Source organism: Streptomyces odontomachi, from assembly GCF_024435355.1.
GTDB lineage: Bacteria > Actinomycetota > Actinomycetes > Streptomycetales > Streptomycetaceae > Streptomyces > Streptomyces odontomachi.
The window spans coordinates 1-57,671 of record NZ_JAMJWG010000013.1; the positions used below are offsets into that span (position 1 = coordinate 1).

Sequence of the window (57,671 nt, forward strand, 5' to 3'; positions counted from 1 at the left end):
CGATAGCAAATATACAAATACGTACAGAAACCAAAACAACCTAATACACACGACCTATATCAACTTGACAACGTCAATAAACGCACATCCAGCAAACTTGTTTATTTTTTTTTTTTTTAAATGACCGGCCCCCCCCCGAGATCTACCCCAGGACGTCCCCTCTTCCCCTCCCCGCCGCTCTCCCGATCCCCCCGCAACCGCCTCCAGCACCGCCTCCGACCCGCACGCCGCGCTGCGTGACCGGCTCGCCGACGCCCGGCTCTACCTGTGCACGGACGCCCGCACCCGGCAGGGCGACCTGCCCGCGTTCCTGGACGCGGCCCTGGCCGGCGGGGTCGACATCGTCCAGCTCCGGGACAAGCGGGCCGGCGAGCCGATGGAGGCCGCCGAGGAGCTGGCGCACCTGGAGGTCTTCGCGGACGCGTGCCGCCGGCACGGCAAGCTGCTCGCGGTGAACGACCGCGCCGACATCGCGCACGCCATCGGCTCCGACGTGCTCCACCTGGGCCAGGGCGACCTGCCCGTCCCGGCGGCCCGCGGCATCCTCGGCGCCGGCGTCCTCATCGGCCGCTCCACGCACTCCGCGCCCGAGGCCACGGCCGCCGCCGTCCAGGAGGGCGTCGACTACTTCTGCACCGGTCCGTGCTGGCCCACCCCGACCAAGCCCGGCCGGCACGCCCCGGGCCTCGACCTGGTGCGGCACGCCGCCACCCTGGACACCCACCGCCCCTGGTTCGCGATCGGCGGCATCGACCTGGGCAACCTCGACCAGGTCCTGGACGCGGGCGCCCGACGCATCGTCGTCGTCCGCGCGATCACCGAAGCGGACGACCCGCAGTCGGCGGCGGCTCAGTTCACGAAGCGGCTGCGCGCGGCATGATCCGGCGGGGCGGGCCCGGCCCCGCCGCACGGCTGGAAGCACCACTCACCTGGCGCAACCTGAACCGCAGATGCACCCTGTCCGATCCGTGGACGGCAACCGGCCAAATAATCCGACATTTAATCCTGTAAATAATTCTATAAACGAGACAATCGTCCCGGCTCTGCTTTGTGACCCGCGGCAGCCTGGCTAACCTGCCCGTATGGCTTTCGGCATCGCATCGGTCAGGTCGGATCGCGCACCCACGGTGCGCGACATGCTCACGTCCGGCACCACCACGTACTCGTTCGAGTTCTGGGCGCCGAAGACCCCCAAGGGTGAGCGGAACCTGTGGAACGCCCTGCGCCGGGTCGAGGCGGTCGCGCCGAGCTTCGTCTCCGTCACGTACGGTGCCGGCGGTTCCACCCGGGCGGGCACGGTGAAGGCCACCCAGCAGATCGTCGCCGACACCACCCTCACCCCGGTCGCCCATCTGACCGCCGTCGACCACTCCATCGCCGAGCTGCGCAACATCATCGGCCAGTACGCGGACGCCGGGATCCGCAACATGCTCGCGGTGCGCGGCGACCCGCCCGGCGACCCCATGGGGGACTGGATCCCGCACCCGTCGGGGCTCACCTACGCCGCCGAGCTGGTCGAGCTCATCAAGGAGTCCGGCGACTTCTGCGTGGGTGTCGCCGCGTTCCCGGAGATGCACCCGCGCTCCGGCGACGTGGACTCCGACACCCGGCACTTCATAGCCAAGTGCCGGGCCGGCGCCGACTACGCCATCACGCAGATGTTCTTCCACCCGGAGTCCTACCTGAGGCTGCGGGACCGGGTCGCCGCGGCCGGCTGCGACACCCCGATCATCCCGGAGGTCCTGCCGGTCACCAGCGTGAAGATGCTCGAGCGGCTGCCGCAGCTCAGCAACGCGACCTTCCCCGCCGAACTCCGCGACCGGATCCTCGCGGTACAGGACGATCCCGCGGCGGTACGCTCCGTAGGTATCGAGTTCGCAACGGAGTTCTGCGCGAGCCTCCTGGCGGAGGGTGTTCCGGGGCTGCACTTCATCACGCTCAACAACTCCACGGCGACGTTGGAAATCCACGAAAACCTGGGCCTGCACCCGTCGGTGGCCTGATACCGGCCGTACTCTTGCCGCACAGGGCGCAGCGGTCGTACGAGACGAGAGCGCATGAGAGGGGCGGGCATGGGCTGGACGGTCCTCTACATCGCATTCGGCATCGTTGCGCTCTGGCTGCTCGGCGAGGTGCTGTTGCAGTACAAGGCCCGGCTGCGCTGGCGGCTGCTCGCCTTCGTCGGGTTCCTCGGCGTGGTCACCGGCGTGTTCCTGGGCTCGGTCGTGGTCATCGTGCTCGGCGCGGCCGCCTTCGCCACCGGGCAGACCTACGTCACGCTCTCCTTCCGGCGGGGTTTCTCCACGGGTTGGGCACTGGGCGGCAGGCCGGGAGCGAGCAAGCGCCGCAAGACCGATCCCGGACGCCCTGAGGCCTTCCAGGACCCCACCCTCCAGGTCTCCGACGTGGAGTACGAGCCGGCCCAGCCGCCGTTCCCGTCCGACCCGCCGCCGCACCAGCCGGACCCGGCCGCTTTCCCCGCGGACGCGCCGCCGTATCCGCCGGAGACGTCGGCGTATCCGGACTCCTCGGTGTACGAGGACCCGTCGGTGTTCGAGGCCGATCGAGCGTCACGCCGGCCCGAAGCGCCGGTCTACGCGCCGGAGCCGCTCCCGGAGGACACAGGCTCGTACGGCATCTACGGCCGTGACACCGCTGCCGCCGGCGCCGGCTACGACACCCCGCCCCCCGCGCCCGACACCACCGCCTACGGCTACCCGCACCCCGACCAGCCGGACTACGTGCCCGCAGGCGCCGACACCGCCTACGCCCCGCCGTCCGCCCCGGCCTGGGACGCCGCCGCGGCGGGCGCACCGTCGGCCGACTACGCCACGGGTTACGGCTACGACGCCTACGGGGGCCACGAGGACCGTCCGTACGGCGAGGACCACCAGTACGGTTACGACAACGGCCAGCAGTACGCCGCGTACGCCGCAGACCCGTATGCCGCGGCGCCGGCCGGCCCCGGCATGGCCGACGGGGGCATGGGCGGCGTCCCGGGGGACACGCAGGGCTACGGTGCCCAGCCGCCGTATGACCCGTACGCCGGCCAGCAGGGGTACGACTACCCGTCCCAAGACCCGTACGCCGCCCAGGCCTACGACATGCAGCCCCAGACCCCCACCCCGCCCGACGGCGTCTGGATGCCGCAGCAGCGTGCCACCGAGGACCCGTACGACGCCGGCCAGCAGCCCCCGCAGCCGTACCCCTACCAGGGCGAGCCCGACGGCTACGACCCCGCGGGAAACCAGGGGTACGGGTACGGCCCGAACGAGCAGCAATACCGGTACTGACCCGGGCACTTGAACCGGTACTGAACTGAGCCGGCACTCGAACCGGTACTGACCCGGTGCTGACCCGCCGGCCGTGCCGCGCGATCCGCTGCCCGGCGGGTCACTGCGATCCGCGGAACTCCGGCCCCTCCACGATCAGTCCGGCGACCAGGGCACCCGACATGCCCGCATGCGGCAGCCCGCCGCCGGGGTGCGACCAGCCGCCGACCGTGAACAGGCCCGGCAGCCGTGTGGTGTTCGACGGATGCAGCAGCCGGCCGGCCGCGGCGGCCAGCGCGGGCGGCGGCACCGCACCGCCCGCCGCGCCCGTCGCCTCCGCGACGTCCGCCGGGGTGCGCACCTCGTGCCAGAGCAGGCGGTCACGCAGCCCCTCGATCGCGCGCTCCACGCGCGCCAGCACCCGCTCCACGTCGGCATCGGTGATCTCGGCGCCCGCCGGCACCGTGGCCGTGACCGTGACGGCCTCGTGTCCGGTGTCGGGCACCAGGGACGGGTCGGCGGGACGCAGCACCGTGACCGTCGGCGACACGGGGGCGCCGGGGCGGTCTCCCGGTGCCGGGGCGGACGGGGAGGCGCCCGTACCGAACAGCGCGTCGAGTTCGGCGGTGCGGTCCGCCGTGTGCACCACCGTGCGGTGTGCGGTGCCTTCGGGGCGCGGACCGCGCAGGGCCAGCAGGAGCGTGAGCCGGCTGGGCAGCCCCGACCTTGCCGGCACATCACCGGCCGTACGTGCCAGGCGGCCGGGCAGCAGAGCGTCGAGCACCTCCGGGGCGACACCGGCGACCACCAGATCCGCTTCCTCGACCGTGCCGTCCGCCGTCTCGACACCGGCCGCCCGGCCGTCCTTCTCGACGATCCGGGTCACCGCCGCACCGAAACGGAACTCCACCTTCCGGGCCTGGCATCGCTCGTACACGGCCCGCGCCAGGGCCCGCACCCCGCCGCGGACCGCCCACGTTCCGAAGGTCTGCGCCACGTACGGCAGCACAGCGGCGGACGCGGGGGTGCTGCGCGGGTCGAGACCGGCGGCCAGCGCATGGTGCTCCAGCACGGCGCGCAGCCGGGGGTCGTCGCCCAACTCCCACTCGGCGATCTCGGCGACGGTGGTCGCCGCACGCCTGCGCAGCAGTCCGCGCCGCACCACCGGTGCCGGGTACGGGTCGCGGTCGGCGAGCACCTGCCAGTTCGGCCACAGGGGTTCCTCGAGCAGCGGGCGGCGGCTGCGGTCCCAGGCCTCCCGGGCGCGGTTCAGGAAGGCCGCCCACCGCTCGCCCGCGCCGGCGCCGAGCGCCTCGTCCAGCGCGTGCGCCACGGCGGCGCGCGAGGCGTTCGCCAACCGCACGTCGGTGCCGTCCGCAAAGACATGCCGCACCGCGGGCTCCACCTGCGTCAGTTCGACGCTCTCCTCCAGCGGTTCCTTGCCGGTCTTGACGAGCAGGTCCCGGTAGACCGCGGGCAGTCCGAGCAGGCCGGGGCCCGTGTCGAAGGTGAAGCCCGCACGCTGTACGGCGCCCAGCGCCCCACCGAACGTGTCTCCCCGCTCGTACACCACCACCCGGTGGCCCGCGACGGCCAGCCGAGCGGCGGCCGCCATCGCGCCCATCCCGGCGCCGATCACCGCAATCCGTGCCATGCCAGGGACCTTATCGGCCGCCGTCACCAGCCCGTTCCGTGACCGGTCTGATGTGGCCGGTGCTCAGGGCCCGGTGTGCCCGGCCCCCAGGAACTGAGTACGGGTACCCAGGTGCACAGATGAGTAGCCAAGCGGATGGGGCCGATCCGGCGAAGACGGAAGAGTGAGGGCACGGAAGGGCGCGCGGCGCCGGACCGCCGACACGGGGCGGCGGAACGGCGCAGCGCCCTTGGCCACCGCTCCCGGAGGTTCCGGCGGCGGCCCGGCCCGGTCGACCGATGCGGCCCACGGGGGAGTGCGGGCCGTCGGGGGGACGACGGGCCGGACGCCACGGGCCGCGGGTCACGGACCACGGGAGCCGGTGGAGGGATACGGGGGGCGCCGGTCCGGTGCGGTCTTGGCAACGAGACCGCGGCGGACCGGCGTTTCGTGTGTCGTGCGCCGTTTTCCTGAGCCCGCTGCCTTCGTTCTCCAGCTTCCACCCGACCTCCGGCTTCCACTTGCCTTCCGAACGTGCGATCGATACATAAATGCAGGTCAGAGCCGATTGTCAGTGGCATGGTCCACGATGAGCACTGATGGCCACCGGGCCGTCACGGAGACGACAGGAGGTTCGCCATGGCCAGTTCTTCCGCAGCAGCCGCAGCCCGGCGCCGCGCCGCCGGCCCTGCTCCCTCGCTGACCGGCCCTGCCACCGATGTGCACCCCGTACTCCGCCGCGCCACGGCCCCGCCCGCAGCGCTCGACCTGCTCGCCAAAGCCCGCACCGGGCTCGACGAGGCCACCCTGCTCGACCCGCCGAACGAGCGCTACGCCACCGCCCACCTGGCCGCGCTGCGCATCGCCGCCGCCGTGCTCGCCGCCCGCGGCCGGCCGGAGACCCACCCGCGCCGCCGGGCCCGCATCCGGAGCGCATGGGAAGTACTCCCCGAAATAGCTCCCGAACTGACCGAATGGAGCGCCCTGTTCGCCTCGGGCGCCCGCCGCCGGGCTCGCGCCGAGGCCGGCATACCGGGTGCGGCGAGCCGCCGGGACGCCGATGACCTGCTGCGTGACGTGGCGATGTTCCTCCGTCTGGTCGAGCGGATGCTGGTGCTCCAGCCGGTGCTCCCGCACCCTTCCGGTGATCACCCGACCCGGCAGCACCGTGAGCACCAGGGCGACCCGGCGACCGACGCGCGGTGGCCCTCCCGCACCGAAGGGGAGGAGGACGTGAAGCAGGCGGAGCCGATGCCGGACGCGGGCTGACCAGCACGGGCTGACGGGCTCCCGGTGCCGGGCTCCGGGTGGCCGGGCGTACGGCGGGCGCGGGGACGTACCGACGGCCGGCCCGGGGCCGTACCAGCACACGGCGCAGATCGGTGCCGGGTAGGCCATACCGAAGCGCAGCGCGGGCAGGCAATAGGGTGGAGGCGCCTGCACCGTCCCTGCCCTGGGGCGGCAAAGGCGCACTGTTCGCCCATCGCTCCGCCGACGTACAGGCGGTGCCGCGCCGAGGAGTCACCCCGTGCCGGACCCGATGCGTCCCCGCGCTTCTCTCCGTACTGCCGTGGTCTGGGATGTTCTCCAGAACACCTTGGACCACCGGGTCAAAACCACCGGGCAGGCGCAACTCGACGTCCTCGACACCGGGGGCGGCAGCGGTCACTTCGCCGTGCCGGTCGCCCGCCTCGGCCACCGCGTCACCGTCGTCGACCCCAGCCCCAACGCGCTGTTCGCGCTGGAGCGCAGGGCCGTGGAGGCCGACGTCGCCGACCGCATCCAGGGCGTGCAGGGCGATGCGCTCGGCCTCTTCGACGTGGTCGAGCCCGGTGGCTACGACGCGGTGCTCTGCCACGGCGTCCTCGAGTACGTGGACGACCCGGCGGAGGGCCTGCGCAACGTGATCGGCGCGCTGCGCCCGTCCGGGGTGCTCAGCCTGCTGGCCGCGGGGCTCGGTGGTGCCGTGCTCTCGCGCGCCCTGGCCGGTCACTTCGCGGAGGCCCGGCAGGCCCTCGCCGACCCCGAGGGCCGCTGGGGTGAAGGCGACCCCGTGCCGCGGCGCTTCACCGTCGAGCAGCTGACCGCCCTCGTCCAGCGCGCCGGCGTGCGCGTCAGCGCGGTGCACGGCGTCCGGATCTTCGCGGACCTGGTCCCCGGCGCGCTCGTCGACACCGAACCAGGCGCCGTGGCAGATCTGCTCAGGCTGGAGGCGGCGGCCGCCGAGGTTCCCGCGTTCCACTCCATCGCCACGCAGCTGCACGTGCTGGGCGAGAAGGAGGCCGAGGCGTAGGCCTGAGCCCTGCCGGACCGCGCAGGCGCGTGCCTGGACCCGGGCAGCGGGTCGCGCAGGCCCGGGCCCGGGCCTGGGCATGGGCAGCGGTCGCCGCCCAGGCGCCGCGCAGGCGCCGGTGCCTGGATCGGCCGCGGCCCGGGATCGGGCACCGCGCCGGGGACCCGGCCCGGTACCGGTGCCGGAGGCTGTGAAGCGGCCCACGGCAGTACCATCGGGCCCCACCCGTGACCACCGGTTTCGGGGTCCGTGGCCGCTACCGGCCAGCACACGGAGCCCGCGCCCGCGTTGCCGCCCGGTGCGCGCCCGGATCCTCGCCCGCAGCGATGTCCTGCCCGACATGGACCAATCCGCTGATCAGCGACGCAGCCGCAGATGGAGTACTTCACAGGACACCCGATCGGGCGGCCGGCGCCGTATGATCGAAGGAGGCCGTCCGGCATGACGGACCGAACGCTGGGTAATGCACGTGTCAGCGACTCGGATCGCATGGCCTTCCGGGTGGCGAACTGGCGTAGAAGGGCGGGTTTCACGGGGGCGATTCCCTGCCTATCCTGAAGGGAACCCCCGGTCGTCCCGGCGACCGCAGATGAGGAGGGACTCCGTGCCGCTCTCGGAGCACGAGCAGCGAATGCTCGAGCAGATGGAGCGAGCGCTGTACGCCGAAGATCCCAAGTTCGCGACAGCGCTTGAGAGAAGCGGGCTGCGCAGGTACACCCGGCGGCGGGCCTACCTGGCGGTCGTGGGCTTCCTTGTGGGTATCGCCCTTCTCATGGGCGGCATGGTCGCCCCGCTGATCTGGCTCAGCGTAGTGGGCTTCCTGGTCATGCTGGCCTGCGCGGTGCTCGCCGTGACCGGCTGGCGCAAGGCACCGAAGTCCGGCGAGCAGCCAGCCGCCGGCACACGCGAGGTGCCCCAGGCGCGACGGCAGGGACGGCAACGGCGCTCGATGATGGACCGCATCGAGGAACGGTGGCAGCGACGCCGTGACGAACAGGGCCAGTAGCGGGCCCACTTCTCCACCGGGCCGGCAGGCCCTCCAAGCTCCAAAGGGCGACTCCGCAAGGTGTCGCCCTTCGTCATGTCGAAAGCACCGCCCTTCGCCAGGCCGGTGCGCATACGGCCGCCGCCGCCAGGCCGGCGCGCAGGTGGCTGCCGCCGGCGCCCGGCGGGGTCCGGGTGGACGCCGCCCGGACCCCGACCGGAGCCCCGTAGGCGGCGCCCACCCGGCGCCGACACCTACCCCTGCTGCCCCGACGTACGGGTGACCGGGGTACGCAGGCGGCGGAACAGGCCCGCCCGCACCCGGGCCGCCAGAGCCCGCCTACGCGCCCGGGCAGCCCACACCACCCGCGCCGCAGACCGTGGGGCGAACCGCGCCCGGATCCGGGCCGCGCGCCCCGCCGAGACGCCGATCGCCGCCGACAGCCGCCGCACATCGTCGGCCAGCCCTGCCGCCGGACCCGGCCGTGGCGCGAAGAGCACCTGCTCCACCGCGCTCGCCACCCGGTGCACGCACTCCGCGGCACCGGTGTCGAGCCGGGCCGCCCGCACGATCCGGGCGGCAGCCCTGCGCGGCGTCTCGGACTCGTTGGGCGCGATGCCGTAGTCCCAGGCCGTGTCCAGCACCTCCGCCCAGGCCGCCAGCGTGCGCGCCGCCGCATCGGCCGGGGCACGCGCCGGGGTGCCCAGACGCCGTGCCCGCACCCGCATCCGCCAGAACATCGGCAGCAGCGGCAGCGCGAGCAGCACGAGCGCGGCGCCCACCGCACCGGCGACGATCCACCCGAGCGGCCGCCCGTCGCCGCCGGAACCCCCGGCGGCGTGCGGCGCGGTGCTCCCGCACACATCCACCCGCTTCTCCTGCGCACTACAGCTGTCCGAGGCCGACGGCTCGGCCGACGGGACGGACGGATCGGGCTTGGCGGGCAACCCCGGGTCGCTCGAACTGTCGCTCGGCTCGTCGGTACGGGTGTAGTCGGGCAGGCTTCCGCGGTTCGGCGTCGGCTCGAAACGGATCCAGCCGACGCCCTCGAAGTACAGCTCGGGCCAGGCGTGCGCGTCCTTCAGGCCGACCGACATGGTGTCGGCACTCGACGGGGTGCCGGGGGTGAAGCCGACCGCCACCCGCGCCGGTATCCCCAGGGTGCGGGCCATGGCCGCCATCGCGAACGAGAAGTGCACGCAGAAGCCCTCACGGTCGCGGAGGAACTTGGCGATCGCCTTGGCTCCGCTGCCGGTCTGCACCGTGGTGTCGTAGGTGAAGCCGCCGTCCTCCGTGAACCAGGTCTGTAGCTTCACCGCCCGCTCGTAGTCGTTCCGAGCGCCGCGGGTGACGTCGCGTGCCGTGCTGGCGACCACCCCGGGCAGCGACGCGGGCACCTTGGTGTACTCCCGCTGCACCTCGGGAGGCGCCGGCGGCGCGTCGGCCAGCTGCTCGACGGTCGGCTGCACCACCAGGCTGGTCACCTGGTACCGCTCGCCCCGGGTGGTCTGGCCGTGGTCGCCCACCAGGGTGCGCCCCACCGGCTCGTACCGCCACCGTCCGGAGATGCTCACCTGGCTCGCCGGATACGGCATGGGCAGCCAGTCCTGGGCGTACCAGCTGGCCGCCGTGATGGAGGTGTGGACCTCCGTCCTGCGGACATCCGGCCCGAGGCCCTGCGGATCCGGGAAGATGTCCGGTACATCCGTGATGCGCCGCACCGACGGCCGCCAGCTGGCGCCGTCGAAGTCGTCCAGGGCCACGATCCGCAGGTACTGCTCGGTGCCCGCACTGGAGTCCGTGCGGTACGACATGACCTGCCGGTCCTCCGGCTGGTTGAGGCTGTTCTGGAGCGAGACCAGCGGGTTCACCGCCGAGATGGTGCCCCCGCCGCCCCGGCCGACGCCGCGGCCCTGCCCGGTCGGGTCCAGCAGCCCGCCGTCCAGCGTGGGCAGCGCCACCGGGATGAGGAGCGCCACGCCCAGCGCGACGGCGCCGATCCGACGGCCGGCGCGTACCGGCGCGACCGCCGAGCCACCACCCCCGTCGGCATCCGGCACGGAACCGAAGACCCGGCCCCACCGGGAGAGCCGGTCCCGGCCCTCGGCCAGGAGCAGCAGCAGGTAGCCGGCGGCCGCCAGCAGGAACCACAGCCAGTCCGCCGCGTTGTCCGACAGGCCGGCGGCGACCGAGTACAGCGCCAGCAGCGGCAACCCGGCCGGTGCCGCGTTACGGAAGGTCACGGCGAGGGCGTCGACGGCGAGTCCGATCAGCAGCACCCCGCCGACGAGCATCAGCCGTATGCCGTCGGTGAGCGGCGCCGGCGTCGCGTACTGGGCGACGTCGGTACTGCCCGTCTGCATCAGCAGGCCGAACCGGTCGAAGACCTCAGGCGTCGGCACGATCCCGGCGACCGCCTGCATCCGGGCGAACGTCAGCGTCAGCAGCAGCAGCGTCACCACGGCCTGCGTGAGCACCGTCAGCGGCCTGGCCAGCGGCACCCGCCGGGCCACCGCGCCCACGCAGGTCTGGATCACCAGCAGGAAGGCCGCCTCCAGCAGCCAGGTCGACGGATCGACCAGCGGCAGCAGCGCACACGACGCCAGCAGGGTGGCCACGGTCGCGCACACCGCCAGCCGCGTCCGGCCGCTCATGACCGGCCCCCGCCCCTGATGCACCCGTTCACGACCAGCCCCCCGTCACCTTGCCGGCGGCGGCGCTCTCCGACGCCCGCAGCCGGTCCGCCTCTCGCCACATCCGGGCCACCCCTGCGCCGGGCGGCACCGCGATCGCCGTCCAGCCCGCCTCACGCAGCTGCCGCAACCGGTCCTCGCACCCGGGCGAGGGCACCGCACTGCCGCCCGACCACATGGCGGGGTCCAGCAGGAACGCCACCGCGGCGCCGGAGCGCCGGCGCATGGAGGCGACCACGGTGGCCTGTCCCTCGTCCATATCGCCCAGATAGGCCACGAGCAGGCCCTCGGCACCGGTGCGCAGCACGTCGTACGCGGCCGACAGGCCCGTACCGTCGGAGTGGTCGAGGACCGCGAGGGTGTCCATCAGCAGGCCCGCCGCGTCCGCCGACTCCTGGCTGGTGCCCGCGAAGCCGTCGGACCCCTCACCGGGCACGGAGGCGCCGGTGTCCGTCAGCAGCCGCACCGAGAAACCCCGCTCCAGCATGTGCACCAGAGCGGACGCCGTGCCGGAGACGGCCCACTCGAAGGCCGAGCCGGGGCCCGCACCCTCGAAGCCGATCGCACGGGTGTCCAGCAGGACCGTGCAGCGGGCCCGCTGCGGCTGCTCCTCGCGGCGCACCATCAGCTCGCCGTAGCGCGCGGTGGAGCGCCAGTGCACCCGGCGCAGGTCATCGCCGTGCCGGTAGCCGCGCGGGATGACGTCGTCCTCGCCGGCCAGCGCGAGGGAGCGCTGCCGTCCGTCGCCGTACCCCAGGGCCGCGCCGGTCAGCCGTACCGGCGGCAGCGGCTCGACCCGCGGCACGACCGTGAGCGTGTCGTAGGTGAGGAAGGATCGGGTCAGCTCGCACATGCCGAACGGGTCGGTGAGACGGAGCTGGAGCGGGCCGAGCGGATAGCGGCCGCGCAGGTCGGAACGGACCCGGTAGGACACCTCGCGCCGGCCGCCGGACTCCACCCGGTCCAGCACGAAGCGGGGCCGCGGCCCCAGCACGTACGGCACCCGGTCCTGGAGCATCAGCAGCCCGGTGGGCAGCCGCGAGACGTTGTCCACGCTCAGATGGACCCGCGACTCGGCGCCGGCGGGCACCCGCGCGGGGGACAGCCGGCGGCTGCTCGCCACCCGGTACCGGGTGCGGTACAGCACCAGCGCACAGATCAGCGGCAGCGCCGCGAGCAGCAGCCCGACCCGCAGCAGATCGCTCTGCCCCAGCAGGTAGGCACAGACCGCCGCTGCGATGCCGGCCGCCAGGAAGGACCGGCCGCGGGTGGTCAGCCCGGCCAGGGCGACGCGCAGCGCACCACCCGTGCCCCCCGACGCACCGGCCTCACCGGGCCCCGCAGGCCCTGGCGGGGTGTGCGGGCCCGACGCCGGGGGTGCGCCCCCACTGCCCTGAACGGGCGTGGGAGGCGCCCCCACCCACGGCGGCGCGGCGCTGGGGGAGGACGCCTCGGTCATCCCAGCCCCCGGCCGCCCGGCTGCCCGCCGGACACCGAGGCGCCGCCGCGGCCGGTGGCGAAGCCGCCGTTCGGATGCGGCGATGCGGGGATCCGGGTGTGCTGGAGGATCTCATGGACGACCTGCTCGGCCGTACGGCGATTCAGCTGGGCCTGGGCGGTGGGCAGCAGGCGGTGGGCCAGCACCGCCACCGCGAGTGCCTGCACATCGTCCGGCAGCGCGTACTCCCGGCCGGACAGCGCCGCAGCAGCCCTGGCGGCCCGCACCAGGTGCAGGGTCGCCCGCGGTGAGGCGCCGAGCCGCAGGTCCGGGTGGTTGCGGGTGGCCGCGACCAGGTCGACCGCGTAGCGCCGTACCGAGTCGGCCATGTGCACCCGCCGCACCGTGTCGATGAGCTTCACGACGTCCTGGGCGTGCGCCACCGGACGCAGGTCGTCCAGCGGGGAGACCCCGCCGTGCACGTCCAGCATCTGGAGCTCGGCCTCCGGGTGCGGGTAGCCGATCGACACCCGGGCCATGAAGCGGTCACGCTGCGCCTCGGGCAGCGGGTAGGTGCCCTCCATCTCGACCGGGTTCTGGGTGGCCACCACCATGAACGGGGCGGGCAGCTCGTAGGTCTGGCCGTCGATGGTGACCTGGCGCTCCTCCATGGACTCCAGGAGCGCCGACTGGGTCTTGGGCGAGGCCCTGTTGATCTCGTCGCCGATGACGATCTGGGCGAAGATCGCGCCCGGTTTGAACTCGAAGTCCCGGCGCTGCTGGTCCCAGATGGACACCCCGGTGATGTCCGAAGGGAGCAGGTCGGGGGTGAACTGGATACGCCGCACCGAGCAGTCGATGGATTTCGCGAGCGCCTTGGCGAGCATGGTCTTGCCGACGCCCGGCACGTCCTCGATCAGCAGGTGGCCCTGGGCGAAGAGGACCGTGAGGGCGAGCCGGACGACTTCCGGCTTGCCCTCGATCACCCCTTCGACCGAACGGCGGACCCGCTCCGCCGTACTGGTCAGATCGTCCCCCGCTCGCGCAGCAGGACCCCCCTGGCTCGCTCGCTCGTCATAGGTCGTCACCGGCCCTCCTCGGCCCATCCCCGCACCCGCCAGGGCGCGGGGGAAACCCACATCAGGGCCGACGTATCTGCGTCACCGGCCCCACCCCGATTCACGGACACCGAACGGCAACGATCGGTTCCGCTCGACTGAATATCAGCATTCTTCTCCCGTCACTGGTTCGTGTCATCAAGTCTCCTTCGAGGACGGCCCCGACTTCGGCCGAACGCTGCTTCCAGGGCGAAACCCCGCCCGCACGGTCGGGTACGCTGACCCTCGTGCGTTGCGAGAACCAAGCACGCACAACGCGCTGAGCGAGAGCCAAGCCAGCGCTTCCTCCTTGGGCCTGTTCCAAGACCCCGGGCTGGTTCCAACCCGGCTGGTGTTGAGGGTGCAAGACCTTGTCGGTTGCCGACCTGCGAGGCTTCCTGAGCCACGAATCCCCCTGCTTCGGCTGGGAGAGGGTTCAAATCAGCATTCTTGTTGCCGTCACTGGCTCGTGTCAGCTGGCTGTGGATGCTTCGTGCTCCCGGGGGTGGCCCCCGGGAGCACAGCCATGGGCCACCCGGATCGGGCACGCCAGGACCGTCGCCGGCGTCACGCCGGGTCGATCTCCCGCAACGCGCCCGAGTGCACGTCGAACACGAAGCCGCGGACGTCGTCCCGATGCGGCAGGAACGGCGAGGTGCGCACCCGTGCCATCGACTGCCGCACGTCCTGGTCGACGTCGCGGAACGCCTCCACGGCCCACGGCGGCCGCTGTCCCACCTCCATCTCCAGGTCGTGCCGGAAGTCCTCGGTGATGGTCTGCATGCCGCAGTTGGTGTGGTGGATGAGGATCACCCTGCGGGTACCCAGAGCGCGCTGGCTGATGGCGAGGGACCGGATGACGTCGTCGGTGACCACGCCGCCGGCGTTGCGGATCGTGTGGCAGTCGCCCAGGGCGAGACCGAGCGCCGCGTGCAGGTCGATCCGGGCGTCCATGCAGGCCACGACGGCCACGTGAAGGACGGGCCGGGCGTCCATGCCGGGGTCGGTGAACGCGGCCGCATAGCGTTCGTTCGCTTCGACGAGCCGGTCCGTGACGGTTCCGGTTATGCCGCCGGGCGGGTCTGCCACGGTCTGGTCCTGAGGAGAAGTGGAAGTCGACATACCCCTGAAGGTACTGGGCCTGGCATGCGGCGTCCCGTTGTACGACCCGACAAACCCGACAAAGAAGATCAAGAATCCGTGGTGTGATCCGGTCCACAGGAGGCGTGCGGATCCACCGGGTGGGTGAACCCGAGGGGAACGTGCGGGTGATTTCGGACCGGAAGGTCCCCGGGCGGCGCGGGCCGTGCGGGCCGCGCGAGCGGCCCCGGCCGGTTGGCCGGACGACGCGCAGGCCGGTTGATTGACCGGGCGACAGTGTGGACTAAAGTGACGCGAAGCGGGAGGCCGGACGCGCTTCCAGCTCGGCCGTCCGCTCGGTCCGCTCGGTTCGTTTCCGCTGAACCCGCTGTTTCTGCTTGAGTTCCGCAGGGGGTTTCCCTTCCGGGACACATCCCGCGTGCGTGGGCGCGCACGTACGGCTCGGCCTCCTCCCGCCTCCGGTCGGCTGACGGCATCTCCCCGGCGGGCCCTCCCCCTTGCGGGGGGCACCTCCCGGCACCGGCCGAGGGAGGGCGGGGACCCGGCGGTGCGTGCCGCCGCGCCGGACCTGAGAGGGCCAATGCAAGGGCGCGAGGAGCACCACCCCGCCGACCGGGACGACCATGGCCCCCACGAGGCCGGCGATCAGCCGGCGGGCCGGGAGGAAGCCGGCGATCAGCCGGCGGGCCGGGAGGAAGCCGGCGGTCAGCCGACGGGCCGGGAGCGGCACGTTCCCGTCATGCTGCAACGCTGCCTGGACCTGCTGGCCCCCGCGCTCACCCCGCCCGGCGCCGTCGTGGTGGACTGCACCCTCGGCCTCGGCGGCCACAGCGAGGCCCTGCTGGGCACCTTCCCGGCCGCCCGGCTCATCGCCCTCGACCGTGACAAGGAGGCCCTGCGCCTGGCGGGCGAGCGGTTGGCCCGTTACGGCGAGCGGGCCACGTTGGTCCATGCGGTCTACGACGAGTTGCCGGACGTCCTGGCGCGGCTCGGCGTGCCGCGGGTGCAGGGGGTGCTGTTCGACCTCGGGGTCTCCTCCCTCCAGCTCGACGAGGCCGAGCGCGGCTTCGCCTACGCCCAGGACGCGCCCCTGGACATGCGCATGGACCAGTCGCACGGGATCAGCGCGGCCGAGGTGCTGAACACCTACCCGGCCGGTGAGCTGGTGCGCATCCTGCGCACCTACGGCGAGGAGCGGCAGGCCAAGCGCATCGTGTCCGCCATCGTGCGCGAGCGCGCGAAGGAGCCCTTCACCACCAGCGCCCGGCTCGTCGCGGTGATCCGAGAGGCGCTGCCGCAGGCCGCCATGCGCACCGGCGGCAACCCTGCCAAGCGCACCTTCCAGGCGCTGCGCATCGAGGTCAACGGCGAACTCGCCGTTCTGGAGCGTGCGCTGCCGGCCGCCGTCCAGGCGCTGGCCGTCGGTGGCCGGATCGCCGTCCTGGCGTACCAGTCGCTGGAGGACCGGCTGGTCAAGCAGGTGCTGACGGCCGGGGCCAGCAGCACGGCCCCGCCCGGCCTGCCGCTCGTCCCCGAGCGCTACCAGCCCCGGCTGAAGCTGCTCACGCGCGGCGCCGAACTGCCGACCGAGGAGGAGGTCGCCGCCAACCGCAGGGCCGCCCCGGCCCGGTTGCGCGGCGCCGAGCGGGTACGCGAGGAGGTCGCGTGAGCGGCACGGTCGAACGGAGCCCGGACCCGGCAACGTTCACGGTGTTCTCGTGCCCGTCCCGCGGCGCCGGTATGGGAAGCGTGTTGTGTTTCGTCCGGGCAGCGGGAACCTGGAAGTGGGGGAGGCACCCATGAGACGGAAGACCGAACTGCGGGGCAGGGCCGCCCGACTGGCCCGGCTGCTGCCGGCCGGCACCGGCCGGGCGGCCCGTACGCCCTTCGTGGTGTTGATCGTGGTGCTGCTGAGCGGCGGCCTGCTCACCCTGCTGATGCTGAACTCCTCCCTCAACGAGGGCTCGTTCGAGCTGAGCAAGATCGAGAAGCAGACCACCGACCTCACCGACGAGGAGCAGGCCCTCCAGCGTGAGGTGAGCGGCTACGAGGACCCGGGCGCCCTGGAGCGCCGCGCCCACGGCCTCGGCATGGTGCCGGGCGGTGACCCGGCCTTCATCAGCCCGGACGGCACCGTGCGCGGCGTCCCCGGTGCCCCCGCGCCGGCTCCGGAGCCCTCGCCGACCCCCACCGCCACCGGCGGCACCACCGGCCCCGGCGGCACCGCAACGTCCGGCGCCGGCACCCCGAGCGCCTCGGGGACCGCGTCGCACGGGACCGCCGGCGCCGGCCCCGAACCCACCACTTCGACCTTGGCCAGGTGACGCCGTGACCGACAGGGAAGCCCCGCGCCGTCGCGTACCCCCGCCCGCCCGGGCGGCCGGTCAGGCGGGCCGGGACGGCCGCCGTGCAGGCGCCGGCCCGGGCGCCCGCCCCACGCGCCGGCCGCGACCCGCCGGCAGCGGAGCCCGCCCGGGTGGCCGCACCATCCGGCTGGGCAGCCCCCGGCCCCGGCTGCGCATGGTGAGCCTCGGCCTGACGCTGATCATGCTGGCGTTCGTCGGGCGGCTCTTCCAGGTGCAGGGCCTCGACGCCAGCGCCTACGCGGCCAAGGCCGCCGAGAACCGCTACACCAGCCAGCCGCTGACGGCGGAGCGCGGCGGCATCACGGACCGCAGCGGCGTCGACCTCGCCATCAGCGTGGACGCCTACGACATCACCGCCGACCCGTCGATGTTCACCGCCGAGGCCACCAAGGTCCCCGGTGCGCCCCAGCAGGCGGCGGCGCTGCTCGGCCCGATCCTCGGCGAGTCCACGGCCACCCTGACGAAGAAGCTCAGCCTGCCCAGGACCCGTTACGTGCTGCTGGCGCGCCGCCAGACCCCGCAGGTCTGGAACCAGATCAAGGACCTCAAGAACGCCCTCGCCGACAAGGCGGCCAGCGACCCGAAGGCCGGCAACGTACTCGCCGGCGTCTTCCAGCAGCCCAGCAGCAAACGCGTCTACCCCAACAACGACCTGGCCGCCGGGATACTGGGCTGGGTCAACGCCGCGGGCAAGGGCGCCGGCGGTCTCGAACTGCAACTCGACAAGCAGCTGGCCGGCCGGAACGGCAAGATCACCTACGCCCAGTCCGGCGGCCACCAGGTGCCCACCGCAGGCAGCAGCGTCACCCCCGCCGTGCCCGGTGCGCAGGTCGAGCTCACCATCGACCGCGACATCCAGTGGGCCGCCCAGCACGCCATCACCGAGCAGGTGAAGAAGTCGAAGGCCGACCGGGGCTACGTGATAGTGCAGGACACCCGCACCGGTGAGGTGCTGGCCATGGCCAACTCCCCGGGGTTCGATCCGAACGACCTGGACAGCGCCAAGGACGCCCCCCTCGGCAACGCCGCCCTCCAGGACGCCTACGAGCCCGGCTCCACCGCCAAGCTGATGTCCATGGCCGCCGTCCTGGAGGAGAACGCCGCCACCGCGCTCACCCATGTCACGGTGCCGAACCGGCTGCACCGCGGCGATCGGCTCTTCTCGGACGACATCGAGCACCCCACCTGGTACCTCACGCTCAACGGCGTGCTCGCCAAGTCCAGCAACATCGGCACCATCCTCGCCACCGGACAGCTGGGCAAGACCCAGGCCGAGGCGGACCGGGTGCTGTACTCGTACCTGCGCAAGTTCGGCATCGGACGGCCCACCGGACTCGGCTTCCCCGGCGAGACGCAGGGCATCCTCGCGCCCCCCGACAAGTGGTCGCTCTCCCAGCAGTTCACCATCCCCTTCGGGCAGGGCGTCTCCGTCAACGCGCTCCAGGCCGCCTCCGTCTACTCGACCATCGCCAACGGCGGGGTACGCGTGGAGCCGACCCTGGTGCGCGGCACCAAGACCGCCGACGGCACCTTCACCCCCGCCGCCGCGCCCGCGAAGACCCGCGTGGTGAGCGAGAAGACCGCCAAGACGCTCGCACGGATGCTGGAGTCCGTCGTCGGCGACGAGGAGGGCACCGGCACCCTCGCCCGCATCCCCGGCTACCGGGTCGCCGGCAAGACCGGTACCGCCGACCGCGTCGATCCGGAAACCGGCCGCTACCACGGCTACACCTCGTCGTTCGCCGGCTTCGCCCCCGCTGACAAGCCGCGCGTCACCGTCTACTGCGTACTCCAGAACGCCACCAAGGGCAGTTACTACGGTGGACAGACCTGTGGACCGATCTTCAAACAGGTCATGGAGTTCGCACTGAAGACCCTCCAGGTGCCGCCCACCGGTGCAAAGCCGGACCGGCTGCCCGTCTCCTTCGACCCCGCCAGGGACTGACGCGCTCCACCGGTCCCCGGCCGGACTGCACCAGATCCGGGACTGCACAGAACCAGGAACCGCCCGTGACAACGATCACTCCCAACCCAGGGAACGCCCCCGAACCACAACCCACGCCCGACCCCGCCGCCCCCGTGACAACGCCAGGTCCCACCGCTACGGACGCCCCGGGCACCGCCCCCGTGGGCCCCGCCGAACCGGACGCGCAGCGACCCGATCACGCTGCGCAACGGCCCGGCGCTTTTGACTCACGGACCGTGGTGACCGGTACGCTCACCGCCGTGCGAAAGGCTGATCACACCCTCTCTTCCCAGGCCGTGCCCGGGACGCCGCGACCCGAGCAGGTCGGGGCCACTCCCCTCACGTCGCTGGCCGACCAGGTCGGGGTGCGCAGCACCGCCGCCCCGGCCGCCGGCTACCACGGCATCATGGTGACCGGCATCACCCATGACTCGCGCGCCGTGCGCCCAGGCGACCTGTACGCCGCGCTACCCGGCGCCCGGCTGCACGGCGCCGACTTCGCAGCGCAGGCCGCCGACCTCGGCGCCGTCGCCGTCCTCACCGACCCGGCGGGCACCGAGCGCGCCATGGCCACCGGGCTGCCCGTGCTCACCGTCGGCGATCCGCGCGGCCGGATGGGCGAGCTGGCCGCGACGGTCTACGGGCATCCCGGCCGCGATCTGCTCCAGATCGGCATCACCGGCACCTCGGGCAAGACCACCACGGCCTACCTGGTGCAGGGCGGCCTGACCGCGACCGGCTCGCTCGCCGGTCTGATCGGCACCGTGGAGACCCGCATCGGGGAGCAGCGCATCAAGTCCGAGCGCACCACCCCGGAGGCCACCGACCTCCAGGCGCTCTTCGCCGTGATGCGCGAGCGCGGCGTCGGCTCCGTGGCCATGGAGGTCTCCAGCCATGCGCTGGTCCTCGGCCGGGTCGACGCCTGCGTCTTCGACGTCGCCGTCTTCACCAACCTCAGCCCGGAGCACATGGAGTTCCACTCCGGCATGGAGGACTACTTCCGGGCCAAGGCGCAGCTGTTCACCAAGCTGCGTTCCAGGGCCGGCGTGGTCAACCTGGACGACGAGTACGGCCGCCGGCTGGTCCACGAGTCCGAGGTGCCCGTCACGACCTACTCGGCCGAAGGCCACCCCGACGCCGACTGGCGGGCCGCCGACGTGCAGGTGGGGCCGCTGGAGTCGACCTTCACGGTGATCAGTCCGGACGGGCGGCGCATCGCCGCGCGATCACCGCTGGCGGGCACCTTCAACGTCGCCAACGCGCTGGCGGCCATCGTCGCCCTCTCGGTCGCCGGGATCGACCCGCAGACCGCCGCCGACGGGGTCGCCGGCGTCCCGGGGGTGCCCGGCCGCCTGGAGCGCGTCGACGCCGGTCAGGAGTACCTCGCCGTGGTCGACTACGCCCACAAGACCGACGCCGTCGAATCGGTGCTGCGTGCGCTGCGCAAGGTCACCGAGGGCAAGTTGCACATCGTGCTCGGCTGCGGCGGCGAGCGCGACCAGACCAAACGCGGCCCCATGGGAGCCACCGCGGCCCGGCTCGCCGACGAGGCCGTCCTCACCTCCGACAACCCGCGTGGGGAGGACCCGCTCGCGATCCTGGCCGCCATGCTCGCCGGCGCCGCGCAGGTCCCGGCCCACGAGCGCGGCGAGGTCGCGGTCTTCGAGGACCGGGCGGCCGCCATCGCCGCCGCCGTGGCCCACGCGGGCCCCGGCGACACCGTGCTGATCGCGGGCAAGGGGCACGAGCAGGGGCAGGACATCGCCGGGGTGATCCGGCCCTTCGACGACCGCCAAGTGCTCCGCGAAGCCATTCAGCAGACCCAGGGATGAATTTGTGATCGCCCTCTCCCTCGCCGAGATCGCCACCATCGTCGGCGGGCAGACCCATGACATACCGGACCCCAGTGCCCTCGTCACCGGATCCGTCGTCCATGACTCCCGCGCCGTGCAGCAGGGCAGCCTGTTCGTCGCCTTCGCCGGCGAGCGCGTCGACGGGCACGACTACGCCGCCGGGGCCGTCGCGGCGGGCGCCGTCGCCGTGCTCGCCGCCCGGCCCGTCGGCGTGCCCGCCATCGTCGTGGACGACGTCCAGACCGCGCTCGGGGCCCTCGCCCGCACCGTCGTCGAACGACTGGGCGCCACCGTGGTGGCGCTCACCGGGTCCGCCGGCAAGACCAGCACCAAGGACCTCATCGCCCAGGTGCTCTCCAGCAAGGCCCCCACCGTGTGGACGCCCGGCTCCCTCAACAACGAGATCGGGCTGCCCCTCACCGCGCTGACCGCCACCGGCGACACCCGGTTCCTCGTCCTGGAGATGGGCGCCCGCGGCATCGGCCACATCCGCTACCTCACCAGCCTCACCCCGCCCCGCATCGGCCTGGTCCTGAACGTCGGCAGCGCCCACATCGGCGAGTTCGGCGGCAAGGAGCAGATCGCCCAGGCCAAGGGGGAGATGGTCGAGGCGCTGCCCGCCGCCGACGCGGGTGGCATCGCCGTCCTCAATGCGGACGATCCCCTCGTACGCGCCATGTCCGCCCGCACCACCGCACGCGTCGTCTTCTTCGGAGAGTCGAACGAAGCCGGCGAAGCCGACGTACGTGCCGAGAACGTCCGTCTCACCGACACCGGACAGCCCGCCTTCCGCCTTCACACACCCTCCGGGTGCAGCGACGTGACCTTGCGCCTGTACGGTGAGCATCACGTGTCGAACGCGCTTGCCGCGGCCGCCGTCGCCCATGAGTTGGGCCTGTCCGCATCCGAGATCGCCCAGGCGCTCTCCGCGGCCGGCACCCTCTCCCGTTGGCGGATGGAGGTCACCGAGCGCCCGGACGGCGTGACGGTGGTCAACGACGCCTACAACGCGAACCCCGAGTCCATGCGGGCCGCCTTGCGCGCGCTCGCGGCGATGGGCGAGGCCCGGCGGGCGAAGGGGGGACGAACGTGGGCGGTGCTCGGTGCGATGGCCGAGCTCGGGGACGAAGCTCTCGCCGAGCACGACGCGGTCGGACGGCTCGCCGTCCGGCTCAACGTGAGCAGGCTCGTGGCGGTCGGGGAGCGGGAAGCGGCCTGGCTGCGGGCGGGCGCCTACAACGAGGGTTCGTGGGGTGAGGAGTCGGTGCACGTGTCCGACGCACGGGCGGCGGTCGACCTGTTGCGCAGTGAGTTGCGCCCGGGGGATGTCGTGCTTGTGAAGGCATCAAGGTCGGTGGGTCTCGAGCGGGTGGCCACCGCCCTGCTGGAGGCGGACGGCGGATCGGGCCGGGCGGGCCTGGGCGAGGGCGAGGTCGTCGCCGGATGATGAACCAGATCCTGTTCTCGGGAGTCATCGGCCTGTTCCTGACTCTCGTGGGCACGCCTCTGCTGATCAAGCTGCTGGCCAGCAAGGGCTACGGCCAGTACATCCGCGACGACGGGCCGCGCGAGCACCACGCCAAGCGCGGCACGCCGACCATGGGTGGCATCGCGTTCATCCTGGCGACGATCATCGCCTACTTCCTCAGCAAGGTGATCACCGGCAAGCCGGTCACCTTCTCCGGCCTGCTGGTGCTCGGCCTGATGGCCGGCATGGGCCTGGTCGGCTTCCTGGACGACTACATCAAGATCGTCAAGCGTCGTTCGCTCGGGCTGCGCGCCAAGGCGAAGATGGCCGGCCAGCTGATCGTCGGCATCGCCTACGCCGTGCTGGGGCTGATGTTCGCGGACGTCCGCGGCCAGACCCCCGCCTCCACCAAGATCTCCTTCACGGAGGACATCGGGTGGAGCATCGGCCCGGTGCTGTTCGTCGTCTGGGCGCTGTTCATGATCCTCGCCATGTCGAACGGCGTGAACCTGACCGACGGCCTCGACGGCCTGGCCACCGGCGCCTCGGTGATGGTCTTCGGCGCCTACACGTTCATCGGGGTCTGGCAGTTCCAGGAGTCCTGCGCCAACGCGCAGACCCTCACCAACCCGCACGCGTGTTTCGAGGTGCGCGATCCGCTGGACCTCGCGGTGGTCGCCTCCGCGCTGATGGGCGCCTGCTTCGGCTTCCTGTGGTGGAACACCTCGCCCGCCAAGATCTTCATGGGTGACACCGGCTCCCTCGCGCTCGGCGGCGCGCTCGCCGGCCTCGCCATCTGCTCCCGCACGGAACTGCTGCTCGCCCTGCTCGGCGGCCTCTTCGTCCTGATCACCATGTCCGTGGTCATCCAGGTCGGCTCGTTCCGGCTCACCGGGCGGCGGGTCTTCCGGATGGCGCCGCTCCAGCACCACTTCGAACTCAAAGGCTGGTCCGAGGTCCTGGTCGTGGTCCGTTTCTGGATCATCCAGGGCATGTGCGTGATCGTCGGGCTCGGCCTCTTCTACGCCGGATGGGCAGCCAAGAAATGACCGACTGGCAGGGTAGGCGCGTCACCGTCGCCGGACTCGGCGTCTCCGGTATCCCGGCGGCCAAGGTGCTCCACGCGCGCGGCGCGATCGTCACGGTCGTCAATGACGGCGACGACGCACGCGCGCGCGAGCAGGCCGCCGAACTGGAGGCGCTCGGCGTCACCGTCCGCCTCGGTGACGGCGCCACCCTGCCCGAGGGCACCGAACTCGTCGTCACGACGCCCGGCTGGAACCCCGGCAAGCCGCTGTTCACGGCGGCACGCAAGGCCGGTCTGGAGATCTGGGGCGACGTGGAGCTGGCCTGGCGGCTGCGGGGCCCCGACTCGGCACCCTGGCTCGCGATCACGGGCACCAACGGCAAGACCACGACCACCCGGATGCTCGCCGCCATCCTGACGGCGGCGGGCCTGCGCACGGCCGCCGTCGGCAACATCGGCATCTCGCTCCTCGACGCGGTGCTGGGCGAGGAGCAGTACGACGTCCTGGCCGTGGAGCTGTCCAGCTACCAGCTGCACTGGGCGCCCTCCCTGCGGGCGCACTCCGCCACGGTGCTGAACCTCGCCCCCGACCACCTGGACTGGCACGGCTCCATGGAGGCCTACGTGGCCGACAAGGGCCGCATCTACCAGGGCAACAAGGTCGCCTGCGTCTACAACGTCGCCGACAAGGCCACCGAGGACCTGGTGCGCGCCGCCGACGTCGAGGAGGGCTGCCGCGCCATCGGATTCACCCTGGGCGCCCCCGCACCCTCCCAACTCGGCGTGGTGGACGGCGTCCTCGTCGACCGCGCCTTCGTCCCCGACCGGCAGCACCGGGCCCAGGAGCTCGCCGAGGTCGCCGACGTCCGCCCGCCCGCCCCGCACAACATCGCCAACGCCCTGGCGGCAGCGGCCCTGGCACGCGCCTACGGCGTGCCGGCCAGCGCCGTTCGGGACGGCCTGCGGGCGTTCAACCCCGACGCACACCGCATGCAGCACATCGCCGACGTCGACCGCGTCGCCTACGTCGACGACTCCAAGGCCACCAACACCCACGCCACCGAGGCATCCTTGGCGACCTACGAATCGGTGGTCTGGATCGCCGGTGGACTCGCCAAGGGCGCCGCCTTCGACGAACTCGTCGCCGGGGCGGCCCGCAGGCTGCGGGGCGTGGTGCTGATGGGTGCCGATCGCGCCCTGATCCGCGAAGCGCTTGCGCGACACGCGCCCGAAGTCCCGGTCGTCGACCTCGACCGGACCGACACTGGGGCGATGGCGGTGGCGGTCCGGGAAGCGGCACGGCTCGCCGCGCCGGGAGACACCGTGCTCCTCGCGCCGGCCTGCGCCTCCATGGATATGTTCACCAACTACAACGTGCGCGGAGACATGTTCGCGGAGGCGGTCCGCACGCTCCCCGCACAGGGCGCCTGACGGCACCGGTCGGCCGGATCACGGCCCGCGCCGGAACGCCGTGGTCCGTGGGGCGCCGGATGCTCTTTGGGAGGGACGCCTTGGCTCGGTTGGGGCTCGCAGCTCGTCGGGGGCCGCTCGGCACCGCGTACCACCGGAGGGTCCGTGCCCGGTAGGGGTGAGCGGATGCCGGAGCGCCGCGTCGGACGACCACCCGCCCCCCGGCGCGCCCCTGCGCCGCGGCCGGTGCCCCGTTGGGTGCCGCTCGGGGGGCTCGTGGGGCGCGTGCGGCGGGCGTGGGACCGGCCGCTGACGGCTTATTATGTGATCCTCGGCAGCTCGTTGCTGATCACCGTGCTCGGTCTGGTGATGGTCTACTCGGCTTCCGTGATCCGGGCGTTGCAGCTGTCGCTGCCCGCCGCGTACTTCTTCCGCAAGCAGTTCGTCGCGGCCCTGATCGGCGGAGGTCTGATGTTCGCCGCCGCCCGGATGCCGGTACGGCTGCACCGCGCCCTGGCCTATCCGCTGCTGGTCGGATCCGTCTTCCTGATGGTGCTGGTGCAGGTGCCCGGGATAGGGATCGCGGTGAACGGCAACCAGAACTGGATCTCGTTCGGCGGCCCCTTCCAGCTCCAACCCAGCGAGTTCGGCAAGCTGGCCCTGGTGCTCTGGGGCGCCGATCTGCTGGCGCGCAAGCAGGACAAGCGGCTGCTGGCGCAGTGGAAGCACATGCTGGTCCCACTGGTGCCGGCCACTTTCCTGCTGCTCGGACTGATCATGCTGGGCGGCGACATGGGCACGTCGATCATCCTCGGCGCCATCCTGTTCGGCCTGCTGTGGCTGGCCGGGGCGCCCACCCGGCTGTTCGCCGGGGTGCTCGCCGGCGCCTCGCTGATCGGCCTGCTGCTGATCGCCACCAGCCCCAACCGGATGGCCAGGCTCGGCTGCCTGGGCGCCACGGTGCCGGGCCCGGACGATCAGTGCTGGCAGGCGGTGCACGGCATCTACGCGCTCGCTTCCGGCGGCCTGTTCGGCTCCGGGCTCGGCGCGAGCGTGGAGAAGTGGGGCCAACTCCCCGAAGCCCACACCGACTTCATCTTCGCCGTCACCGGCGAGGAACTCGGCCTGGCGGGGACGCTGTCCGTGCTCGCACTGTTCACGCTGCTCGGCTACGCGGGCATCCGGGTGGCCGGGCGCACGGAGCAGCCGTTCGTGAGGTATGCCGCGGGAGGCGTCACCACCTGGATCACGGCCCAGGCCGTCATCAACGTCGGTGCGGTCCTCGGTCTGCTGCCGATCGCGGGGGTGCCGCTGCCGCTGTTCTCCTACGGTGGCTCCGCGCTGCTGCCGACCATGTTCGCCATCGGGTTGTTGATCGCCTTTGCCCGCGACGACCCGGCGGCGCGGATGGCCCTTGCGAGCCGCCAGAAGGCCGCCAAGCGTTCCGCGTCCTCGAAGGGCCCGGGAGATGCCCCCAGGGGGACCGTCTCGGGCAGGCCCATCTTTGGTAGAAAGTGGGCGGCACGAGGCGCCGCCTCCGACCGGGTGGACCGGACGGAGCAGGAGCCTCGTAGATGGCACACGATGCGACGGCGCGCAGCGGCGCGCTCGTCCGGAGAGCGGTGAATTTCGGTGCATGTCGTACTCGCCGGCGGGGGGACCGCCGGCCACATCGAGCCCGCGCTCGCCCTCGCGGACGCCCTGCGCAGGCAGGACCCGACCGTGGGGATCACGGCCCTGGGCACGGAGCGCGGACTCGAAACCCGTCTGGTGCCCGAGCGGGGCTACGAACTGGCGCTGATCCCCGCGGTACCGCTACCGCGCAAGCCCACCCCCGAGCTGATCACCGTGCCCGGGCGGCTGCGCGGCACGATCAAGGCGGCCGAGCAGGTCCTGGAGCGCACCAAGGCGGACGCCGTCGTCGGGTTCGGCGGCTATGTGGCGCTGCCCGGCTACCTGGCGGCCAAACGGCGCGGGGTGCCGATCATCATCCACGAGGCCAACGCGCGCCCCGGCCTGGCCAACAAGATCGGCTCCCGGTACGCGGCGCAGGTCGCGGTCTCCACCCCGGACAGCAAGCTGCGCAACTCGCGGTACATCGGCATCCCGCTGCGCCGCTCCATCGCCACCCTGGACCGCGCCGCCGCGCGCCCGGAGGGGCGCGCCGCCTTCGGGCTCGACCCGAACGCTCCGACGCTGCTGGTCTCCGGAGGCTCGCAGGGCGCACGCCGGCTCAACGAGGTGGTCCAGCGGGTCGCCCCCATGCTGCAACGCAGCGGCATCCAGATCCTGCATGCGGTCGGCCCGAAGAACGACATGCCGCACGTTGACAACATGCCGGGAATGCCCCCCTACATCCCGGTACCGTACCTGGATCGTATGGATCTCGCCTACGCCGCGGCCGACATGATGCTCTGCCGTGCGGGCGCGATGACCGTCGCCGAGCTGTCCGCCGTCGGACTGCCCGCCGCCTACGTCCCCCTGCCCATCGGCAACGGCGAACAGCGGCTGAACGCCCAGCCGGTGGTCAAGGCGGGCGGCGGCCTGCTCGTCGACGACGCCGAGCTGACGCCCGAGTGGGTGCAGGCCAACGTGCTGCCGGTGCTCTCCGATCCGCACCGGCTGTACGAGATGTCCCGCGCCGCTTCCGAGTTCGGCCGGCGGGACGCCGACGAACTGCTGGTCGGCATGGTGTACGAGGCGATCGCGGGACGCCGGGCAGCGTGACCGAAGGCCCATGGGGCCGCGGCCACGCGCCCGGCCGGAGACATCTCCCGGCAGCAGGTCGGGGGGAGTCACAGGAGGCATGACGACGTGTCCGGACCGACCACCGCCGATCCCGGCGAACGGCAGCGGCCCCAGGGCGACGGACCCGCGCGGCGCCGCGGCCCGCTCGGCAGCACCCGGCTGCCCCGCCTGCTGCGCGCCTGGCGGTTGCTCGGGCCGGTGCGCCGGCGCCGGCTCGCCGTCCTGGTCGCCGTCCTCGTGCTGGTGCTGGGAGGGTTCTCCGGCTGGGCGCTCTACGGCTCGTCGTGGCTGCGGGTCCGGCAGGTGAGCGTGACCGGAACCCAGGTGCTGAAGCCGGTGCAGGTGCGGGCCGTGGCGGCCGTGGGGCTCGGCACGCCCCTGGCGTCCGTGGACACCGACGCCGTGGCCGGTCGATTGCGGGCGGCGTTGCCGCGTATCGACTCGGTCGCCGTGGTGCGTTCCTGGCCGCATGAAATCCGCCTGGAAGTGACCGAGCGGAAGCCCGCCCTGCTTATCGAGAAGGGCGGGAAGTTCACGGAAGTGGATGCAAAAGGAGTGCGATTCGCGACGGTCGCGACGGCCCCGAAGGGTGTTCCCAGGCTGGAATTGGCCACCCGCCCGCAAGGGGGCAGCGCCACGAGTCTGCGCCGCTTCGGTCCCGACCGTCTGGTGCGCGAGGCGGTGCGGGTGGCCCAAGCCCTGCCGCCGGTCGTCGCCCACGATGTCCGGCTGGTCAAAGTCCGCTCATACGACAGTATCTCCGTGGAGTTGACCCGAGGCCGCGTGGTTCTCTGGGGGAGTGGCGAGCAGGGCGCCGAGAAGGGCAGAACGCTCACCGCTCTCATGAAAGCAGCTCCGCATGCCCGGCACTTCGACGTGACCGCCCCCAGCGCCCCTGCCGTATCGGGGAGTTGACGGCCGTCGTCGCAGGCCAGCACCCTGGTTGTGCAGCGCTACGGGTGATCACATAGGGTGAAAAGAAAAACGGGAGGTTCGGCGTGTTCATTGAACGGGCGCCACTTGTCGACTTAGTGTCCTGTTCCGAAGGGTCCACGTAACCCTGCACGGGACACACTGGTAACCCTAAACTTCACGGTTAGGGTTCGGGTCGGCGTTCGGAGCCAGTTCGAACCGGCCCATTCGGCATCGCTGTCGTGGTGCAACGAGCGCACGACGGCACGTAATCGAGGCGAGAGGCCTTCGACGTGGCAGCACCGCAGAACTACCTCGCAGTCATCAAAGTCATCGGTGTCGGCGGCGGTGGTGTCAATGCCATCAACCGGATGATCGAGGTCGGTCTCAAGGGCGTCGAGTTCATCGCCATCAACACCGACGCGCAGGCCCTGTTGATGAGCGACGCCGACGTCAAGCTCGACGTCGGCCGGGAACTCACCCGCGGCCTCGGCGCCGGTGCCAACCCGGCCGTCGGCCGCAAGGCCGCCGAGGACCACCGCGAGGAGATCGAGGAGGTCCTCAAGGGGGCCGACATGGTCTTCGTGACCGCCGGCGAAGGCGGCGGCACCGGCACCGGCGGCGCCCCCGTCGTGGCCAACATCGCCCGCTCGCTCGGCGCCCTCACCATCGGCGTGGTCACCCGCCCGTTCACCTTCGAGGGCCGCCGCCGCGCCAACCAGGCCGAGGACGGCATCGCCGAACTGCGCGACGAGGTCGACACCCTCATCGTGATCCCGAACGACCGGCTGCTGTCCATCTCGGACCGCCAGGTCAGCGTGCTGGACGCGTTCAAGTCCGCCGACCAGGTGCTGCTCTCCGGTGTCCAGGGCATCACCGACCTGATCACCACCCCGGGCCTGATCAACCTCGACTTCGCCGACGTCAAGTCGGTCATGTCGGAGGCCGGTTCCGCGCTCATGGGCATCGGCTCGGCGCGCGGCGACGACCGCGCGGTGGCCGCCGCCGAGATGGCGATCTCCTCGCCGCTGCTGGAGGCCTCCATCGACGGCGCCCGCGGCGTGCTGCTCTCCATCTCCGGCGGCTCCGACCTCGGCCTGTTCGAGATCAACGAGGCCGCCCAACTGGTGAGCGAGGCCGCCCACCCGGAGGCCAACATCATCTTCGGCGCGGTCATCGACGACGCACTCGGCGACGAGGTGCGGGTCACCGTGATCGCCGCCGGGTTCGACGGTGGCCAGCCGCCCGCCAAGCGCGAGGGTGCGCACGGCTCGTCCGGCGTCCGACGCGAGGAGCAGTCCTCGACCCGCGCCGGCGGCGAGTCCCGCACGGCCTTCGGGAGCCTCGGCAGCGTCACCCCGCGCGAGGACCACGTCCCGGAGCCCGTCTCCGCGAGCGACCTGCCGTCCGGCGGCACGCCCACGCAGGTCCCGCCGGCGCCCCGGTCCTACCCGGACAGCGCGGCCGAGGAGCTGGACGTTCCGGACTTCCTCAAGTGATCCGGGGTTCTTCGAGGTGATAGCTCGGCACGAGGACGCCCCCGCCACGGGCCGCCCGAGCCCGGTGAGCGCCGGGTCGGCGAGCCCGTCGGCCGGGTTCGCCGGCGACGCCGCGGGTACGAAGGCGGCCCCGACTCCGGCGGCGTCGGCACCGAAGGCTTCGGAGCCGGCGGGCGCGGCGCGTCCAGGACCCTCCCGGGCTTCCGGTGCACCTGGCATCGGCGAGGGCCGGCACTCGTCCGTGGCGGCCGCACCGCGGCGCACGCACTTCGCCTTCACCGACCGGTGGGGCGGCGTGAGCACCGCGCCGTACGCGGAGCTCAACCTCGGCGGTGCCGTCGGTGACGACCCGGACGCCGTGCGTGCCAACCGCGCAGGCACCGCCGCCCGGTTCGGGCTCGACCCCGCCCGGGTGGTCTGGATGAACCAGGTGCACGGGTGCGACGTGGCCGTGGTGGACGGCCCGTGGGGCGACCGTCCGGTGCCCGAGGTGGACGCGCTCGTCACCACGTGCCCGGGTCTCGCACTCGCCGTTCTGGTGGCCGACTGCACCCCCGTCCTGCTGGCGGATCCGGTCGCCTCGGTCGCCGCCGCGGTGCACGCCGGCCGTGCCGGCATGGTCGCCGGGGTCGTCCCGGCCGCGGTGCACGCCATGGTCGAACGGGGCGCCGACCCCGCCCGCATCCAGGCCCGTACCGGACCCGCCATCTGCGGCCGGTGCTACGAGGTGCCCGAGGCGATGCGGGCCGAGATCGCCGCCGTCGAGCCCGCCGCAGGCGCCGTCACCTCCTGGGGCACCCCCGCCATCGACGTGACCGCCGGGGTGCACGCCCAGTTGGAGCGGCTCGGCGTCCGCGACCGGCAACAGTCCGCCGTGTGCACACGGGAGTCGGACGATCACTTCTCGTACCGTCGCGACCGCACCACCGGGCGGCTCGCGGGATACGTCTGGCTGGACTGAGGGACATGACGCAGGACCGCAGGGCGCAACTCGCCGCCAATCTGGCGCAGGTGGAGGACCGGATCGCCGCGGCGTGTGCGGCGGCCGGCCGCAGGCGCGACGAGGTGACCCTGATCGTGGTCACCAAGACCTATCCCGCGAGCGATGTGCGTCTCCTCGCGGAACTCGGCGTCCGGCACGTGGCCGAGAACCGTGATCAGGACGCCGCACCGAAGGCCGCCGAGTGCGCAGATCTGCCTCTCACATGGCATTTCGTCGGTCAATTGCAGACCAATAAAGTGCGTTCCGTAGTCAGTTATGCCGATGTCGTGCAGTCGGTCGACCGGCCCAAGCTGGTGGACGCGCTGTCGCGGCAGGCGGACGGCGCGGGCCGTGAACTCGGCTGCCTGATCCAGGTCGCGCTCGACGCCGAGGTGCGCGGAAGCGGGGATTCCGGGGTGGCCGCCACGGGGGAGCGCGGGGGTGTCGCGCCCGAGGCGATCGAGGAGTTGGCCGACCGGATCGCGGACGCGCCGGGGCTCTGGCTCGGCGGCCTGATGACCGTCGCACCGCTCGCCGGACCGTACGCCGGCCGGGAACGCGCGGCATTCGAGCGGTTGATGGACTTCTCAACCACCCTGCGCGCGGCGCATCCTGCTGCAAACATGGTGTCCGCAGGGATGAGTGCGGACCTTGAACACGCCGTGGCCGCCGGAGCGACACATGTACGCGTCGGCACCGCGGTACTCGGAGTCCGCCCCAGGCTCGGGTAACGTCGCCAAGAAGTCGGACCACAGCAGAAAATATGGTCTTTCCGGGGCAAGCGGAGTAAATCAGAGTTAAGCGCGAAAAACCGCAAAACCGGGACAGATCACGTGGATCGCGGGCACATTGGTTGGCGTCAGCCGATCCACCACGACGATCCACCACAGAGCGGAGGATGCAGAGCATGGCCGGCGCGATGCGCAAGATGGCGGTCTACCTCGGCCTCGTGGAGGACGATGGGTACGACGGTCGGGGGTTCGACCCCGATGATGATTTCGAGCCCGAGCTCGATCCGGAGCCGGAGCGGGACCGTCGGCGGCACGAGGCGCCGCTTCCGTCGCACCAGTCCCGTCAGCCTCCTCATTCACAGCAGGTCGAAAGGGGCGAAACGGCTCGTTCCGCTTCGTCGCCGGTGCATCGTGAGCCGGCCTCGCTTTCGGCGGAATCTGGGCGTCCGGCACGAATCGCTCCCGTGGCGTCCATCACACCTGAACGTCAGAGCATGGAGAAGAACGCACCGGTGATCATGCCCAAGGTCGTGTCCGAACGAGAGCCGTACCGGATCACCACACTGCACCCCCGGACCTACAACGAAGCCCGTACCATCGGGGAACACTTCCGCGAGGGCACGCCGGTGATCATGAACCTCACGGAGATGGACGACACGGATGCAAAGAGACTTGTCGACTTTGCCGCCGGTCTGGTCTTCGGGCTTCATGGCAGCATTGAGCGGGTGACTCAGAAAGTGTTCCTGCTGTCTCCTGCTAACGTCGATGTCACGGCGGAGGACAAGGCCCGCATCGCAGAGGGCGGGTTCTTCAATCAGAGCTGAGACACAGGCACCTGCCACACGGCACGACACGGGGAGAGGTAAGCGCGGAGATGGGCGTGGTCTTGGATGTGCTCTACATCGCGCTGATGTGTTTCCTCATCGTGCTGATCTTCCGGCTGGTGATGGATTACGTGTTCCAGTTCGCCCGCGCATGGCAGCCCGGCAAGGCGATGGTGGTCGTCCTGGAGGCCACCTACACTGTGACGGATCCACCGCTCAAGCTTCTGCGGCGGTTCATTCCGCCGCTGCGTCTCGGGGGCGTGGCACTGGACCTGTCCTTCTTCGTACTGATGATCATCGTCTACATCCTGATCTCCATCGTGAGCCGGCTGTGAACGATACGGTCTTGCCGATTGCCGACGACTACGTTGAGGTGAAGAGATGCCGTTGACCCCCGAGGACGTGCGGAACAAGCAGTTCACGACCGTCCGCCTCCGAGAAGGCTATGACGAGGACGAGGTCGATGCCTTCCTCGACGAGGTCGAAGCCGAGCTCACCCGCCTGCTGCGGGAGAACGAGGACCTGAGGGCGAAGCTCTCCGCGGCGACTCGCGCCGCGGCGCAGAGCCAGCAGCAGGCCGCCATGCGGAAGCCTCCTGAGGCACAGGAGCGACCAGGCGGGCCGGTACCAGCTGCCATATCAGGACCACCGCAGCCGGTGCAGCCGCAGCAGCAGCATCCGATGGGCGGTCCCCCTCAGCTGCCCGCAGGACCCGGTGGTCACGGCCCCGGCCCGCAGGGCCCGCACGGCCCGATGCAGGGTGGCCCGATGCAGGGTGGCCCGCTCGGTGGCCCCGGTGGCCAGATGGCCCCGGTCGGCCCGATGGGCCACGGCGGCCCGGGTCACGGTGGCCCGCACGGCGGTCCCCAGCTGCCCGGCCAGGGCGGCGGCGCGCACAACGACGGTGCGGCCCGCGTCCTGTCGCTGGCCCAGCAGACCGCCGACCAGGCGATCGCCGAGGCCCGCTCCGAGGCGAACAAGATCGTCGGTGAGGCCCGCAGCCGCGCCGAGGGCCTGGAGCGCGACGCCCGCGCCAAGGCGGACGCGCTGGAGCGGGACGCGCAGGAGAAGCACCGTGTCGCGATGGGCTCCCTGGAGTCCGCGCGCGCCACGCTGGAGCGCAAGGTCGAGGACCTGCGTGGCTTCGAGCGCGAGTACCGCACGCGCCTGAAGTCGTACCTGGAGAGCCAGCTGCGCCAGCTGGAGACCCAGGCGGACGACTCGCTGGCCCCGCCGCGTACCCCCTCGACGGCGTCCCTGCCCTCCCCGGCGCCCTCCATGGCACCGGCCGGCGCGGGTGCCCCGTCCTACGGCGGCAACCAGTCGATGGGTGGCGGCATGGGCGGCGGCACCATGGGTGGCGGTATGCCCAGCCCCGGTCGTGCACCGGCGCCGGGAGCGTCGCCGTCGTACGGCGGGCAGCAGCAGATGTCGCCCGCGATGACGCAGCCGATGGCACCGGTGCGGCCGCAGGGCCCCGGCCCGATGCAGCAGGCGCCGTCGCCGATGAGGGGCTTCCTCATCGACGAGGACGACAACTGACGTAGGCACCTAGCCGTCCGGCAATCACGAAGGGCGGGACCCCGGATCAGGGGTCCTGCCCTTCGCCATGTCCTGACCGCGCGCTTCTTCCGCGCCGTGGGGCGCGGAAACGGACGGCTCAGGCTCCGGCGCGAACGGCGGTGGCCGCCAGCGTGGTGTACGGCAGGGTGAAGCCGCCGCCGATGCGGTCGATGGCGGCACCGACGCACTCCAGCACCTCCGCCAGCGCCTGCGGCGCGAGCCGCGTGAGGGTGCCGGTGGTGGGCAGGTGGTCCAGCCACTCGTCCCGGGTGTAGGTCTGCTCCCAGTCGAACCGCCACAGCTCGGGCTCGTCGAACCCGCCCGCCTGCCGGATCCCCTCGGCCGCCTTCGCGAACATCGTCTGGTAGATCTCCAGGGCGGTCGGCACCGGCTGGCCGGCGGCATGCTGCTGGGCCAGCGGCGACTCGGGTGCCACCCGCCGGAAGACCGCGGAGAAGGCCTCGTTCACCTCCGGTGGGGCGTCGAAGGCATGTCCGAACACCGCCAGCCGGCCACCGGGCCGTAGCACCCGCGCCGCCTTGGTCACGCCCCCCACCGGGTCCACCCAGTGCCAGGCCTGTCCCGCGACGACCGCGTCGAACTCCCGGCCGGCGGGGTCCCATGTCTCGAACGTCGCGACCTCGGCGCGGATCCCGGTCCGGCGGGCGAACTCGACCATCCGCGCGTCGGGATCGACGCCGAGCACCGTGCAGCCGGCCGCCTGGAACTGCCGGGCGGCGATGCCCGTGCCGCAGCCGACGTCGAGGACGTCGGGGCCGGGGCTGGTGGCGGCGATCCGCTCGACCAGGGCGTCGGGGTAGGAAGGGCGGGCACGGTCGTAGCGCTCGGGGTCCATGCCGAACGACTCGGCCATCTGCCGATACTGGTGGGGCTCACGCTCGGGAGGGCGTGGCTGGTCCCGCGATAGAGTGGGCATGCGCCCACCTTAGTGGGCAAGTGCCCACTCGTGCAACCGATGAGTGGCCTTCGAGGCTGGAAAGGACGTGCCCGTGCCGACCGGGGTACACATCCGCGACCCGCGCCAGCAGTTGTTCGACGCCGCCGAGCGCGTCCTGCTGCGGGCTGGGCCGAGCGCGCTGACCAGCCGTGCGGTCACCGACGAGGCGGGCTGCGCCAAGGGCGTCCTGCACCGGCACTTCGCCGACTTCGACGACTTCCTCGCCGAGCTGGTGCGGGGCCGTGTCGCGCGGGTGGAGCAGCAGGCCGCGCTGCTGCGCGACTTCGCCGGGATCGGCACGGTGGTGGGAAACCTCACCGGTGCGCTGGAGGAGCTGTTCGACGCGTTCGCCCTGGCGCTGGTCGGTCTCGTCATCTTCCGGGACGAGCTGCGCGCCCGCCTGCGAGGCGCTGCGCCGGGGCCGGGCCTGCCGGTCTTCACGGAGGCCGGTGCCATGATCGCGGCCTATCTCACCGAGGAGCGCGCGATGGGCCGCATCGCGGCCGACGCGGACGTCGACACGCTGGCGCTCTCCCTCGTCGGCGCCGGGCATCTGCTCTTCGCCGGCCGGGCGGCGGGAGCGCCCGAGACCGACGAGGTGGAGCGGGTGGTGGCCACGGTGGTCGCCGACGTCGTACAGCGCCGGCTGCTCTGAGGACGCGCTGAGGGCGCCCCCGGCGGGGCACCCTCGGCGCGGTTGGATCCGGTTACGCCTTGCGCAGCGCGAACGTGAGGGACAGGGGCTCGTCCCGGAACGGTGCGCCGTACGTGTCGTCGGCCTCGCCCTCGGCGAAGTCCGTGGCCAGCACCTCCTCGGCGATCAGGTCCGCATGCCGGGCCAGCGCCGCCGCCACCTCGGACTCCGCCGACGTCCACCGCAGCGCGATCCGGTCGGCGACGTCCAGGCCGCTGTTCTTGCGGGCCTCCTGGATCAGCCGGATCGCGTCACGGGCGAGGCCGGCCTGCCGTAGCTCCGGCGTCAACTCCAGGTCCAGGGCGACCGTGGCACCCGCGTCGGAGGCCACCGACCAGCCCTCGCGCGGCGTCTCCGTGATGATCACCTCGTCCGGCGCGAGCGGCACCGTCTCGCCGTCCACCTCGACCGACGCGGTGCCCTCGCGCAGCGCCGACGACAGTGCGGCCGCGTCCGCTTCGGCGACGGCCTTGGCGACCGCCTGCACCCGCTTGCCGAACCGCTTGCCGAGGGCCCGGAAGTTGGCCTTGGCTGTGGTGTCCACCAGCGAGCCCCCCACCTCGGAGAGCGTGGCCAGCGACGTGACGTTCAACTCCTCGGTGATCTGGGTGCGCAGCTCGTCCGAGAGCCGCTCGAAGCCGGCCGCCGCGACCAGGGCGCGCGACAGCGGCTGGCGGGTCTTGACGCCCGACTCGGCGCGGGTGGCCCGGCCCAGCTCGACCAGGCGGCGCACCAGCACCATCTGCTGCGACAACTGCGGGTCGATCATGGACAGATCGGCCTTCGGCCACTCGGACAGGTGCACCGACTCCGGGGCGTCCGGCGTCACCGGTACCACCAGGTCCTGCCAGACCCGCTCCGTGATGAACGGCGTGAGCGGGGCCATCAGACGCGTCACGGTCTCCACGACGTCGTGCAGGGTGCGCAGCGCGGACTTGTCGCCGAGCCAGAAGCGTCGGCGCGAGCGGCGCACGTACCAGTTCGACAGGTCGTCCACGAACCCGGACAGCAGGCGGCCGGCGGTCTGCGTGTCGTACGCGTCCAGGGCCTGGGTGACCTGGTCGGTCAGCGCGTGCAGCTCGGAGAGCAGCCAGCGGTCCAGCAGCGGGCGCTGGGCCGGTGCCGGGTCGGCGGCCGACGGCGCCCAGCCGGACGTACGGGCGTACAGGGCCTGGAAGGAGACCGTGTTCCAGTACGTGAGCAGGACCTTGCGGACCACTTCCTGGATGGTGCCGTGGCCGACCCGCCGCGCGGCCCACGGGGAGCCGCCGGCCGCCATGAACCAGCGCACGGCGTCGGCGCCGTGCTGGTCCATGAGCGGGATCGGCTGGAGGATGTTCCCCAGGTGCTTGGACATCTTGCGGCCGTCCTCGGCGAGGATGTGGCCGAGGCAGACCACGTTCTCGTAGGAGGACTTGTCGAAGACCAGGGTGCCGATCGCCATCAGCGTGTAGAACCAGCCACGGGTCTGGTCGATGGCCTCGCAGATGAACTGGGCGGGGTAGCGGCTCTCGAAGAGGTCCTTGTTCTTGTACGGGTAGCCCCACTGCGCGAACGGCATCGAGCCGGAGTCGTACCAGGCGTCGATGACCTCGGGGACGCGGGTGGCGGTGCCGGAGCACTGCGGGCAGGGGAAGGTCACCTCGTCGATGAACGGGCGGTGCGGGTCGAGGCCCGACTGGTCGACGCCGGTCAGCTCGGTCAGTTCCGTGCGGGAGCCCACGCACGTCAGATGGTCTTCGGCGCAGCGCCAGATGGGCAGCGGGGTGCCCCAGTAGCGGTTGCGGGACAGCGCCCAGTCGACGTTGTTGTTCAGCCAGTCGCCGTAGCGGCCGTGCTTGACCGAGTCGGGGTACCAGGTGGTCTTCTCGTTCTCCTCGAGGAGGCGGTCCTTGATGGCCGTGGTGCGGATGTACCAGGACGGCTGGGCGTAGTACAGCAGCGCGGTGTGGCAGCGCCAGCAGTGCGGATAGCTGTGCTCGTAGGGGATGTGCCTGAACAGCAGACCGCGGGCGTCGAGGTCCTCGGTGAGGCGCTCGTCGGCCTTCTTGAAGAAGACGCCGCCGACCAGCGGGACGTCCTCCTCGAAGGTGCCGTCCGGGCGGACCGGGTTCACCACGGGCAGGCCGTAGGCACGGCAGACCTTGAGGTCGTCCTCACCGAAGGCGGGGGACTGGTGGACCAGGCCGGTGCCGTCCTCGGTGGTGACGTACTCGGCGTTGACGACGAAATGCGCCTCTTCGGGGAACTCGACGAGCTCGAAGGGGCGCTGGTAGGTCCAGCGCTCCAGCTCGGCGCCGGTGAAGCGCTCACCGGTGGGCCGCCAGTCCTCCCCGAGCGCCTTCTGAAGGAGGGGCTCGGCGACGACCAGCTGCTCGCCCGTCCCCCCGTCCTCCGTGACCCGCTCGGCGACGACGTAGGTGACGTCCGGGTGCGCCGCCACGGCGGTGTTGGACACCAGGGTCCACGGGGTGGTCGTCCACACCAGGAGGGCGGCCCGGCCGGCGAGCGGGCCCGAGGTGAGCGGGAAGCGGACGTAGACGGACGGGTCGATGACCGTCTCGTAGCCCTGGGCCAGCTCGTGGTCGGACAGGCCGGTGCCGCAGCGCGGACACCAGGGGGCGACGCGGTGGTCCTGCACCAGCAGGCCCTTGCCGAAGATCTCCTTGAGCGACCACCAGACCGAGTCCACGTACTCGGGGTCCATGGTCCAGTACGCGGCCTCCAGGTCGACCCAGTAGCCCATGCGGGTCGTCAGCTCGGTGAAGGCGTCGGTGTGCCGGGTGACGGACTCGCGGCACCTGGCGTTGAACTCCGCGATGCCGAACGCCTCGATGTCCTGCTTGCCGTTGAAGCCGAGCTCCTTTTCGACGGCCAGCTCGACCGGCAGGCCGTGGCAGTCCCAGCCGGCCTTGCGCGGCACGTGGTAGCCCCGCATGGTGCGAAAGCGCGGGAAGACGTCCTTGAAGACGCGGGCCTCGATGTGGTGGGCGCCCGGCATGCCGTTGGCCGTGGGCGGGCCTTCGTAGAACATCCACTCGGGGCGGCCCTCGGACTGCTCCAGGCTCTTGGTGAAGACCTTCTGCTCACGCCAGAAGTCGAGCACGGCGTGCTCGAGCGCGGGCAGGTCCACCTGGGCGGGTACCTGACGGTACTGGGGCGGATTCGACGGCTTCGACGACATCACTGACGCGCTCCTCCAACGGACTGCTGCCTTCCGTCGGAGGGACGAGAGTCGCTGTCACCAGGCGACGCCCGCGGTACCACCCTCCTTGGCCCGCCGGCACCACATGTGGGGCGAGCCCTCTCATTGAGATCACGATGCCGGGTCTACGGACCGTGGACCGGGCCCGATGCTGGGCCCGCCGACGGCTTTCTTCCGGCGGCTCCGGGGTGATCTTCGCGATGCGCTCGCCCCCGGGCTCACACCGTCCCCGGGTCGCTCGTGGCTGCGTACGCCGCTACTCGTCCCCATCCATGCCTTTTCGCTGCGCCCAGTGTACGGGGCCCGGCAACCGGAGCCGACCCGAATTCCGCGGGGCCGGGCCGGCCGGCAGGTGCCCGGGGAGCCGTCCCGGCACCGGCACCCCCCGGTGCCCGGCCGATCGCTCCGCGTGACCCGAACGGCGTGACGGCGTGCCGCGGATCGGTGGCGCACCCCGGTCCGGCGGATTACCCGGCGGTGAGCTGGGCACAACGCATGCATGCCTGCCGCGTGGTGGCGGGGGATCCCGGGCCGTTCGGCGCCAGGAGCCCTCCGGGCGCGGGCGGTACCTCCAGGGGAGGGGTGGCCGAATCGGGCGGCGTGCCCCGTTGCCGCGGGCCAGGAGTCGATTTATCGTCCCAGCACGATTCGCGAACAAGATCACAAGGTGTGAAGGGGTCGCGGCCATGGTGGCGAAGAAGACCGCCGGACAGCACTCGGCGACCAGCAGTTCCCCCAGCGACGCGACGACGACCGGCGACCGTGCCGTGCGCCAGGACCGACCGATGCCCGTCACCGGGGCACCGGCCGAGACCTCCGCCGAGGCACCGGCCACCACGACATCGACCACCACGACATCCACTACGACATCGACCACCGGGGCATCAGCCAGCAGGCAGCACGCCGCCGGACCATCGGCGGGACCGGCCAGCCGGCCGGCCAAGCGGACGCCCAGGAGACCGGCGCCCCGGGCGCCGGCGAAGAGGGCGCCTGCCGGGCCGGCCGGGGCCAAGGAAGCACGGGCCGGGAAAGCGGCCGTGGAGCGGACCACGGCCGGCAGGAAAGGCGCGGTTGACGAGGCGGTCGCCTCGGCGGCCGAGGGTGCGGCGCGGGCCGCGGACAAGACGGGAGCCACGACGGTGGCGGGTAAGAAGACTCCGGGGCCGGCCACGGCGGCGCAGCAGCCCACCGCGGTGCCCAAGGCACGCCCGGGCGCGGTGGCGCCCGAAGACCTTCCGGTCCGGCCGGGAGAAGACCCCTGGACCCAGGAAGAGGTCGACGAGGCCCGCGCCGAGCTGACCGCGGAGGCGCTGCGGCTACGCAACGAGATCGAGTCGTCCGAGCAGTCGCTGGCCGGCCTGATGCGGGACTCCGGCGACGGAGCCGGGGACGACCAGGCGGACACCGGCACCAAGAACATCACCCGCGAGCACGAGCTGGCCCTGGCCGCCAACGCACGCGAGATGCTGATCCAGACGGAGCGCGCCCTGGAGCGGCTCCACGCGGGCACGTACGGGCTCTGCGAGGTGTGCGGCAACGCCATCGGGAAGGCCCGCATGCAGGCGTTCCCGCGGGCCACGCTCTGCGTGGAGGACAAGCAGAAGCAGGAGCGCCGCTAGGCCTGTCCGGGCCCCGGCCCGGCGGCCGGCCCCGGAGCCGCAGGCGGTGCTCGGTGCGGGCTGCTGACCAGGTCCTTCGGGGCGGGCGGAGGCCCGGTGGCGGGGTCGGGGCGTGCGGTGCCGTGCGGGTGATCATCGTGGGGCGGCTGTGCCGCGAAGGGCTGTGGGCGCGTGCCGTACTCTCGTCCTCAGTCAGGTATCTAGGGCCGAGGGACACACGTGGCAGAGGCGGAGCGCATCATCGGTACGCCGGACACCTCCGCGGCGCCGGGGGCCGGTACGGAGCGGTCGGACGCGGACGCCGCGCCCGGATCGCCCGGCACGGACCGCCGCATGCCGGGAGAGCGGAGCGCGCCGGACCGAGCGGGCGGGCCGGGCCGCACGGCGGGGCCGGACGGCGCCACGGAGGCCCGGCGCACGGGGGAACCGGACAGCTCCGAAGCCGCGAAAGCCGCTGATGACGCGAAGGCCACCGATGACGCGGAAGCCGCCGATGGCACGGCCGCACCGGGCGGTGCCGAGGGCGGGCCGGAGCCTGCGGGCGAGGAGCGCCCCCGGGGCCCCCGGCGGATCGCGGTGCTGTTCGCGGTGGCCGTCGTCGCCTATCTGCTGGACGTGGTCAGCAAGGTGATCGTGGTAGCGAAGCTGGAGCACCACGAGGCGATCGAGCTGATCGGCGACTGGCTGCGGCTGGTGGCGATCCGCAACCCGGGTGCCGCATTCGGCATGGGAGAGGCGTTCACCGTGATCTTCACGCTGATCGCCGCCGCGGTGATCTTCGTGATCATCCGACTGGCCAGGAAGCTCTACAGCGTGCCCTGGGCGGTCGCCCTGGGCCTGCTGCTCGGTGGCGCGCTCGGCAATCTCACCGACCGCCTCTTCCGCTCGCCCGGTGTCTTCGAGGGCGAGGTCGTGGACTTCATCGCGCCCAAGTACTTCGCCGTCTTCAACCTCGCCGACTCGGCCATCGTGTGCGGCGGCATCCTGATCGTCCTGCTCTCCTTCCGCGGTCTCGACCCCGACGGCACGGTGCACCGCGACTGAACGCGGCGCGGGTGCGGCCGGCCGCACCTCCTCGCCGGCCCGCGGCATCGGCGCACCCCTCGGGTCCGGCATACTCGACGGGTGAGCACGATTCCCGAGACCCGTACCCTGCCCGTGCCCGACGGCCTGGAGGGCGAGCGCGTAGACGCCGCCATCTCCCGGATGTTCGGCTTCTCCCGCACCAAGGCGGCCGAGCTGGCCGCCGCCGGCAAGGTGCTCGTGGACGGCACGGCGGTCGGCAAGTCCGAGCGGGTGCACGGCGGTGCCTGGCTGGAGGTCGAGATGCCCCGGCCCCCCGCTCCGGTCCAGGTGGTGGCCGAGCCGGTCGAGGGCATGGTGATCGTGCACGATGACGACGACGTCGTGGTGATCGTCAAGCCCGTCGGGGTGGCCGCCCACCCCAGCCCCGGCTGGAGCGGCCCGACCGTCATCGGCGGTCTCGCCGCCGCCGGATACCGCATCTCCACCTCCGGCGCCGCAGAGCGCCAGGGCATCGTGCACCGCCTGGACGTCGGCACCTCCGGCCTGATGGTGGTCGCCAAGTCGGAGCGTGCCTACAGCTCGCTGAAGCAGCAGTTCCGCGAGCGCACCGTCGACAAGCGCTACCACGCGCTGGTGCAGGGCCACCCCGACCCCACCAGCGGCACCATCGACGCACCCATCGGGCGCCACCCCACCCATGACTACAAGTGGGCGGTGACGGCTGACGGCAAGCCGTCCGTGACGCACTACGACCTTCTCGAGGCGTTCCGCGCGGCATCGCTGCTCGACATCAAGCTGGAGACCGGCCGCACCCACCAGATCCGGGTGCACATGGCCGCGCACCGCCACCCCTGCGTCGGCGACCTGACGTACGGTGCCGACCCCACGCTCGCCAAGCGGCTCGGGGTCACCCGGCAGTGGCTGCACGCGGTACGGCTCGGCTTCGAGCACCCCGGCGACGGCCGCTGGGCGGAGTTCGAGAGCCCCTATCCCGAGGATCTCCAGCGAGCGCTGGACCGCGTACAGGAAGAGAGCGCATGACCGGCAACGACGACCTGACGGTACGCGTGGCCGACGACCCGGCCGAGCGCGAAGCCTGCTTCGCGGTGCGCAAGGAGGTCTTCGTCCGGGAACAGGGCATCGCCGAGGACATCGAGTACGACGCCCACGACGCCGTTGCCCTGCACGTGATAGCCATGGGCGCCGACGGGGTCCCGGTCGGCACCGGCCGCCTGCTGCACGGTGCGGCGGCCCAGGAGGGGACCGGCGCGGGCCCGGACGTCGGACTGCTCGGCCGGCTGGCCGTGGCACGCTCCGCCCGCGGCAGCGGCGTCGGCGCGGCGCTGGTGCGGGGCATCGAGGACGCGGCCCGCGGGCTCGGGCTCACCGCTGTCGACCTGCACGCCCAGACGCAAGCGCTGGGTTTCTACCAGCGGCTGGGGTACGCGGCCTACGGCCCGGAGTTCCCGGACGCGGGCATCCCGCACCGCTCGATGCGACGGGAACTCTGAGCCCGGCTGACGCCCTTCACCCCGCGGCGCTGACGAGGTACCCCCGACGGGGCCCCTGACGGAAGTACGCCCAACGGGCCGGCATTCCGTGGCGGCATGCCTGACGGGGCACCAAACGGGGCACCCTGACGCGGAGCGGAAGGCCTTCGGCAGGTGTCCTCGACGAGGTGCCCCGCTGTACCGCCGGCCCGACGACCCGCTCCGGTGGCACCCGGCGCGGGAGTCCGGGGCCGGCACCAGGGATCGGAGCGTCGCTTGGTGGATCAGCTCGTGCTGCTGTTCGTGCTGTTGCTCGGGGCCGTGCTGTGCGTCCCCCTGGGCGATCGGCTCGGCCTGCCGTCCCCGGTCCTGATGACGCTGCTCGGGATCGCCCTGGCGCTGCTGCCGTTCGTGCCGAACGTCAACGTACCGCCGGAACTGATCCTCCCCGCCGTGCTGCCACCGCTGCTGTACGCCTCCGTGCAGCGCACCTCCTGGCGGCAGTTCACCGCCAACGTCCGACCGATCTTCCTGCTCGCGGTGGCCCTGGTGTTCGTCACCACCGCCGCCGTCGCCTTCGTGGCCTCCGCCCTGGTGCCGGGGATGCCGCTGGCGGCGGCCCTGGTGCTCGGCGCGCTGGTGGCACCGCCCGACCCGGTCGCCGCGACCGCCGTCGCCGGTACCCTCGGGCTGCCGCGCCGGTTGGTGTCGATCCTGGAGGGCGAGGGCCTCTTCAACGACGTCACCGCGATCGTGCTCTACCACATCGCCGTCGCCGCCGCCGTCAGCGGCACCTTCTCGGCGACGCACGCGGTGCTCGACTTCGTGGTCTCCGCGGTCGTCGCGGTGGCCGTCGGCCTCGCCTTCGGCTGGGGCGCCAACAAGCTGATGAGCCTGCTCGGCGACCCCACCCTCCAGGTCGGCCTGACCCTGCTGGTGCCCTTCGCCGCCTATCTCACGGCGGAGGAGCTGCACGGCTCCGGGGTGCTCGCGGTGCTCACCACGGCGCTGTTCCTGGCCGAGTTCGCGCTCGGCGCCGACGACGTCACGGCCCGGTTGGTGGGCAGCACCTTCTGGGACGTCGTCGACACCCTCGTCACCGGAATCGCCTTCGGCCTCATCGGCCTCGAACTGCACATCGCCGTGGGGACCGCGTCCGGACGCTGGGGCGAACTGCTCGGCTCGGCCGCCGGTGTGGTCGGCGTGGTCGTCGGTGTCCGGCTGCTGTGGCTGCTGCCCGCGGGCTGGCTCACCAAGCGGCTGCACGCCCTGCGCGACTACGACGAGGAAGTGCCCACCAGCGTGCGCGAGACCATCGTCATGTGGTGGGCGGGGATGCGCGGGGTGGCCTCGGTGGCTCTGGCGCTCGCCATCCCGCTGACGACGGACACCGGCTCGCCGTTTCCGAAGCGGGACGAGATCGTCTTCATCGCCTTCGCCGTGATCATGGCCACCCTGGTGGTGCAGGGGCTCACGCTGCCCTGGCTGGTCAGGCTGCTCGGGGTGCGCGCCGACCGCGAGGTGGGGCAGGCCTACGAGCGGGAGCTGGCCGTGCGCGCCTCCCGGGCGGCACGGCAGCGGCTGAAGGAGATCGAGTCCGAGGAGGAGCTTCCGGAGGAAGTGTCCGAGCAGCTGCTCCGCCGCGCCTACGAGATCGGGCTGCGGATCAGCCCCGCCATAGGTGACGAGGAGCGGCGCGCCGCACAGGCCCGCCGGGTGGAGCGGCTGAAGCGGATGCGGAGCCTCCAGGGCGAACTGCTGTCCGCCGCCCGCCACGAGGTGCTCTCCGCCCGCAGCGAACCCGGCGCCGACCCGGCCATCGTCGACCAGGTGCTGCGCCATCTCGACGTCCGCAGCCTGCGCTGAGCGGCGCCGGTGCCGGTGCCGGTACGACCGCGGCACCGACCAGGAGCCGCCCCCGCTCCTGCGTCAGCCCGCCGCGATCCCGACGACCGGCCTCATCCCAGCCCCGTGCGCGGCACCCGGCCGTCCTTGAGCAGCGGATGGCGGTGGCCGAAATCCGGCGGGGAGTCCGCCTGGTTGGTGTTGATGCGCGGCAGGGCGTACGGATGGTGCTCCGCCAGCCAGCGGATGAGCTGCTCGCGCACGGTGACCCGGACCGACCACAGGTCGCCGGAGTCCTTGGCGGTCATCAGCGCACGCACCTCGATGGCGCTGGGGGTGGTGTCCGTGACCGCCAGGCCCCAGTCGCGGCCGTCCCACGCGGGGCAGTCGCGCAGGATGTCCCGCAGCTTGTCGCGGATCTCGGGGATCGGCGCGTGATGGTCCAGGTGGAAGAAGACGGTGCCGGTCATCTGCGCACCGCCGCGTGACCAGTTCTCGAACGGCTGGCTGGTGAAGTACGACACAGGCATCGTGATACGGCGTTCGTCCCAGGTGCGGACGCTGAGGAAGGTGAGCGTGACCTCGTCGACCACGCCCCACTCGCCGTTCACCACCACGGTGTCGCCGATCCGCACCATGTCGCCGAAGGCGATCTGGAACCCCGCGAAGAGATTGCCGAGCGTGCTCTGCGCGGCGATGCCCGCGACGATGCCGATGAGACCCGCCGACGCCAGCATCGACGTACCGACCGCACGCAGGTCGGGGAACGTGAGCAGCATCGCGGCGGCGGCGACCACCCCGACCACCGCCGTCACGATCCGCATGATGAGCGTGACCTGGGTGCGCACCCGGCGCAGCCGCCCGGTGTCCCGCGACGAGGCCGCGTACTTCGCGTAGGAGGCTTCGGCGACGGCGGACGCCCCGCGGATCACCAGCCACGCCCCCGCGCCGATCAGCACCAGCGTGAGGATCTGGCCGACCGCCGCGTCGTGGTGGCGCACCCGGTCGTAGCGCAGCCACTGGTACGAGGCGCGGAGCGCGGCGGCGAACAGGACGATCATGAACGGCTGGCGGCATCGGCGCAGCAGGCCCCACAGGGGTGTCTCGGGGTGGCGGGTGTCGACCCGCTGCAACAGGTGGTCGACGGCCCAGCTCACGCCGAACGCCACCACGGCCGAGCCGCCGACGACTATCAGCGGACGCAGTACGGTCTCCATCCCACGACCGTAACGGGCACCCATGGCCTGGCACGATGGACCCCATGGACATCATGCTGTGCCACTCCGTGTACGGGCTCAGGCCCGCGGTCCACGCGGCGGCCGACCGGTTGCGGGGCGCGGGCCACCAGGTGTGGACGCCCGACCTCTTCGAGGGGCGCACCTTCGACACCGTCGCGCAGGCGGCCGAGTTCCGCGCCGAGGTCGGCAAGGAGGAGCTGCTCAAACGGGCGGTGCTCGCCGCTGCGCCGTACTCCGAGCGGGGCCTCGTCTACGCGGGCTTCTCGCTGGGCGCCGCCGTCGCCCAGACCATGGCCCTGGGCGACGAGCGCGCACGCGGCCTGCTGCTCCTGCACGGCACGTCCGACGTCGCCCCGAACGCGCAGGCGGCCGACCTGCCGGTACAACTGCACGTCGCCGAACCCGACCCCTTCGAACCGGACGACTGGCTTAGCGCCTGGTACCTCCAGATGCGCCGTGCCGGGGCCGACGTGGAGGTGTACCGCTACCGGGGCGCCGGGCACCTCTACACCGACCCCGGTTTGCCGGACCACGACGCGGACGCGGCGGAGCAGACCTGGCGTACCGCGCTCGGCTTCCTGGAGAGCCTGGAGAGCCCGGAGAGTCCCGAGAACGACTGAGGGCAACGAAAAGCGGGCGAACGTATAAACCGCTCGCCCGCTTCGTGGACGGTGCCGGACCGTGTGGCGCCGGGTGGTCACCGGGCCCGGCCGCGCACCGCCGCGACTACTTCTTGACCAGCTTGTCGACGGCCGTGTTGAACTCCTGGACCGTCATCGGGGCGTTCTGCCCGTCCGAGCCCGTCAGCTTCTTGCCGTTCATGAACAGCGTCGGGGTGCCGGTGACGCCGTCCTTGTTCTTGTCGAACTTCGCCGACATCTCCAGCGCCCACTTGTCGAAGGTGCCGTCCTTGACGTCCTTCTGGAACGCCTTGTTGTCCTTCAGGGCGTCGACGGTGTTCGCGACCTTGATCAGGTAGGCGTCGTCCTTGAACTTGTCCACCTTCTCGTCGGGGTGGTACTTCGTCGAGTACAGCGCCGACTTGTACTGGAGGAAGGCGTCCGGGCTGACGTTCAGGGCCGCGCCCAGCGCGCTGAGGGCGTTCTTCGAACCCTCGCCGCCGTTGCCGTCGATGAACGTGGCGCCGATGTACTCGATCTTGTACTTGCCGTCCTTGACGTCCTTCTGGACGGTCTCGCCGACGCTCTGCTCGAACTGCGCGCAGATCGGGCAGCGGGAGTCCTCGTACTCCTTGAGGGTGTTCTTCGCGCTGGACTTGCCGACGACGACCGTGGTGCCGTTCGAACCACTGGTGTTCTTCGGGGCGACCAGCTTGTCGTTCTTGGCGGACTCCCAGTAACTGGGCTTGTTGGCCTGCATCACCAGGTAGCCGATGCCGCCGACGATCGCCAGCACGACGATCACGGCCAGTACGACGAGTGACTGCCGCTTCGCCTTGGCGCGCTTGGCCTCACGCTCACGCTCCTGGCGGAGCCGCTCACGGGCCGCGCTCTTCGCTGCCTGGCTGTTTCTCTTGCTCATGGTCTCGTTCATCTCCGGGGACGAGCGCACGTGTGTGCATGCGCGGGGTGCTGGGGCGGATGTGCCGTGCTCAGGCGGGAGTGACGGCCAAGCGCGGCGGTCCGCGCCGCCCCGTGGAGTGCACCCATGCGCGGGCGCGCACGCCCCGTGGCCGGTGCGCGGTGCGCGGCAGGCGCAGTACCGGAGAGTGGTGTGGCGTGACCGTGGCCATCACGGCCAGCAGCGGCCGGAAGGCGACGCAGGCCGCGGCCCGCAGCAACTGGCCCAGGGCCCGCTCGCCGCGCCGTAGCCAGGCCGCGGCCAGCAGCCCGACGGTGACGTGCGCGGCCAGCAGCAGCCAGCAGGAGGCCGGACCGGCGTCGGCGAGCAGCGCCGGCGCCCGGTCCTGGGCGCCCCCGGCCATCCCGGCCAGCGGCGTTCCGACGTCCGAACCGCCGCACAGCACGTCGAAGCCGACGGAGCGCAGCGTGCCGCGCACCGGCCCGCCCGCCTGGCCGTAGCAGAGGTGCTGGCCGGAGGTGAAGACGGTGTCGGCCGCCAGCTCCAGCGGGATCAGCAGCCCGGCGATCCCGGCGAAGCCGCGCTCCCGCCCCGCCAGCGCATAGGCCACGACGAAGATGGCCACCGCCGTCGCGGCGACCGTGGCCGACGGCAGGGCGACCTGCGAGAGCAGCACGTGCGAACCGGCCGAGAGGGTCACCACGAGTGCCGTGAACAGCGCGGCGCGTAGCGCTCGGGGCGTCGACGCGGGCACACCCCCACCGCGCTGAGCGGGGGAGGGAGACGCCCCCACCCACGCCCTCAGGGCGCTGGGGGTGGCTATCTGCGCTCGGGTCACGGGTGGACTGCTCTTTCGACGGAAGGCGGGCTGTGCCCCAAGAGGGGGCGGCGTACGCGGGCGGGCGGTGTGCGGCCGGACAGTGTACGAGGGCCGTTGCCGAGTGTGCCACGAAGGCCGTAGGGACCCCCTAAAAGGTACCTGTGTACCCGGGGGTCCCCATGGGCGCCGTGCAGCGGTGATCACCTCACAGCGTGCCCTCCAGACCCGGGATGCGGCCGTTGCGGAACAGGTCCACGAAGATCTGGTGATCGGCGCGGGCCCGGGCGCCGTAGCGGTGGGCGAAGTCGACCAGCAGGTCACCGAAGCCGTCCTCGTCGGCCGCGATCGCCGCGTCGATGGCGCGCTCGGTGGAGAACGGCACCAGCTCCGAGTGACCGCTCTCGTCCGCGGCGGCGTGCATGGTGGCGGTGGCGCGGCCCAGGTCGGCGACGACCGTGGAGATCTCCTCCAGGTCGTCGATGTCGGACCAGTCCAGGTCGACCGCGTACGGCGAGATCTCCGCCACGAGCTGTCCGGCACCGTCCAGCTCCGCCCAGCCGAGCCACGGGTCGGCGTAGGCCTGGAGCGCCCGCTGGGAGATCACCGTGCGGTGGCCCTCGTGCACCCAGTAGTCCCGGATCGCGGGGTCCGTGATGTGCCGGGAGACGGCCGGCGTCTGGGCCTGCTTCATGTAGATGACGACGTCGTTCTCCAGGGCGTCGCTGTTGCCCTCCAGGAGGATGTTGTACGACGGCAGGCCCGCGGAGCCGATGCCGATGCCGCGGCGGCCGACGACGTCCTTGACGCGGTAGGAGTCCGGCCGGGTCAGCGACGCCTCGGGCAGCGTCTCCAGGTAGCCGTCGAACGCGGCCAGCACCTTGTAGCGGGTGGCCGCGTCCAGCTCGATGGAGCCGCCGCCGGGCGCGAAGCGGCGCTCGAAGTCGCGGATCTCGGTCATCGAGTCCAGCAGCCCGAACCGGGTCAGCGAGCGGGCGTCCCGCAGCGCGTCCAGCAGCGGGCCCTGGGCGGAGTCCAGCGTGAACGGCGGCACCTCGTCGTGCTTGGCGCCGCTCGACAGGGCCTGGATGCGCTCGCGGTAGGCGGCGGCGTAGATCCGCACCAGCTCGGTGATCTGCTCGTCACTGAGCGCCTTGGCGTACCCGATCAGGGCCACCGAGGCGGCGAAGCGCTGGAGGTCCCAGGTGAAGGGGCCGACGTAGGCCTCGTCGAAGTCGTTGACGTTGAAGATCAGGCGGCCCTTGGCGTCCATGTAGGTGCCGAAGTTCTCCGCGTGCAGGTCACCGTGGATCCACACGCGTGCCGTGCGGTCGTCCAGGTAGGGGCCGCCGCGCTTGGCGCCGAAGCCGATGTCGGCCGTCAGGTCGTGGTAGAAGAGGCAGGCCGTGCCACGGTAGAAGGCGAAGGCCGAAGCGGCCATCTTCCGGAACTTGACGCGGAAGGCGGCCGGGTCGGCGGCCAGGAGCTGGCCGAACGCGGTGTCGAAGACGGCGAGGATCTGCTCGCCGCGCTGCTCGGCGCTGGGCTGCGGTACCGGCATCGGTGGGTGCCTCCAGGTGCGGTGGTGTGCAGTGGTCGGTGATGTGCGGTGGTTTGTGGTGGTCGGTCGTTTGGGCGGCGTGCGGTCGGTGATGTGCAGGGACGAACGGGATCGGATCCGCCGGTGCGAACGACCTGGCGGAGACGATCGGTCCGGCGGGAACAAGAGGTACCGGCGCGGCGGGCGCGCAGGCAACCAACACGCCACACCCGGCCGAGAAACGCCGGGCGACGCGTGGAAGAAGCCGCCGGCGGCCGGAACCGCGACCGCGCGGCCCGTCGGTCACCGCACGAACCTACCTGCCGCCCGCCCGCGCCCACCCGACCGGTGCGCCACACGCCGGCGCGCGTCTTCCCTGACCGCTGTGCCACCATGCGCTGCCGTGCACCGCATCGCCGTGCAGGTCCACGCCGTGCCCCGGCGCGCCGGACCGCGTCCCGGTTTCCGTGCGTCGCCGCATGTCACCGCGGACGAGGCCGGGTCGGGAAACCGATGGCCGAACACACCCGCCGCTCCGGGTTCACTGTCGGCGCCGGGTCGTAGACTGCCACGCGACCCTTCCCAGGCCTCATCCGACGCCTGGCGTCTCCCTTTTCGTCTTCTTTTCGTCTACCGGTTCCGTTCGCTGGAGGTCCCCCGCCGTGGCGTCACCGTCCCAGAAGCCCCCGTTCACGCACCTGCACGTTCACACCCAGTACTCGCTGCTGGACGGTGCCGCGCGGCTGAAGGACATGTTCGCGGCCTGCCAGGAGATGGGCATGTCGCACATCGCCATGAGCGATCACGGCAACCTCCATGGGGCGTACGACTTCTTCCACTCCGCCAAGAAGGCCGGCGTCACCCCGATCATCGGCATCGAGGCCTACGTCGCCCCGGAGTCCCGGCGGAACAAGCGCAAGATCCAGTGGGGCCAGCCGCACCAGAAGCGTGATGACGTCTCCGGTTCCGGTGGCTACACGCACAAGACGATCTGGGCGGCCGACAAGACCGGCCTGCACAACCTCTTCAAGCTGTCCTCCGACGCGTATGCCGAGGGCTGGCTCCAGAAGTGGCCCCGGATGGACAAGGAGTCCATCTCCCAGCACTCCGAGGGGCTCATCGCCTCCACCGGCTGCCCCTCCGGCGAGCTCCAGACCAGGCTGCGCCTCGGCCAGTACGACGAGGCCCTGAAGGCGGCCGCCGAGTACCAGGACATCTTCGGCAAGGACCGCTACTTCCTGGAGCTGATGGACCACGGCATCGAGATCGAGCGCCGGGTACGCGACGGCCTGCTGGAGATCGGCAAGAAGCTCGGCATCCCGCCCCTGGTGACCAACGACTCGCACTACACGTACGCCCACGAGGCCACGGCCCACGACGCCCTGCTGTGCATCCAGACCGGCAAGAACCTCTCGGACCCCGACCGCTTCAAGTTCGACGGCACCGGCTACTACCTGAAGTCCACGGACGAGATGTACGCCATCGACTCCTCGGACGCCTGGCAGCAGGGCTGCGCCAACACCCTCCTGGTCGCCGAGCAGATCGACACCACCGGGATGTTCGAGAAGCGCGACCTGATGCCGAAGTTCGACATCCCGGAGGGCTACACCGAGGTCACCTGGTTCAAGGAGGAGGTGCGCCGCGGCATGGAGCGCCGCTTCCCCGGCGGCATCCCCGAGGACCGCCAGAAGCAGGTCGAGTACGAGATGGACGTCATCATCCAGATGGGGTTCCCGGGGTACTTCCTCGTCGTCGCCGACTTCATCATGTGGGCCAAGAACAACGGCATCGCGGTCGGCCCCGGCCGTGGCTCGGCGGCCGGCTCGATCGTCGCCTACGCCATGGGCATCACCGACCTGGACCCGATCCCGCACGGCCTGATCTTCGAGCGGTTCCTCAACCCCGAGCGCGTCTCCATGCCCGACGTCGACATCGACTTCGACGAGCGCAGGCGCGTCGAGGTGATCAGGTACGTGACGGAGAAGTACGGCGCCGACAAGGTCGCCATGATCGGCACGTACGGCAAGATCAAGGCCAAGAACGCGATCAAGGACTCCGCACGCGTGCTCGGCTACCCGTACGCGATGGGCGACCGGCTCACCAAGGCCATGCCCGCCGACGTCCTCGGCAAGGGCATCGACCTGGACGGCATCACCAACCCCTCGCACCCGCGTTACAACGAGGCGGGCGAGATCCGCGGGATGTACGAGAACGAGCCGGACGTCAAGAAGGTCATCGACACCGCCAAGGGCGTCGAGGGCCTGGTCCGGCAGATGGGCGTGCACGCCGCCGGCGTGATCATGTCCAGCGAGCCCATCGTCGACCACGCCCCGATCTGGGTGCGGCACACCGACGGCGTGACCATCACGCAGTGGGACTACCCCCAGTGCGAGTCGCTGGGCCTGCTGAAGATGGACTTCCTGGGCCTGCGCAACCTCACGATCATGGACGACGCCATCAAGATGGTGAAGGCCAACAAGGGCATCGACCTGGAGATGCTCGCGCTCCCGCTGGACGACCCCAAGACCTTCGAGCTGCTCTGCCGTGGTGACACCCTCGGTGTCTTCCAGTTCGACGGCGGCCCGATGCGCTCCCTGCTCCGCCAGATGCAGCCCGACAACTTCGAGGACATCTCCGCCGTCTCGGCCCTCTACCGGCCGGGCCCGATGGGCATGAACTCGCACATCAACTACGCGGAACGCAAGAACGGCCGCCAGGAGATCACCCCGATCCACAAGGAGCTGGCCGAGCCCCTCGAAGAGGTCCTGGCCGTCACCTACGGCCTGATCGTCTACCAGGAGCAGGTGCAGAAGGCCGCCCAGATCATCGCCGGTTACTCGCTCGGCGAGGCCGACATCCTGCGCCGTGTGATGGGCAAGAAGAAGCCCGACGAACTGGCGAAGAACTTCACCATCTTCCAGGCCGGCGCGCAGAAGAACGGCTACAGCGACGAGGCGATCCAGGCCCTGTGGGACGTCCTGGTGCCGTTCGCCGGCTACGCCTTCAACAAGGCGCACTCCGCCGCCTACGGCCTCGTCTCGTACTGGACCGCCTACCTCAAGGCCAACTACCCGGCCGAGTACATGGCGGCGCTGCTGACCTCCGTGAAGGACGACAAGGACAAGTCCGCCGTCTACCTGAACGAGTGCCGCCGCATGGGCATCAAGGTGCTCCCCCCGGACGTGAACGAGTCGCAGCACAACTTCGCCGCCCAGGGCGACGACGTGATCCTCTTCGGCCTGTCCGCCGTGCGCAACGTCGGCACCAACGTGGTCGAGGCGATCATCCGCAGCCGCAAGAGCAAGGGGAAGTACACCTCGTTCCCCGACTACCTCGACAAGGTCGAGGCGGTGGTGTGCAACAAGCGCACCACGGAGTCCCTGATCAAGGCCGGCGCCTTCGACACCATGGGCCACAGCCGTAAGGGCCTCACCGCCCACTACGAACCCATGATCGACAATGTGGTCCAGGTCAAGCGCAAGGAGGCCGAGGGACAGTTCGACCTCTTCGGCGGTATGGGGGACGAAGGCGGCGACGAACCCGGCTTCGGCATGGACGTCGAGTTCTCCACCGAGGAGTGGGAGAAGAGCTATCTCCTCGCCCAGGAACGCGAGATGCTCGGCCTGTACGTCTCCGACCACCCGCTCTTCGGCCTGGAGCACGTGCTGTCCGACAAGGCCGACGCCGGCATCGGTCAGCTCACCAGTGGTGACTACTCCGATGGGGCGATCGTCACCATCGGCGGCATCATCTCCGGACTCCAGCGCAAGATGACCAAGCAGGGCAACGCCTGGGCGATCGCCACCGTGGAGGACCTGGCGGGCTCCATCGAGTGCATGTTCTTCCCGGCCACCTACCAGTTGGTCTCCACCCAACTCGTCGAGGACGCGGTGGTCTTCGTCAAGGGCCGGCTCGACAAGCGCGAGGACGTGCCGCGCCTGGTGGCCATGGAACTGATGGTCCCGGACCTGTCCAACGCCGGTACCAACGCCGCCGTGGTGATCACCATCCCCACGGTGCGGGTGACCCCGCCGATGGTCTCCCGCCTGGGTGAGATCCTCAGCCACCACAAGGGCAACAGCGAAGTGCGCATCAAACTCCAGGGCGCCCGGAAGACCACCGTGCTGCGCCTCGACCGCCACCGTGTCCAGCCCGATCCGGCTCTCTTCGGCGACCTGAAGGTGCTCCTGGGACCCGCCTGCCTGGCGGGCTGAGCAGGGGTTCGACGAATCGCGCCCGCCCCCTCCGGGGGGCGGGCGTTCGGCGTACGTCCCGAGGGCGGGCGACGGCCCGCGCGGGGCCGTCTGGTCGCCGGCCCGACGAGGCGTTCGGCAACACACGAGGGGCGCACCCGACGCCGGGTGCGCCCCTCGCTGTTCGGGCCGTTGCCAAAACGGCACCGCGGGACGGCTCAGTTGTGGCCGAATCGCCGCTGTTTACCGCGTCCGGTACCCGCGGCGCCGCCGGATGTCGACCCGGGCGCGTCCGACTCGGCCTCGGCCACCGCGGACTTGGCCCGACCCGCGCCCGCCGCAGCGGTGGGGGTGCCGGCCACGCCCTTGAGGCGCTGGGGGAGTTGCTGCCTGCCGGCCTGCTTGCGGTTCCTGTTCTTGGCCATGGTGATCAGCCTCCTATGGGGGATCTGGGGCCGGATCCAGATTCACATACGGCGCCAAGGTGTGCATGCCGGACAATTACCGTGTGTAATAGGTCCTGTAGGGGTGCCGGCCATCGATGCGCCACGCCGAAGATCGAGTTCAAACCGTTAACCCTCGTACGGTCGGGCAGACTCGCAGGGAACGGGAGCGGCGCCCGTGCGGACCGGCGCGACGGGCTCGGGCGGCCCGCACCCGGCGGACCGGGCCGGGTTCGGCCGGGGTGCGACCGAGGGTGGAGACCCGGAGCGCCCCCGGAGAGACGAAGGAAGAAGGTGGATCGCGTGGACCGCTGCATCGTCCTGGTGGACGCCGGCTATCTGCTGGGGGCAGCCGCGAGCCTGCTCGCCGGTGAGCCCTCACGGTCCCGCATCTCTGTCGATCACGCCGCCCTCATCCAGGGGCTGCGGGAGCGCGCCGAGTCGGACACCCAGTGTCCACTGCTGCGCATCTACTGGTTCGACGGCGCCCCCGACCGGGTGCCCCAGCCCGAGCACCGCAGACTGCGCGTGATGCCCCGGGTGACCGTCCGGCTGGGCGCTCTGACCCGCAGCGACGGCCGTTGGGCGCAGAAGGGCGTGGACGCCGCGATGCACGCCGAGCTGACCGAACTGGCCCGTAACCGCGCCTGCGCCGACGTCGTCCTGGTGACCGGCGACGGCGATCTGCTGCCGGGCATGATGGCGGCCAAGGAGCACGGCGTCGCCGTCCACCTGTGGGCCGTGCAGGCCGCCGACGGCGACTACAACCAGTCGGAGGACCTGGTCGCCGAGGCCGACGAGCGCCGGGTGCTCGACCGTGCCTGGATCATCCGCGCGGTGCGGGCGAAGGAGATCGGCGGGGTCTGCGCGCCGCCGCCCGCGCCCCGTCCCGAGATCGCCGCGATCCTCTCCGCGCCGCTGCCGGAGGCTGCGCTCGCCGGCCCGGCGGAACCGTCCGCGGCCTCCGACGCCGACACCGACCCGCACCGCGGCCCGGCCGCCCCGGCGGCGAACGGTTCCGCGGCCCGCGGCCACGGCACCAAGGGCGTGCCCACCCCCAAGGACCTGGCCGTGCTGCGCGGCCCCACGGGCCACGGCCCGGCGCAGCCGGCGAGCGCCACCCTGCGGTGGTCCTCGGACAAGGGCTGGGTCGACCGCCCCGCCGCCGAGTCCCAGGAGGCGGCGGCGCTGCCCGTGCTGGCCCAGCTCACCACCGCCGAGCAGCGCTGGGCGGACCGCGAGGAGGACATCACCACGGTCGGCGGCGACCCGCTCGAGGTCGGACAGGTCTTCGCGCGCCGCTGGATGGCCCGGCTGCCCGAGCCCGTCCACCTGGCGACGCTCTCCGCCCTCTACCCGCGCATCCCGCACCGCATCGACGGCGAGCTGCTGCGCTACGCCGCACGCTTCGGGCTGCTCGCACACAAGGACGACCAGATCGACGAGCGCGATCGGTACGCCATCCGGGCGGGGTTCTGGCGCGAGATCGAGGCGCACGCACCGGGGCAGACGGCGGCGGGGGAGTAGGGCCTTCGGGGCTCCCGGGGAGGCGAGCGCGCGCTTCCAGGGGCGCGGTACCGGGTGGTCACCGCCCCCGCCGTCACCCGCCCCCGTCACCCACCCCCGCAGACGGGAGCGGGGCGTCAGCCCCGGGACCGGACCCCGTAGGCTCGTCCTTTGTGAGTACGCGCACCGCACGGCCCGAAGACGACACGGACGTCGTGTGTACCGTGCGGGATCTCGTGAAGACGTATCCCGCCCCACGCACCCCCTTGCGTGGCCTGCGCGGCGGCGGCCGCGGCGCCCCCGAAGCGCTCCAGCTCCAGGGGAGCGCCGGCGTGCGCGCCACCGACGGGGTGGGCCTGGACGTTCGGCGGGGCGAGATCTTCGGGCTGCTCGGGCCCAACGGCGCGGGCAAGTCCACCCTGGTACGCCAGCTGACCGGCCTGCTGCGGCCCGACCATGGCACCATCCGCATCCTCGGCCACGACATCGTGCGCCACCCCGAGCGCGCCGCGCGCATCCTCGCGTACCTGGGACAGGAGTCCACCGCGCTGGACGAGCTGACGGTCGCCCTCGCCGCCGAGACCACCGGGCGGCTGCGCGGCCTGACCACGGGCGCCGCGCGGGCCGCGCGGGACGCGATCCTCGACGAGCTGGGTCTCACCCCGCTCGCCGCCCGCCCGCTGAAGAAGCTCTCCGGCGGTCAGCGCCGGCTGGCCTGCTTCGCGGCGGCGCTGATCGGCGAGCGGCCCCTGCTCGTGCTGGACGAGCCGACCACCGGCATGGACCCGGTGGCGCGCCGGGCCGTGTGGGCGGCCGTCGACCGCCGCCGGGCCGAGCAGGGCACGACGGTGCTGCTGGTCACCCATAACGTCATCGAGGCGGAGACGGTGCTGGACCGGGTCGCGGTGCTCGACCGCGGCCGGGTCATCGCCTGCGACACCCCCGCCGGCCTGAAGGAACGGGTGGCCGAACAGGTCCGGGTCGAGCTGGTGTGGCGCTCGGACGCACCCCTGGAGGTCCCGGAGGTCGCCGCGCTGCGCCCGGCCGCCGTCGTCTCCGGGCGGCGTTGGGCGCTGCGGCTCGGCCCCGACGAGGCCCGCGCCGCCGTCGCGGCCGTCACCGGAGGTGCCGCCTTCGCGGCCCTGGACGACTTCACCCTGGCCACCCCCAGCCTGGAGGACGCCTACCTGGCGCTCGGCGGCAGCGAGAGCGGCGTGAAGGGACTGGTGAAGGCATGACCCGGGCCCACTCCACCGGCGCACCCGGCCGTACCACCCACCCCGACCACGCGACGCCGCCCGACCACCAGGCCGACAGGGCTTCCGTCCCCGGTGACCGGTCCGCCGGAACCGTCCGCCGGGACGCTGCCGCCGCCACGGAGCAGTCCCCGGAGGCCACCGCGCCCGGGGGACCGGCCACACCCGAGTCACCGGCCGGACCGCCCACCCCCCAGGCACCCCCCGCCCGCCAGGCGCCGCTCGGCCCGCGGGCCAGGCTGCTGCCCGCGCTGGACGCCGTGTACCGCGCCCAGCTCTCCCGCGCCCGGGTCGCCCGGATCCCGCTGCTCTTCGTGGCCACCTTCCAGTCCGTGGGGATCATGATCCTGATGCGCGGTGTGGTGGACGACGCCGCGGGCGCCCGGGCCGTGGTGGCCGGCTCGTCCGTGCTGGTCGTGGCGTTCGTCGCGCTCAATC

General features: G+C 71.9%; 45 protein-coding genes (1 of these 45 running past the window's edge). 33 read left to right on the top strand and 12 right to left on the bottom strand.

Annotated features, from left to right (window positions below):
- Positions 1-232: 232 nt before the first annotated feature.
- The 3 genes from thiE (at position 233) to NQO67_RS24810 (ending at position 3,293) form a co-directional block, all read left to right on the top strand.
- The gene (thiE, locus tag NQO67_RS24800; protein WP_255952693.1) at positions 233-880 is read left to right on the top strand and encodes a thiamine phosphate synthase; all 648 of its coding nucleotides are present in this window, start codon (positions 233-235) and stop codon (positions 878-880) included.
- Between the two features lie 202 nt (positions 881-1,082).
- Positions 1,083-2,003: a methylenetetrahydrofolate reductase [NAD(P)H] gene (metF, locus tag NQO67_RS24805; RefSeq protein ID WP_255952452.1), complete on the top strand. Its 921-nt coding sequence runs from the start codon at positions 1,083-1,085 to the stop codon at positions 2,001-2,003.
- A 54-nt stretch (positions 2,004-2,057) separates the two neighbouring features.
- Positions 2,058-3,293, top strand: a complete 1,236-nt coding sequence (locus NQO67_RS24810; protein ID WP_308295696.1) for a hypothetical protein — start codon at positions 2,058-2,060, stop codon at positions 3,291-3,293.
- Between the two features lie 100 nt (positions 3,294-3,393).
- On the opposite strand, the gene NQO67_RS24815 is transcribed toward NQO67_RS24810, so the two are convergent.
- Complete coding sequence (locus NQO67_RS24815; protein ID WP_255952453.1) at positions 3,394-4,926, bottom strand: phytoene desaturase family protein; 1,533 nt, start codon at positions 4,924-4,926, stop codon at positions 3,394-3,396.
- A 618-nt stretch (positions 4,927-5,544) separates the two neighbouring features.
- Between NQO67_RS24815 and NQO67_RS24820 the strand changes: the two genes are divergently transcribed.
- The 3 genes from NQO67_RS24820 to NQO67_RS24830 all read left to right on the top strand — a co-directional run bounded on the left by NQO67_RS24820 (position 5,545) and on the right by NQO67_RS24830 (position 8,204).
- Positions 5,545-6,174, top strand: coding sequence for an SAV_6107 family HEPN domain-containing protein (locus NQO67_RS24820; RefSeq protein ID WP_255952454.1), 630 nt, complete (start codon positions 5,545-5,547; stop codon positions 6,172-6,174).
- A 259-nt stretch (positions 6,175-6,433) separates the two neighbouring features.
- Positions 6,434-7,198, top strand: a complete 765-nt coding sequence (locus tag NQO67_RS24825; protein WP_255952455.1) for a methyltransferase — start codon at positions 6,434-6,436, stop codon at positions 7,196-7,198.
- A gap of 604 nt (positions 7,199-7,802) precedes the next feature.
- A complete protein-coding gene (locus tag NQO67_RS24830; RefSeq protein WP_255952456.1) occupies positions 7,803-8,204 on the top strand; it encodes an SCO2097 family morphological protein in 402 nt (133 codons plus the stop codon).
- Positions 8,205-8,437: 233 nt separating this feature from the next.
- Here NQO67_RS24830 and NQO67_RS24835 read toward each other — a convergent pair whose 3' ends face one another.
- The 4 genes from NQO67_RS24835 to NQO67_RS24850 form a co-directional block, all read right to left on the bottom strand.
- Positions 8,438-10,837, bottom strand: coding sequence for a transglutaminase TgpA family protein (locus tag NQO67_RS24835; protein ID WP_255952457.1), 2,400 nt, complete (start codon positions 10,835-10,837; stop codon positions 8,438-8,440).
- Positions 10,838-10,865: 28 nt separating this feature from the next.
- Positions 10,866-12,335 carry a DUF58 domain-containing protein gene (locus NQO67_RS24840; RefSeq protein WP_255952458.1) on the bottom strand — a complete coding sequence of 490 codons (1,470 nt, stop codon included), beginning with the start codon at positions 12,333-12,335 and terminating at the stop codon, positions 10,866-10,868.
- Positions 12,332-13,402, bottom strand: coding sequence for an AAA family ATPase (locus NQO67_RS24845; RefSeq protein WP_255952459.1), 1,071 nt, complete (start codon positions 13,400-13,402; stop codon positions 12,332-12,334). Before NQO67_RS24845 ends, NQO67_RS24840 begins: the two co-directional genes overlap by 4 nt.
- Positions 13,403-13,978: 576 nt before the next feature.
- Entirely contained in the window at positions 13,979-14,533 is a 555-nt protein-coding gene (locus NQO67_RS24850; protein WP_255952460.1) for a beta-class carbonic anhydrase, read from the bottom strand.
- A 559-nt stretch (positions 14,534-15,092) separates the two neighbouring features.
- Between NQO67_RS24850 and rsmH the strand changes: the two genes are divergently transcribed.
- The 16 genes from rsmH (at position 15,093) to NQO67_RS24930 (ending at position 33,840) form a co-directional block, all read left to right on the top strand.
- Positions 15,093-16,181 (top strand): 16S rRNA (cytosine(1402)-N(4))-methyltransferase RsmH, encoded by a 1,089-nt coding sequence (rsmH, locus tag NQO67_RS24855; protein ID WP_255952461.1) that lies wholly within the window; start codon positions 15,093-15,095, stop codon positions 16,179-16,181.
- Between the two features lie 130 nt (positions 16,182-16,311).
- A complete protein-coding gene (ftsL, locus tag NQO67_RS24860; RefSeq protein WP_255952462.1) occupies positions 16,312-16,836 on the top strand; it encodes a cell division protein FtsL in 525 nt (174 codons plus the stop codon).
- A 4-nt stretch (positions 16,837-16,840) separates the two neighbouring features.
- Positions 16,841-18,823: a peptidoglycan D,D-transpeptidase FtsI family protein gene (locus tag NQO67_RS24865; RefSeq protein WP_255952463.1), complete on the top strand. Its 1,983-nt coding sequence runs from the start codon at positions 16,841-16,843 to the stop codon at positions 18,821-18,823.
- 65 nt (positions 18,824-18,888) lie between these two features.
- A complete protein-coding gene (locus NQO67_RS24870) occupies positions 18,889-20,676 on the top strand; it encodes a UDP-N-acetylmuramoyl-L-alanyl-D-glutamate--2,6-diaminopimelate ligase (protein WP_374119093.1) in 1,788 nt (595 codons plus the stop codon).
- Between the two features lie 4 nt (positions 20,677-20,680).
- Positions 20,681-22,144, top strand: coding sequence for a UDP-N-acetylmuramoyl-tripeptide--D-alanyl-D-alanine ligase (locus tag NQO67_RS24875; protein WP_255952464.1), 1,464 nt, complete (start codon positions 20,681-20,683; stop codon positions 22,142-22,144).
- Positions 22,141-23,214 (top strand): phospho-N-acetylmuramoyl-pentapeptide-transferase, encoded by a 1,074-nt coding sequence (gene mraY, locus NQO67_RS24880; protein ID WP_255952465.1) that lies wholly within the window; start codon positions 22,141-22,143, stop codon positions 23,212-23,214. The genes NQO67_RS24875 and mraY overlap by 4 nt, the downstream gene beginning before the upstream one ends.
- On the top strand, positions 23,211-24,623 hold the full coding sequence (murD, locus tag NQO67_RS24885) for a UDP-N-acetylmuramoyl-L-alanine--D-glutamate ligase (RefSeq protein ID WP_255952466.1): 1,413 nt from the start codon (positions 23,211-23,213) through the stop codon (positions 24,621-24,623). The genes mraY and murD overlap by 4 nt, the downstream gene beginning before the upstream one ends.
- A gap of 165 nt (positions 24,624-24,788) precedes the next feature.
- Positions 24,789-26,228, top strand: coding sequence for a putative lipid II flippase FtsW (ftsW, locus tag NQO67_RS24890; RefSeq protein ID WP_255952696.1), 1,440 nt, complete (start codon positions 24,789-24,791; stop codon positions 26,226-26,228).
- 6 nt (positions 26,229-26,234) lie between these two features.
- Positions 26,235-27,329: an undecaprenyldiphospho-muramoylpentapeptide beta-N-acetylglucosaminyltransferase gene (gene murG, locus NQO67_RS24895; RefSeq protein ID WP_255952467.1), complete on the top strand. Its 1,095-nt coding sequence runs from the start codon at positions 26,235-26,237 to the stop codon at positions 27,327-27,329.
- Between the two features lie 87 nt (positions 27,330-27,416).
- Complete coding sequence (locus tag NQO67_RS24900) at positions 27,417-28,265, top strand: cell division protein FtsQ/DivIB (protein ID WP_255952468.1); 849 nt, start codon at positions 27,417-27,419, stop codon at positions 28,263-28,265.
- Between the two features lie 290 nt (positions 28,266-28,555).
- The gene (gene ftsZ, locus NQO67_RS24905) at positions 28,556-29,761 is read left to right on the top strand and encodes a cell division protein FtsZ (protein ID WP_255952469.1); all 1,206 of its coding nucleotides are present in this window, start codon (positions 28,556-28,558) and stop codon (positions 29,759-29,761) included.
- A 241-nt stretch (positions 29,762-30,002) separates the two neighbouring features.
- Positions 30,003-30,722 carry a peptidoglycan editing factor PgeF gene (pgeF, locus tag NQO67_RS24910; RefSeq protein WP_255952470.1) on the top strand — a complete coding sequence of 240 codons (720 nt, stop codon included), beginning with the start codon at positions 30,003-30,005 and terminating at the stop codon, positions 30,720-30,722.
- A gap of 5 nt (positions 30,723-30,727) precedes the next feature.
- On the top strand, positions 30,728-31,474 hold the full coding sequence (locus NQO67_RS24915; protein WP_255952471.1) for a YggS family pyridoxal phosphate-dependent enzyme: 747 nt from the start codon (positions 30,728-30,730) through the stop codon (positions 31,472-31,474).
- Positions 31,475-31,650: 176 nt separating this feature from the next.
- Positions 31,651-32,298, top strand: coding sequence for a cell division protein SepF (locus NQO67_RS24920; protein ID WP_255952472.1), 648 nt, complete (start codon positions 31,651-31,653; stop codon positions 32,296-32,298).
- 50 nt (positions 32,299-32,348) lie between these two features.
- Positions 32,349-32,633: a YggT family protein gene (locus NQO67_RS24925; RefSeq protein WP_255952473.1), complete on the top strand. Its 285-nt coding sequence runs from the start codon at positions 32,349-32,351 to the stop codon at positions 32,631-32,633.
- A gap of 46 nt (positions 32,634-32,679) precedes the next feature.
- Entirely contained in the window at positions 32,680-33,840 is a 1,161-nt protein-coding gene (locus NQO67_RS24930; RefSeq protein WP_255952474.1) for a DivIVA domain-containing protein, read from the top strand.
- A 118-nt stretch (positions 33,841-33,958) separates the two neighbouring features.
- Here the strand turns inward: NQO67_RS24930 and NQO67_RS24935 are convergent, their stop codons facing one another.
- Positions 33,959-34,798 (bottom strand): class I SAM-dependent methyltransferase, encoded by an 840-nt coding sequence (locus NQO67_RS24935; protein ID WP_255952475.1) that lies wholly within the window; start codon positions 34,796-34,798, stop codon positions 33,959-33,961.
- 73 nt (positions 34,799-34,871) lie between these two features.
- On the opposite strand from NQO67_RS24935, the gene NQO67_RS24940 reads away from it, so the two are divergent.
- Entirely contained in the window at positions 34,872-35,474 is a 603-nt protein-coding gene (locus NQO67_RS24940; RefSeq protein WP_255952476.1) for a TetR/AcrR family transcriptional regulator, read from the top strand.
- A gap of 52 nt (positions 35,475-35,526) precedes the next feature.
- Here NQO67_RS24940 and ileS read toward each other — a convergent pair whose 3' ends face one another.
- The gene (gene ileS / locus NQO67_RS24945; RefSeq protein WP_255952478.1) at positions 35,527-38,697 is read right to left on the bottom strand and encodes an isoleucine--tRNA ligase; all 3,171 of its coding nucleotides are present in this window, start codon (positions 38,695-38,697) and stop codon (positions 35,527-35,529) included.
- A gap of 707 nt (positions 38,698-39,404) precedes the next feature.
- On the opposite strand from ileS, the gene NQO67_RS44825 reads away from it, so the two are divergent.
- From NQO67_RS44825 to NQO67_RS24970, 5 genes are all read left to right on the top strand, one after another.
- Entirely contained in the window at positions 39,405-40,337 is a 933-nt protein-coding gene (locus NQO67_RS44825) for a TraR/DksA family transcriptional regulator (protein WP_255952479.1), read from the top strand.
- A 219-nt stretch (positions 40,338-40,556) separates the two neighbouring features.
- Complete coding sequence (lspA, locus tag NQO67_RS24955) at positions 40,557-41,381, top strand: signal peptidase II (RefSeq protein WP_255952480.1); 825 nt, start codon at positions 40,557-40,559, stop codon at positions 41,379-41,381.
- An 81-nt stretch (positions 41,382-41,462) separates the two neighbouring features.
- Positions 41,463-42,404, top strand: coding sequence for an RluA family pseudouridine synthase (locus NQO67_RS24960; RefSeq protein ID WP_255952481.1), 942 nt, complete (start codon positions 41,463-41,465; stop codon positions 42,402-42,404).
- Positions 42,401-42,874, top strand: a complete 474-nt coding sequence (locus NQO67_RS24965; protein WP_255952482.1) for a GNAT family N-acetyltransferase — start codon at positions 42,401-42,403, stop codon at positions 42,872-42,874. The genes NQO67_RS24960 and NQO67_RS24965 overlap by 4 nt, the downstream gene beginning before the upstream one ends.
- Before the next feature lie 258 nt (positions 42,875-43,132).
- A complete protein-coding gene (locus tag NQO67_RS24970) occupies positions 43,133-44,719 on the top strand; it encodes a Na+/H+ antiporter (RefSeq protein ID WP_255952483.1) in 1,587 nt (528 codons plus the stop codon).
- Between the two features lie 92 nt (positions 44,720-44,811).
- Here the strand turns inward: NQO67_RS24970 and NQO67_RS24975 are convergent, their stop codons facing one another.
- Positions 44,812-45,915 (bottom strand): mechanosensitive ion channel family protein, encoded by a 1,104-nt coding sequence (locus tag NQO67_RS24975; protein WP_255952484.1) that lies wholly within the window; start codon positions 45,913-45,915, stop codon positions 44,812-44,814.
- A 44-nt stretch (positions 45,916-45,959) separates the two neighbouring features.
- Here NQO67_RS24975 and NQO67_RS24980 point away from each other — a divergent pair, with 44 nt between their 5' ends.
- The gene (locus NQO67_RS24980; RefSeq protein WP_255952485.1) at positions 45,960-46,556 is read left to right on the top strand and encodes a dienelactone hydrolase family protein; all 597 of its coding nucleotides are present in this window, start codon (positions 45,960-45,962) and stop codon (positions 46,554-46,556) included.
- Positions 46,557-46,662: 106 nt separating this feature from the next.
- Here the strand turns inward: NQO67_RS24980 and NQO67_RS24985 are convergent, their stop codons facing one another.
- The 3 genes from NQO67_RS24985 to NQO67_RS24995 all read right to left on the bottom strand — a co-directional run bounded on the left by NQO67_RS24985 (position 46,663) and on the right by NQO67_RS24995 (position 49,856).
- Positions 46,663-47,478 (bottom strand): thioredoxin domain-containing protein, encoded by an 816-nt coding sequence (locus NQO67_RS24985; RefSeq protein WP_255952486.1) that lies wholly within the window; start codon positions 47,476-47,478, stop codon positions 46,663-46,665.
- 70 nt (positions 47,479-47,548) lie between these two features.
- The gene (locus NQO67_RS24990) at positions 47,549-48,232 is read right to left on the bottom strand and encodes a hypothetical protein (protein ID WP_255952487.1); all 684 of its coding nucleotides are present in this window, start codon (positions 48,230-48,232) and stop codon (positions 47,549-47,551) included.
- A gap of 271 nt (positions 48,233-48,503) precedes the next feature.
- On the bottom strand, positions 48,504-49,856 hold the full coding sequence (locus NQO67_RS24995; protein WP_255952488.1) for a DUF2252 domain-containing protein: 1,353 nt from the start codon (positions 49,854-49,856) through the stop codon (positions 48,504-48,506).
- A gap of 641 nt (positions 49,857-50,497) precedes the next feature.
- Here NQO67_RS24995 and dnaE point away from each other — a divergent pair.
- Complete coding sequence (gene dnaE, locus NQO67_RS25000; RefSeq protein WP_255952489.1) at positions 50,498-54,049, top strand: DNA polymerase III subunit alpha; 3,552 nt, start codon at positions 50,498-50,500, stop codon at positions 54,047-54,049.
- Positions 54,050-54,246: 197 nt separating this feature from the next.
- Here the strand turns inward: dnaE and NQO67_RS25005 are convergent, their stop codons facing one another.
- Entirely contained in the window at positions 54,247-54,453 is a 207-nt protein-coding gene (locus NQO67_RS25005; RefSeq protein WP_255952490.1) for a hypothetical protein, read from the bottom strand.
- Between the two features lie 321 nt (positions 54,454-54,774).
- On the opposite strand from NQO67_RS25005, the gene NQO67_RS25010 reads away from it, so the two are divergent.
- From NQO67_RS25010 to NQO67_RS25020, 3 genes are all read left to right on the top strand, one after another.
- On the top strand, positions 54,775-55,998 hold the full coding sequence (locus tag NQO67_RS25010; RefSeq protein ID WP_255952491.1) for an NYN domain-containing protein: 1,224 nt from the start codon (positions 54,775-54,777) through the stop codon (positions 55,996-55,998).
- A gap of 194 nt (positions 55,999-56,192) precedes the next feature.
- On the top strand, positions 56,193-57,215 hold the full coding sequence (locus tag NQO67_RS25015) for an ABC transporter ATP-binding protein (protein ID WP_255952697.1): 1,023 nt from the start codon (positions 56,193-56,195) through the stop codon (positions 57,213-57,215).
- Positions 57,212-57,671: the 5' end (the start) of an ABC transporter permease gene (locus NQO67_RS25020; protein ID WP_255952492.1), read on the top strand. The gene runs 530 nt beyond the window's last position; only the first 460 of its 990 coding nucleotides appear in the window; its start codon is at positions 57,212-57,214; its stop codon lies beyond the right edge, outside the window. Before NQO67_RS25015 ends, NQO67_RS25020 begins: the two co-directional genes overlap by 4 nt.

Bases quoted from the DNA above. Each gene is read 5' to 3' on its own strand.
- metF (WP_255952452.1), top strand. From the start codon at position 1,083: ATGGCTTTCGGCATCGCATCGGTCAGGTCGGATCGCGCACCCACGGTG.
- NQO67_RS24810 (WP_308295696.1), top strand. From the start codon at position 2,058: ATGAGAGGGGCGGGCATGGGCTGGACGGTCCTCTACATCGCATTCGGC.
- NQO67_RS24815 (WP_255952453.1), bottom strand. From the start codon at position 4,926: ATGGCACGGATTGCGGTGATCGGCGCCGGGATGGGCGCGATGGCGGCC.
- NQO67_RS24820 (WP_255952454.1), top strand. From the start codon at position 5,545: ATGGCCAGTTCTTCCGCAGCAGCCGCAGCCCGGCGCCGCGCCGCCGGC.
- NQO67_RS24835 (WP_255952457.1), bottom strand. From the start codon at position 10,837: ATGAGCGGCCGGACGCGGCTGGCGGTGTGCGCGACCGTGGCCACCCTG.
- NQO67_RS24840 (WP_255952458.1), bottom strand. From the start codon at position 12,335: ATGACCGAGGCGTCCTCCCCCAGCGCCGCGCCGCCGTGGGTGGGGGCG.
- NQO67_RS24850 (WP_255952460.1), bottom strand. From the start codon at position 14,533: ATGTCGACTTCCACTTCTCCTCAGGACCAGACCGTGGCAGACCCGCCC.
- rsmH (WP_255952461.1), top strand. From the start codon at position 15,093: ATGCAAGGGCGCGAGGAGCACCACCCCGCCGACCGGGACGACCATGGC.
- ftsL (WP_255952462.1), top strand. From the start codon at position 16,312: ATGAGACGGAAGACCGAACTGCGGGGCAGGGCCGCCCGACTGGCCCGG.
- mraY (WP_255952465.1), top strand. From the start codon at position 22,141: ATGATGAACCAGATCCTGTTCTCGGGAGTCATCGGCCTGTTCCTGACT.
- murD (WP_255952466.1), top strand. From the start codon at position 23,211: ATGACCGACTGGCAGGGTAGGCGCGTCACCGTCGCCGGACTCGGCGTC.
- ftsW (WP_255952696.1), top strand. From the start codon at position 24,789: ATGCCGGAGCGCCGCGTCGGACGACCACCCGCCCCCCGGCGCGCCCCT.
- NQO67_RS24915 (WP_255952471.1), top strand. From the start codon at position 30,728: ATGACGCAGGACCGCAGGGCGCAACTCGCCGCCAATCTGGCGCAGGTG.
- NQO67_RS24920 (WP_255952472.1), top strand. From the start codon at position 31,651: ATGGCCGGCGCGATGCGCAAGATGGCGGTCTACCTCGGCCTCGTGGAG.
- NQO67_RS24925 (WP_255952473.1), top strand. From the start codon at position 32,349: ATGGGCGTGGTCTTGGATGTGCTCTACATCGCGCTGATGTGTTTCCTC.
- NQO67_RS24930 (WP_255952474.1), top strand. From the start codon at position 32,680: ATGCCGTTGACCCCCGAGGACGTGCGGAACAAGCAGTTCACGACCGTC.
- NQO67_RS24935 (WP_255952475.1), bottom strand. From the start codon at position 34,798: ATGCCCACTCTATCGCGGGACCAGCCACGCCCTCCCGAGCGTGAGCCC.
- ileS (WP_255952478.1), bottom strand. From the start codon at position 38,697: ATGTCGTCGAAGCCGTCGAATCCGCCCCAGTACCGTCAGGTACCCGCC.
- NQO67_RS44825 (WP_255952479.1), top strand. From the start codon at position 39,405: ATGGTGGCGAAGAAGACCGCCGGACAGCACTCGGCGACCAGCAGTTCC.
- NQO67_RS24965 (WP_255952482.1), top strand. From the start codon at position 42,401: ATGACCGGCAACGACGACCTGACGGTACGCGTGGCCGACGACCCGGCC.
- NQO67_RS24975 (WP_255952484.1), bottom strand. From the start codon at position 45,915: ATGGAGACCGTACTGCGTCCGCTGATAGTCGTCGGCGGCTCGGCCGTG.
- NQO67_RS24980 (WP_255952485.1), top strand. From the start codon at position 45,960: ATGGACATCATGCTGTGCCACTCCGTGTACGGGCTCAGGCCCGCGGTC.
- NQO67_RS24985 (WP_255952486.1), bottom strand. From the start codon at position 47,478: ATGAGCAAGAGAAACAGCCAGGCAGCGAAGAGCGCGGCCCGTGAGCGG.
- NQO67_RS24995 (WP_255952488.1), bottom strand. From the start codon at position 49,856: ATGCCGGTACCGCAGCCCAGCGCCGAGCAGCGCGGCGAGCAGATCCTC.
- NQO67_RS25005 (WP_255952490.1), bottom strand. From the start codon at position 54,453: ATGGCCAAGAACAGGAACCGCAAGCAGGCCGGCAGGCAGCAACTCCCC.